We start from the raw sequence: 55,071 nt of genomic DNA on the forward strand, positions 1-55,071 counted from the left end.
AGCCCGCGACGACCTGCGCATCATTGTGCCGGACCCAGGGCTTGTGCACGATCTCCGCCGGCCGAAAGCGGTACTCGTAGGCGGACCATACGGCCTTGTCGACGGCGCCGAGCGCAACCGTCGTGAGCTTCAGAACGTGGCGGCGTTCGGCCCCGCGCTCGGGCACGAGGCGCTTCTCCGCGCCGGCAATCTCGTCGAGGTAGTCGAGGATCACCGAGCTGTCGATCAACGCTTCGCCATCATCGAGGACGAGGGCCGGGACGCGCGTCAGCGGATTGTGCGGCGTCACGCGCTCGGGTTTGTCGAAGACCGGTACGGCATCGAGCTCAAAGGGAATTCCCATGACGTTCAGGCTGACCGCCGTGCGCCGGACGTAGGGGGATCTCAGGATGCCGATCAGTCGCATGTGCATTCCTTGCAATCGGGAGGCGAGTTGCCCGCCCTTCCATTCGTCGATGGCAGTCTGCAGGTACATGGATGCGGACAGCAACCCATGCCGTACACAACCCTGGTCCCCGTCCCGGCTGGGCGCTAGAGTCCGAGGTCGAAGGTCCACGCAGTTGGGCCGACGCCCCGGGAGAAAGCGCGTATGTCCATCGGCAAAGTCATTCTCGGAGCTGCCTTGCTTGCCGGCACGACGACATCGGCGCTCGCGGCTGACCGCGCAAGGGCAACGCTTTCCTGCAAGGCGCTGCCCAGCCCCGAGTTCGCCTATGATTGCACGGTCGATCTTGCCAATGCCCGGACAGGGGCGCCGCTCGAAGGCGCAACGATCATCCTCGGCGCCGACATGCCGTCGATGCCCATGGTCCACAATGTCCCACCCTTCGAGTTCAAGGCGGGCGACAAGCCGGGCCGGTATCAGACGCACATCCAGCTCGACATGTACGGGCCGTGGGCCATCAAGCTGCGCATTGCGGGCCCGCTGCGCGACGAGGTGGTGGCCGTCTATCAGTTCGGCCCCGAGGGCTCGGAGGCCCGAAAGCGCGGTGGGGCGGGCGGCAAGTCCGAGCCGCAGCCAGCAGCCAAACCGGGCCAGCTCCGCCATTGACGGGCCACGGGAAATTCCGCCCTCGGGAAGTCCTCAGATGCAGAGCCCTAGGCAAGGTGCTATCTACGGCCTCGGATCAACCCACCGAAGGCTGTGTCGACCCCGTCTCGGCCAAGGCCTGGCGAGGCAAGCGCAGGCATTCAATTGACAATACCCAATCTCATCACGCTCGGCCGTGTCATCTTTATTCCGATCATTTTCTGGCTGCTCGTGAGCGGGCAGACCCGCGGTGCATTTCTGCTGTTCGTGCTCGCGGGGATCACCGACGCGGTCGACGGCTGGCTCGCCAAGCGCTGGAACATGCAGACCGAGCTCGGCGCCTATCTCGACCCGATGGCCGACAAGCTGCTCGTCGTATCCATCTACGTGGCGCTCGGCGTCGCGGGCGAGCTTCCGTCATGGCTGGTGATCGCGGTCGTCTCGCGCGATATTCTGATCGTGCTCGGCGTCATATTATGCTGGATCATAGGTCAGCCGATGGCGATCCAGCCGCACATCGTGAGCAAGGCCAATACGCTGAGCCAACTGGTGCTCGTGGCACTCGTGCTTGCGGATGAGGGCTTCGATCTCGAGCTCGACGTGCTCAGGACCGTGCTCATCTGGATGACGGCCGTGCTGACGGCCTCCTCGCTCGCCGTCTATGTGCGCGCCTGGGTCGCGCATCTTGCCGGCAGCGGTGAATGATGCCGACACTTGATCGGCGGATGCCGGGAGAACGGCACATTCGCATGTCATGAGCTAGCGTGATGATCGAGAAATTCGCCACATATCGCGGCACAGTATGGAGCGAATTTCTCGATCTGAATCACACGAGCAAGATTATGTTTCTAGTGTCCCTTTTGATTTCGAAGTTCGCTCCGTACGCCAGCATCGAGGTGGGGCAAACTTCGGAACCTGGACACTAGCGTGGCGGCACATTCGCATGGTCTGCACTGGCGCGCCGGTGCAATGGCTTGGAAGGGGATTCCAGGTGTTGAACGAGGACAATAGCGCACCGCGCACCGCCGTCCGCCCCGGCCGTCACCTCGTGTTCTGGCTGGTTGCAGGAGCGCTCGCACTGGCGCTGCTATGGCTCCTCAGCGATATCCTGCTGCCGTTCGTGGTCGGCGCGGCCATCGCGTTCTTCCTGAGCCCGCTCGCCGACCGTCTCGCCGCCACCGGCATGGGGCGCACGGCTGCATCGGCCCTGATCATCATCGTCGCGGCCCTGGGCCTGCTCGGCGCTCTCCTTCTGCTCGGGCCGTTGGTCGTCGACCAGCTCCGCCAGCTCGCCGAGTCCCTGCCTGGAGATTTCAAACGCCTCGTCGCGCTGCTCGAGAGCTCCGCGCGCGGCTGGCTCGGGGGGCGTTATGATGACATCTACGCCAGTTTCGAGCGAGGCATGTCCGGCATGGCGCAAAGCTGGACGGCGACTGTCGGCTGGGCCATCCAGCAGGTCTGGGATCGCGGGCTTGCCCTCGTCAACCTGCTCTCGCTCGTGCTGATCACGCCGGTCGTGGCGTTCTACCTGCTTGCGGACTGGCCACGCGTCGTCGCCCGCATCGACGAGGCGCTGCCGCGCGATCACGCACCGACCATTCGCGCCCTCGCGGCCGAGATCAATGGCGCAGTTGCCGCGTTCGTGCGTGGCCAAGGCACGGTTTGCCTGATCCTCGCCGTGATCTACTCCGTCGGGCTCTCGTTCATCGGGCTGCGCTATGCGCTGCTGATCGGTCTGACGGTCGGGCTCATCAGCTTCGTGCCGTTCATCGGCTGGGCCTTGGGGCTCATTCTGGCGGGCATCGTCGCAGTCGCCCAAGGTTGGCCCGATGTCACGCTGCTGGCGAAGGTGGTGGCGCTGTTCGCCGTGACGGCCGCAATCGATGCGGCAATTCTCTCGCCACGCATCGTCGGGCCGCGCGTCGGCCTGCACCCCGTTTGGCTGATCTTCTCGGTGCTCGCGTTCGGAGCGCTGCTCGGCCTTGTCGGTGTCCTCATTGCCGTGCCGGTAGCGGCCGCGATCGCGGTGCTCGTGCGCTTTGCGCTGCGTCTCTATCTCGACAGCGAGATCTATCGCGGCACGCCGGGTGCGGGAGGGCCGGCACCATGAGCCGGACACGAGAGCAGTTCGTTTTCGACTGGGGCGCACGACCGGCCCTCGGCGCGGAGGACTTTCTCGTCGGGCCGTCCAACGCGGCCGCCGTCGATCTCGTCGACCGCTGGCCGGACTGGTCCATGTCCTCGGCCCTCGTCGTCGGACCGGCGCAGAGCGGCAAGAGCCATCTCGCCCATGTCTGGCAGCTCCGATCCGAGGCTGCCGTGCTCGACGCCGCGGTACTCGACGAGGTGCACGTACCGGAGCTGATGGTCCGTTCGGCCGTTGTCGTCGAGGACATAGATCGCGGCATCCGCTCGGAGAAGGCGCTTTTCCATCTCCTGAACCTCGCACGCGAGCAGCGCACATCCCTGCTGCTCACCTCGCGCGCACCAGCAGGGGAACTTACGATCGCCCTCCCGGATTTACGGTCACGCCTCAGGGCGCTGGCCATGACCGAGATCGGCCCCCCGGATCAGACCCTGCTGACGGCGGTGCTGGTGAAGCTCCTTTCCGACCGTCAGATCACGGTGGCGCCGACGGTCGTGCACTATCTGGCCCGCGAGCTGGACCGCTCCTTTGCGGCGGCAGCCTCGCTCGTCGAGGCCATCGACCGGCTGTCCCTGGCGCGGCGCCAGCCGGTCACCAGGGCCCTGGCAGCCGAGGCTCTGGCGGAGCTGAGAGCCGCTGAAAGGGCTAAAAAAGCCACTGAACGACGGTTATTAAGAGACATTTGAATGTCGTGAAGCAATGGCAGGTATAATCCCTTCGGCCGGCTTACCGGACATTGGCCATGCGGCAAGGGAGAGAGCTGTGTCGGGCAGCAAGGCGCGGTCGCGCGCGAAGGTCGAAGCAGGCGTGCCGGAGGCCCCCGTGGAGGTGCCGCAGGGCCCTGCGCGCTATTACAATCGCGAGCTCTCCTGGCTGCAATTCAACACCCGCGTGCTCGACGAAGCCCGCAACCGCCGCCACCCGGTTCTCGAGCGGCTGCGCTTCCTGTCGATCTCGGCCTCGAACCTCGATGAATTCTACATGGTCCGCGTCGCGGGCTTGCATGGGCAGGTCAAGGCCAAGGTCACGAACCTCAGCAATGACGGCCTGACGCCGGCCCAGCAGCTCGATGCCATCAACAAGTTCGTGGCGGGTCTCTCGGCCGAACAGCAGGCCTGCTGGAACGAGCTGAGCCGCGAGATGTCCGAAGTCGGCATCTCCATCGTCTCGCCGGACCAGCTCACCGAAGCCGAGCGGACCTGGCTCGAGAGCCATTTCATGACGCACCTCTTCCCGGTGCTGACGCCGATCGCGGTCGATCCCGCGCATCCCTTCCCCTTCATTCCCAACCGCGGTTTCACGCTCGGCCTCGAGCTCGCCAAGAAGAAGGGCGGCGAGGCCATGCACGCGCTGATGCCGATCCCGGCGCCGGTCGACCGCTTCCTGCAGCTACCTGCCGGTGAGGATCCGAACGCGATCCGCTTCATGCGCATCGAGACGCTGATCGGCCACTTCGCCTCGCTCCTCTTTCCCGGCTACGCGGTCAAGCGGCAGGGCGCCTTCCGCATTCTGCGCGACAGCGACATCGAGGTCGAGGAAGAGGCCGAAGATCTCGTGCGCTCGTTCGAGAGCGCGCTGAAGAGGCGTCGCCGCGGCTCCGTGATCCGCCTCGAGATCGACGCCTCCATGCCGCAGGAGCTGCGCACCTTCGTCGTCGAGCAGCTCAAGGTCGGCGAGGCCGACACCTACGTTCAGGAGGGCCTGCTCGGTCTCGGCGACACGTCGCAACTCATCGTCGACAACAGGCCGGATCTCGTCTTCCCGCCCTTCAACATCCGCTTTCCCGAGCGCATTCGCGAGTACAACGGCGACTGCTTCGCGGCGATCAAGGCGAAGGACATCGTCGTTCATCATCCCTACGAGGCCTTCGACGTCGTCGTGCAGTTCCTGCGCCAGGCAGGTGCCGATCCGGACGTGCTCGCCATCAAGTGGACGCTCTATCGCACGTCGAAGGACAGCCCCATTGTCCGCGCTCTCAAGGAGGCGGCCGAGCTCGGCAAGTCCGTGACGGCAGTGATCGAGCTCAAAGCGCGCTTTGATGAAGCCGCCAACATCCGCCTTGCGCGCGATCTCGAGAGCTCGGGCGTGCATGTGGTCTATGGCTTCATCGAGCTCAAGACGCACGCCAAGCTCGGCATGATCGTGCGCAAGGAAGGCTCCGAGCTCGTCTCCTACTGCCATATCGGAACGGGCAACTACCACCCGCAGACGGCGCGCATCTACACCGACCTCTCCTTCTTCACGGCCGATGCCGCGATCGCGCGCGATGTGAACCGCATTCTCAACTTCGTGACCGGCTATGGCGAGCAGGCCGAGCTCGAGACCATGGCGGCGAGCCCGTTCGGCATCCGAAAGCGCATTCTGGAGAGCATCCGCGGCGAGACCGAGCACGCACGTGCAGGCCAGCCGGCGGCCATCTGGATGAAAATGAACGCGCTTGTCGATACACAGATCATCGAGGCGCTCTACGAGGCTTCCAATGCCGGCGTGGAAATCGACCTCGTCGTACGCGGCATCTGCTGCCTCAGACCCGGTATTCCCGGCATGTCCGAGAACATCCGCGTCAAAAGCATCATCGGGCGTTTCCTGGAGCACGGCCGCATTTACTGCTTTGGCGGTGGACACGGGCTCCCGCATCCGAAGGCGATTGTGTATATCAGCTCCGCGGACATGATGCCGCGCAACCTCGACCGGCGCGTCGAGGCTATGGTACCGGTGACGAATCCGACGGTGCATGCGCAGATCCTCGATCAGATCATGACGGCGAACCTGAAAGACAACCAGCAGAGCTGGCTGGTTCTCTCCGATGGATCAAGCCGGCGGATCGTGCCCGATGAGGGCGAGAAGCCGTTCAACGCGCATGAATACTTCATGTTCAACCCGAGCCTGTCGGGGCGCGGTCAGTCGCTGAAGAGCCATTCGCCGCCGCGCTTCAAGCTCGAGGACAGGGACGAGAGCGGCCGGCAGTGAAATTTCCGTGGAGCAGAGACGACCGGCCGGTGGGGCTCGACGAGCTCGAGCCAATCTCGGTGGTCGACATCGGGTCCAACTCGGTGCGCCTCGTCGTCTACGAGGGGGCCATTCGCAGCCCCGCGCCGCTCTTCAACGAGAAGGTTCTGTGCGGCCTCGGCCGTACCGTTGCCTCGACCGGCAAGCTCGATGCCGACGCCGTCGAGCGCGCCATCGAGGCACTGCGCCGCTTTCATGCGATCAATCGTGTGCTCAGCGTCAAGAACGTGCGCGTCATCGCGACAGCCGCCGTACGCGAGGCTGCGAACGGCCCCGAGTTCATTGCGCGCGGTGAGGAGGCCATCGGCGCCCGCATTGCCGTGCTCTCCGGCGCACGCGAGGCCGAGCTTGCCGCCATGGGCACGCTCATGGGCATTCCCAATGCCAACGGCATTGCCGGCGACCTTGGCGGCGGCAGCCTCGAGCTGATCGACGTTGCGAGCGCCAAATCGACGGCTTCAGCGACCTTGCCGCTCGGCGGATTGAGACTGATCGATACTTCGGGCAACAAGCTCGACAAGGCCATCGAGATCGTCGATACGAGCCTCGCCGAGTTGCCCTGGCTCTCGGCTGGCGAAGGCCGCACGTTCTACGCCGTCGGCGGCACCTGGCGCTCGCTCGCCCGCCTGCACATGGACCTGCGCAAGTATCCATTGCGCGTCATGCACGGCTACAGCATCGAGAGCCGCGCCTGCATCGACTTCTGCGACAGCATCCGCCGGGCGAAGAAGATCGCCGATATCCGCGGCATCGAGGACATCGCACGGCCACGCCGCGAGGTGCTGCCCTACGGCGCGCTGGTGCTCGAGCGGCTGCTGAGGCGCATGAAGCCCAAGGAAGTGGTCTTCTCGGTGTTCGGCGTGCGCGAAGGACTGGTGTTCAGCCTGCTTTCACCCGCAGAACGCGAGCGCGATCCACTGCTCGCCTATTGCGAGGACCATGCGCGCCTGCACTCGCGCTCGCTCGCCCATGCCCGCGAGCTGTGCACCTGGACGGACGCCGTCTTCAGCGAGCCGGGGCCGCGCGAGAGCGCCGAGGAGCAGCGCCTGCGGCACGCCGCGTGCCTGCTCTCGGACGTCGGCTGGCGGGCGCATCCCGACCATCGCGGCGAGCAGAGCCTGAACATCGTCGCCCATGCCGGCCTCGGCGGGATCGATCACGAGGGCCGCATCTTCCTCGCGCTTACCGTCTATTTCCGCCATGTCGGCACGGGGCGCGTCTCGGGCGCCGAGGACGAGCTGCCGACGGCCCTCAAATCCCTCGTCTCGCGGCGCACACTGAAGCGCGCCCGCATTCTCGGCGCGGCCATCCGCTCGGCGCACATGCTCTCGATCGGCCGGCCCGGCATCATCGACGAGACCCCGCTCACGTACGAAGGCGGCAAGCTCGTCCTGACCCTGCCGCCGACCCATCGCGACCTCGATGGGGAGCGATTGCGCCGCCGCTTCGAGGTGCTCGCCCAACTGGTCGATCAGCGACCCGAGATTCGCTATTCCTGACAATGCGCTAGCGGTGCTCGTCGCGAATGGGCGACGGCTCGGCGATTCTCAGGCACGGGTGTGGATTGGCGCGAAGTTGCCGAAATCCCGCGCTAGATATTCTTTGTTGCAGATGGGAGGATACGGCAGTTCCATCGGCAGCACGAATCGCGCTCTCTGGCCGTGACGGCAGTGGGCGTTTTCTTTTGGTGCCGGGTTTAAAACGGGCTGACACGCGGTCCTCATGTCGGATGACCTCTATACGGTTCTGGGCATAGCCAGGGGTGCGCAGGATGACGAGATCCGGCGGGCCTATCGTCGGCTCGCCAAGGAGCTGCATCCCGACGTGCGCCCGGATGATCCGGCCGCGAGCGAACGCTTCAAGCGCGTGACGGCCGCCTACGACATTCTCGGCGATGCGACCAAGCGGCGGCGCTACGACGACGGCGAGATCGACGCCCAGGGCGAGCCCGTGCGCACGTACGCGCGCAATGGCGCAGGGGCGGGCGGCGGCTGGGCGAACGGCTTCGGCGGGCGCGATACCGGCGTCACGGACATCTTCTCGGATCTCTTCGGTGCCCGCGGCACGCGCGGTCCCGGCTTCAGCCTGCGGGGCCAGGACGTGCGCTACACGCTCGAAGTGGACTTCATGGAAGCCGTTGGCGGCGCCAAGAAGCGCGTCACCATGCCGGAGGGCGGCACGCTCGACCTGACCGTGCCGGAGGGCGTCAGCGACGGGCAGGTGCTGCGGCTCAAGGGCAAGGGCGCACCGGGCCTGCGCGGCGGCGAGAACGGCGATGCGCTCGTCGAGATCCACATCCGCCCGCATGCGAAGTTCAAGCGGATCGGCAACGACATCCTGCTCGAGCTGCCGATCACCATCGACGAGGCTGTGCTCGGCGGAAAGATCGAGGTCGCGACCATCTCGGGGCGCGTCGCGCTACAGATTCCCAAGAGCACGAGTTCCGGGCGCATTTTCCGCCTCAAGGGCAAAGGCGTGCGCAGTGCGACGGATGGATCCGTCGGCGATCAGCTCGTCACGATCCGCATCGTGATGCCGGAGAACGTGGACGAGTCCCTCTCCTACTTCATGGCCGAATGGCGCCAGCGCAATCGCTACGACCCGGGCCGCGACTGAGCGCGTCTATCTCGACGATCCGAGGTGTTCCGCCACGTGCGCCAGCCGCGCGAAGGTTGCGACGTCGAGCTGCTCGGCGCGCAGCTCCGGCGCGACGCCCGCCGCTTCGAGCAGCGGCAGTGGATCAGAGACGAGCGTCTTCAAGCTCTGGCGCAGCATCTTGCGCCGCTGGCCGAACGCCGCTGCCGTCACGCGGCCGAGCCACTTTACCGAGCATTCGGGCATGGGTTGCGCGCGCGGCAGGAAGCTCACGACGGCGGAAGCCACCTTCGGCGGCGGCGTGAAGGCCTCTGGACCGAGCGTCAGCGCGATGCGCGGCGTCGTGCGCCACTGCGAGATGACCGCAAGACGGCCATAGGCCTTGGTGCCCGGCTGCGCGACGATCCGCTCGGCTACTTCCTTCTGGAACATGAGCACCATGCGCTCCCACCAGGGTGGCCACGGATCGGTTTCGAGCCAGCCGATGAGCAGGCGCGTCGCGACGTTATAGGGGAGGTTCGCGATGATCACCGTGCGGCCGGCATCCGGCGGCAGCAGCGCCGGCCATTGCACATCGAGCGCATCGCCGAGGTGGACGGCAAGCCGCCCCGGATAGGCCTCGCCAATCTGCGCGAGCGCCGGCGCACAGCGCTGATCGCGCTCGACGGCGATAACACGGCGCGCACCCTCCATGAGCAGCCCGCGTGTCAGCCCGCCGGGGCCGGGGCCGATCTCGACGGCCGTCGTCGCGTCGAGCGGCGCGGCAAGACGCGCGATCCGCCGCGTCAGATTGAGATCGAGGATGAAGTTCTGGCCGAGGCTTTTCTTTGCGTCGATCTCGAGCGCGGCAATCACCTCGCGCAGCGGCGGCAGGCCATCGCCTGCAGGGGACTTGGGCGGCTTGCCGGGCTCAGGCATGGCGCTGAGCCGCAGCGCGGCGCTCGGCCAGGTCCGCAGCGAGCTTCAGCGCCGCAACAAGGCTCGACGGCGAGGCTGTGCCCGTCCCCGCAATGTCGAATGCCGTGCCATGATCGGGTGAGGTCCGCACGAACGGAAGGCCCAGCGTGACGTTCACCGCCGACTCGAACGACAGCGTCTTGATCGGGATCAGCGCCTGATCGTGGTACATCGTGACGACGGCGTCATAGCGCTTGCGCGCGTCACCATGAAAGAGCGAGTCCGCCGAATGCGGGCCCGTGACAGCCAGACCTTCGGCGCGCAGCGCGGCAAGCGCCGGCTCGATCACGTTCACTTCTTCACGGCCGATCGTGCCCTCTTCGCCCGCGTGCGGATTGAGGCCGGTCACGGCGATGCGCGGGTTGGCAATGCCGAAATCCGAGGTCATGGCATCGGCCACGATGCGAACCGTCTCGTTGATGCGCTCGACGCTCAACAGCCCCGGCACGCGCGCGATCGGCACGTGAACCGTGAGCGGCACCACGCGAAGAATTTCCGACGCGAGCATCATCACCGGCACCCAGTGTTTGCCCGGATGATGGCGGCCGGCGAGCTCCGCGAGATACTCGGTATGGCCCGGGTGATGGAAGCCGGCACGCAGCAGCGTGCTCTTGGCTATGGGGTTCGTCGCGACGGCAGATGCGCGGCCGGCAACCGCATCGGCAACGGCGAAATCAATCGCCGCAATGATGCCGCCGGCATTGAGCATCTCCGTGCGCCCGGCGACGACCGGGACCGCGAGAGGGACCGGTCGCACCGGCAAACGAGTGGCGAACGCGTTGCGTCCAGCCTCGATATCCTCGGAAACGGCAAGATCAACGGCAAGGCCGAGCGTGCGGGCGCGCTCGGCGACGGACGTCGGATCGGCATAGAGTACGAAAGGAGGAAGGCCGTTCTTGGCCCGGTCACGCCAGGCGAGAAGCGTGATGTCGAGGCCGATGCCGGCCGGATCGCCCATCGTCAGCGCCAGCGGGCGACGCGAGCCCGCCGCACGCCCCACTTCGCTCGCCAAGGCCTTAGCTCCCGACCGTCCTGATCCGCCGGATCAGCGCTTCTCGATCAAGGCTTCGGCGCGAAGATCCCTCAGATGGCGGCGCGACACGACGTCGAACTCGCGCATCGTCAGCTCGGCCTGAGCCTTGAGGCGCTTTTCCTCGTCCACCTTGACGGTCTTGCGCCCGCAGACGGCATATAGCTCGACGCCGGTGCTGGCAAGGGTGGGCGGCACCATCTCGCCGTCCTTGGCATTCAGAAGGAGGCTGCGGGTCGGCTCGCCAATGCTGGAAGCCGCCTGATTGGCGAGGCTCTCGAAGCGGGCGTCGGGCAGGCCCTTAACCAACTCCTGCGTATTGCGGCAGCCGCGGAAGCGCTTGCGCAGTTGCTCGGCTTCGGAGAGGCGGCGGGCAAGCGCGGACTGGTCGATGACGCCCGGCACCGCGAGCGTGATCTTGTGAAGCTGCATTTCGACCGCGGGCGCGCCCTTGTCTCCGCCGGACTGTTCGACGAAGCGGTCGATGTCGCGATCGTTGATGTTGATCTGGTGGCCGTACTTGCGCCGGACGACGTCGCGCCAGTAGAGGGCGGCACGCGTGCGCGCCTTGATCGTCGCCGGGTCGATGCCCTGCGACTTGAGCTGCTCGGTAAACTGCGCCTCGGTGATCTTGTTCCGCTGCGCCATGTCCACGAAGGCGCGATTGACGTCATCCTCGCTGATGGCAATGCTGTTGCGCTTGCCCTCCTGGATCTTCAGCTTCTCGTCGATCAACTCTTCCTGCGCCTGGGTGCGGAATTTTTGGATGCTTCCCACGCGCGCCTCGCGGCGGAGCTGCTCCAGCATGTTGCGCTGCATGTCGCCGATGTACTGCTTCTGGAGTGCGACGGCTTCGTCCCTGCTGCGCGGCTGCTTCTCGCGCAAGTACTGCTGGAAACGCTCGTTGGTCTTGGGGTCCTGAATGATCTGCTTCCAACGCGCCTCGGCCCGGGCGCGCATATCCTGCCCGCCGCCCGCACCCGCCGCCATGAGCGTCGCGCGCTGCTCGATCTCGTAGCCTGTGATCGGCTCGTCATTGACGAGTATGACGATGCCCTGGCGGCGCCCCGGCGCACCACCACCGGCCTCACCGCTCGTTGCCGGTGCCGTGCTTGCCTCGCGCCGCGGACGCGGTGCGGGCTTCGGCTTGGCCGCCTTGGGAGGCGCAGGATCCGTGCGCAGCGGAGCGACCGGCTCGCGCGGCTGCGAGGGCGGTGTAGTCGTGACGACAAGTCCCGGAATCGACGGCGTCTGCTGCGCAAACGCCATGCCGGCGCTCGCCATCACGGCGCCCGCCACCATCCACGACGCCACTTTCACGACGCCACGCCTGTCGCGCTGAATACGCGCGCTGTTCATTCCCAGATCCGCCATCATTCCCCAAGCCGGCTGCGATTCGTCGATCCGATCCTAGTGGTTATCGCAGGAAGCAGATGCGATTATCCACATCAAGCATGGCGCTGGCATGGCGCTTGCCGTGCGCCGCAACAGGCTTCCGTACCCTCTAATCCCGTGACAGGCCCTGCCCCTTCGGGTAGCCAGGAAAAAAGTCCAATTCCCGGGAGCTGAAAATGGCCGCCACCAATCTTGCACAGATGAACGCTGCCGAAGTCACCATTCGGACCATGGCTGCCAACGGGCTCGATACGCTCTATTGCCTCCCCGGGGTCCAGAATGACGATTTTTTCGATGCCCTGGTGCGCGCGGGGAACCCGCTGCGGCCCATCCATACCCGCCATGAGCAGGCCACGGCCTATATGGCCCTCGGCGCCGCGCTCGCGACAGGCAGGCCCCAGGCCTATTGCGTGGTGCCGGGACCGGGCTTCCTCAATACGACGACGCCGCTCGCCACGGCCCAGTCGCTCTGCGCCCCCGTGCTCGCGCTCTCCGGCCAGATCTACGAGCAGTACATCGGCAAGGGCATCGGATTCCTGCACGAGATCCCGGACCAGCTCGGTATCATGCGGACACTGACCAAGTGGGCCGGGCACATCGAAGGACCGCAGGATGCCGCGGCGAAGAGCCGCGCCGCCTTCGACCAGCTTCTGAGCGGGGTCCCCGGCCCCGTCGGCCTCGAATGCGGCTGGAATATGTGGCGCTCGGCGGCCGAGGTCGCCTTCGACGACACGCCGGCCGTGCGCAAGACGCCGCCGCTCGACCTCGACGCCATCAAGGCCGCGGCCAAGGTGCTCGCCGGCGCCAAACGGCCGATCATTCTCGTCGGCGGCGGCGCCCAGGATGCGAGCGCGGAGGTGACGCGCCTCTCGGCACGCATTCAGGCGCCGGTCATCGCCTACCGCACGGGCCAGGGCGTCATGGACGCGCGCAATCCCTTCATGCACCGCTTTGCGACCGGGCACGCGCTATGGAAGGACGTCGATGTCGTCATCGGCATCGGCACGCGTCTCCAGCATGTGATGGACTGGGGCCGCGATGATGCGATGAAGATCATCCATCTCGATATCGATCCTACGCGCATCGGGCGCACCTGCACGCCCGACGTCGCGATCGTGGCCGATGCGGCCGAGGGCGTCGCGGCACTCCTGAACGAGCTCGAGCGTGTGGGCGACAAGCCCGCCGACCGAACCGACGAGATGAAGGCACTGCGCGCCACGATGGACGGCGAGTTCGCCCGCCTCGCGCCGCAGAAAGCTTGGATCGACGCCATCCGCGCCGAGCTTCCCGAGGACGGCATCCTCATCGAGGAGCTGACCCAGATCAGCTACGCGAGCCGCCTGCTCTATCCGGTGTACCAGCCGCGCACGTATCTCTCGACGGGCTATCAGGGCACGCTCGGCTGGGGCTATCCGACAGCGCTTGGCGCCAAAGCCGCCATGCCGGATCGCGCTGTCGTCGCGCTGCATGGCGATGGCGGCTTCATGTTCGGCGTGCAGGAGATGGCGACGGCGGTCGCGCACAACATCGGCGTCGTCGCGCTCGTCTTCAACGACAATGCCTACGGCAACGTGAAGCGCATCCAGCAGAGCAACTACGAAGGTCGCACGGTCGCCTCGGATCTGGTGAACCCGGATTTCGTGCGGCTCGCCGAGAGCTTCGGAATGCGCACCGAGCGCGTCACGACGCCGGAGGCCCTGCGCCCCGCGCTCAAAGCTGCGATCAAGGCCAATGCGCCGGCACTGATCGAGATCCCCGTCGGGCAGTTCCCCGATCCCTGGTCGTTCTTCTTCAGGAAGAAGGTGCGCGGGCAGGCACCGTCGTGGTCGATGAAGGGACCGGATTGAAGGCTGCAGTCTATTGGCGGCCCAACAGCTCGGCGGGGATCGGCCGCGTGTCGGTCGCCTTGTCCCAAGCCTGGGCCGCTATCCTCCACTGCCCGCCGTCTTTGACGAGCAGCATCATCTCGATGTTGCGATTGACCTCGGCATCATTCTCCGTGTTTTCGCACGCCGCGACCGCAACTGCGACATTGCCGAAAACATGGATCCGCGTGCCGATGACCTGCTCGTCGAAGGACTTGAGCGCCGTTCCGACGAGCCCCTTCATGCGCTCGACGAACTGACCGACAGATTGCGCGCGCACGGGCCGTGCCGAGGCGAAGAGCGACGCATCGGGAAGGAAATCGCTGCCGAACTTCTCCAAGTCGGGCGCCGCGCCCGTCTTCCAGCTCATGCTGGCAAACTGCCGGGCGATGAGATCCTCGATGGCCCGTACATCGTCGTCCGCTGCTGCGCTCATGAGCCCCAGTCTCCGAAATCGCCTCCCCAGGAAGTGAAGCTCATTCTGCCATTCGCGCCCGCCGTCGAACAGCAGACTCGATAGGTCGCTCCCGCTATGGTCCTCATCCCCGCAGCATCGAGGGCGCCCCATGACCGCCGCTGTCAGGACTGCCACGCTGGCCGACCGAACGGCCTTGTATGATCTCTACGCACAGCTCCAGCCGGCTGATCCGCCCTGGCCATCAGAAGCCACAGCAGCGGACGCGCTGTCGAAGGTGCTGGATCATCCGGGCGCGACCATCCTCTTGTGCGAGGTCGACGGGGTGCCGGCCAGCACGTGCACCCTGTTCGTATGCCCGAACTTCACGAGATCGGGGCGCCCCTTTGCGCTCATTGAGAATGTGGTGACCCATCGCGACTACAGGAAACGAGGACTTGGCCGGCAGGTTGTCCAGCGCGCGATCGAGATGGCGCGCGAGCACGGCTGCTATCGCGTCACGCTGATGACCGGCTCGAAGCGCGAGGAGACGCTGCGCTTCTACGAGGCTGCGGGAATGAACCGCAATTCGAAGACGGCCTTCGAGGTGAGATTTCTTTAGCGAAAGCCCTCGCGTCGGCGCCTATCGGCTCGACCGATAAGCACCGTCGAAAGCCACGCAATGGCTCGGGCTTGCGCTACTTAAGCTTGCCGAGGATCTCGGTCATTTCCTTCGGGCCGAAAGCGCGCAGCGTTTGCGTGCGCACATTTCCTGCCTTTGCAAGGCTGAGGCCGAGGGCGGTGACCGCCATGTCGTCCTTGGCCTCTCCTGTAATGACAACGTCGTAGTGGCCGAGCGTCCAATAGACTTCCTTCACGGTGACCCCATCGGCCTTGGCGATCTCCTTGAAGGATTCGGCGCGTTTGACGGTGTCCTTGACGCTGTGAATGCCCTTGTCAGTGAAGTTCGCGAGCATGACGAAGGTAGCCATGACGAGCCTCCATGTTACGCATTACGCATCACCCTGATATTTTAGTCCTTCCGCCAAGGAGGCGATAATCACATCCGGGGGAACGGCGCCGGACCCGCCCTTGTCCCGGGAGCATTCCGCATTGCAAAGCAATGCTCTGGCGCCTTCGCCCCGTGTGCGTCATAACCATGACGCCGATGCTCCGCATCGAGCCCCAAAACAAGATCGAAGGAACGCCCGCCTCCATGTACCCGCTGCTCGCCGGTCTCCGGATCATCGACATCACCACGATCGTGCTAGGTCCGTTCGCGACCCAGTTCCTCGGCGACCTCGGTGCCGAGGTGATCAAGATCGAGACCGTCGACGGCGACATGAACCGCTACACGCCGCCGACCACGGGGCCGGGCCTCGGCGCGGTCTTCGTGAACAACAACCGCAACAAGCGCTCGCTTGCCCTCGATCTCAAGCAGGAGCAGGGCAAGGAGGTGCTGCGCCGCCTCCTCAAGACGGGCGACGCGCTCGTCCACAACATGCGCCAGGATGCGCTCGACCGCCTCGGCTTTTCCTGGGAGAGCGTGCACGCGCTGAACCCGCGCCTCGTCTACTGCGCCGCGCTCGGCTATGGCAGCGACGGCCCTTACTCGGGCAAGCCCGCCTACGACGACATCATCCAGGCAAGCTCGGGCCTTGCGGGCCTCACGCACCGCCGCGACGGCACGCCGGCCTATCATCCGACCGTCACCGCCGACAAAGCCGGCGCGCTCCATGTCGTGTACGCTGTGCTCGCCGCGCTCCTTCATCGCGAGCGCAATGGCGGCGAGGGCCAGCTCGTCGAGATGCCCATGTTCGAGGCCATGGCCGCCTTCTCGCTCAATGAGCACCTCATGGGCGCAAGCTTCGCATCTGACGGACCGACGGGCTATCACCGTACGCTCTCGCAGAACCGGAAGCCCTTCGCGACGAAAGACGGCTGGATTGCACTGCTCCCGTACACGCAGACCCAGTGGTCGCGCGTTCTGAGCCTGCTCGGCCGCGAGGACCTCACCAAGGAACCCTGGTTCGCGAACAACGCCGAGCGCTCCAAGCGCTCCGACGAGCTCTACGGTATCATCGCGGCTTCGCTCGGCAGTCGCACGAGCGCGGAATGGCTCGCCGCATTCGAGAAGGCTGATGTACCGTGCGGTGTCGTGCACACACCCGACAGCCTGCTCGAAGATCCGCATCTGAAAGCCGTCGGTTTCTTCGAGCCGAACTTTGCGGGCGAGAACGGCATCGTGCGCACGCTCCGCCAGCCCGTGATCTTCCGCGGCGTGGACGCCGGACCCGACCGTGCGCCGCCTTCTCTCGGCGCCGATACGCGCACGCTGCTCACCGACCTCGGATACAGCGAGAGCGAGATCGGAGCCATGCTCGACAAGCGGATCGCGGCCGGTGACTGATCGCGCCTTCGGCGCGAACAGGGCTGCCGCCCTGTAACCCGCATCGTGCCAGAGGCGCGTGTCTTCGACACGACGGACACCCCCGAACCCCCGTCTTTTTTTGATTTTACCCTCAACGGGTGGCCAGCCGCCGATCCACGGCCTCAGCCGTATCGGACCAGCTCGGCAAGCGCGCCGCCTGGGCCAGGGCCGCGGCCCGCAGCCCAGCCCTGAGCGCGGGCTCGGAGAGGACGCGCGCGAGCGCCACGCGAAGTGCCTCGGGTGACCGCTCCGGCACAATCAGTGCCGCCGCCGGATCCAACCAGCCGCGAACCGCATCGGCCCCCGTCGTCACGGTCGGCAGACCGCGCGCGATCGCTTCCGCGACCGCCATGCCATACCCCTCATGCAGCGACGCCGCGACATACACATGCGCCGATCGCCACTCCGCATCCAATTCCGCTGATGCGATTCCGCCCCTGGACACCACCCTGCCTTCAAGCCCCGCATGGCGGATCATCCCGGTGAGCTTCGCCACATAGTCCGGCGCCCGCTCGTGATCGCCGACGATGCTGAGCGTCCACGGCAGGTCCGCGAGGCCCGCCAACGCCTCGATGAGATCGTGATAGCCCTTGCGCGGAATGACGGCCCCGACTGAAAGCAGACGCAGGACATCAGCCGGCGATGGCTCCGCCGCGGCGAACCGCTCAATGCCCGGGAGCGCCACAACGATCCGCTCGGCCGGCACGCCGTAGTCCCTCCTGAGCGTCTCCGCCGTCGTTGATGACGTCGCAATGACCAGACGGCACGCCGCCAGCGCCGCGCGCTCGGCCGCCATGAAACGCGCGCGCTCGCCAGACGGCAGCCCCTCCTCCATCGCGATCGGATGATGGAAGATCATCACGAGCCGCAAACGCGCTACCTCGTGCGCGAGCAAATCCGCCAGTGGCGAGAGGCAAATCTGGTCGGCCGCGACCAACGAACCATCGGGAAGCTCCGCCAGGAGCGCCGCCGATCGCGCCCGTGCCGCAGCATCAGGATGCGGAAAGCCCGCCGGCAGATCGAGCGGCACGACATCCCACCCGCGCGCGGCGAGCTCCTGCATCAGCCGCGTGTTGTACACGTAACCGCCCGTATGGCGCGCGTAGTCCAGGGAGCTCGCGAACACGAGGCGGCGCTGCGACATCATTCATCCTCGACCAACATGCGCTATGGCACGAACGCGCACCATGCTATGCGCTCGGACCGGAGAGCAACCCGGAGCGTCACACGAGGCTACCGTTCATGAGCCAGGAAGCGCCCGAGACCGAGGCTGGCGATAGCCAGGAGACAGTGAACGGGCGCCGCCTCGAAGCCCTCAGACTGGCGCTCCAGGAAGGCCAGGCCGCCAATGTGCGCGTCCTGACGCACGGTCTCAGGGCGCCCGATCTCGCCGACCTCATCGAGCTCCTCGAGCCCGATGAGCGCGTCCAGCTCATTCAGATCCTCGGCGACGACTTCGATCCCGAGGTCATGTCGGAGCTCGAGGAGGGCGTCCGCGACCAGCTCGCCGAGGCCCTGCCGAACGAGGTGCTGGCCCGCGTCATCACCGAGCTCGATACGGACGATGCCGCCTACGTCCTCGAAAGCCTCGACAAGGAGGACCAGGAGGACGTCCTCGCGCAGATGCCCTCGAGCGATCGTATCGCGCTCGAGCGCAACCTCGAATACCCGGAAGAAACCGCGGGCCGTCTCATGCAGACGGACTTCGTCGCGGTGCCGCCCTTCTGGACTGTCGGCCGCGTGATCGACCACATGCGCGAGGCCGATGACCTGCCGGAGACGTTCACCGACATCTTCGTCGTCGATCCGAGCTTCCGCGTCATCGGCACGATCGACCTCTCGCGACTCCTGCGGACAAAGCGCGAGGTGCTCGTCGAGAAGATCATGGAGGCCGACCAGCACACGGTCTCTGCGACCCTTGACCAGGAGGAGATGGCGCGCCAGTTCGAGCGCTACGATCTCAAATCGGCGCCCGTCGTCGACGCCAACAAGCGGCTCGTCGGCGTCGTCACGGTCGACGACATCGTCGAGGTCATCGAGGATGAGACGGACGAGGACCTCCGCCGCCTCGCCGGCGTCGGCGACGAGAGCATCGGCGACAGCGTCATCACCACCGTCCGCAGCCGCATTGTGTGGCTCGCGATCAACCTGTGCACGGCCGGACTCGCAGCCTCGGTGATCAAGCAGTTCGACGCCTCCATCGAGCAGATGGTGGCGCTGGCCGTGCTCATGCCGATCGTGGCCTCCATGGGCGGCAATGCCGGCACGCAGACCATGGCCGTCACGGTGCGCGCGCTCGCAACCAAGGATCTCGGCCCCGCGAACCGGACGCGCATCATTCTCCGCGAGGCCGCAGTCGGCCTGATCAACGGCCTGACGCTGGCGGCGATCCTCGGACCGATCGTGTTCCTCTGGTTCGGGATCGGCACGCTCGGCATCGTCATTGCCGTTGCGCTGATCATCAACCTGTTCACGGCCGCCGTCGCCGGCATTCTCGTGCCGCTCACGCTCGATCGCCTGGGCTTCGACCCCGCCGTCGCCTCCGCGACATTCGTGACGACAACCACCGACGTGATCGGCTTCCTTGCCTTCCTCGGGCTGGCGACGCTGGTGCTGCTCTGAAGTGACCGCGTCGCGGAGCGCGAGGGGGCCTCGACCCCACTCGCGAAGCCATCTGGCACCGAAAACTGCCCAGGAACTACATCGCGACTTCGAGCATGAACGACATCTCGACGCGGACGCTGAGCGTCTCGCTGCCGACCTCGATCGGCACGCTATCGGCCGCCATGCTGCGCGCCACCATCGGCCGCGGCGGGCGCGGCGCACCGATCACTTCCTCGGTGATCGTCATGACCGATCCGAGCCGTGCACCTGCCGCTTCAGCGAGAAGGCGGGCACGATGCATGGCATTCTCGACGGCCTTCTTGCGCGCCTCGTCCTTGCGCTTCTCGGCATCCGAGACGATGAAGTTGATGCTGCTCGCCTGATTGGCGCCGAGCGTCACGACCTGATCGAGGATCTCGCCGAGGCGCGCGATCTGGCGCACTTTCACCTCGACCTGATTGCGCACGCTGTACCCGTCAACCTGTTGCGCGCCGCGATCCTTGTAGTTGCGGTAGCGCGGCTGGATCTGGAACTGCTGGGTCTTGATGTCCTTGGCGTCGATCCCCGCCGCCTTGAGGCCTTCGATGATTTTGCGCATGGCGGCGTTGTTGGCCGTCAGCGCCTCGCGCGCGGTCGCGGCATCCGTAAGCACACCGGTTGTGACGTCGGCGCTGTCGGGCGCGGCCTCGACACTGCCATGCCCCGCCACCATGACCCAGCGGCCCGTGCGTAATTCCTGGGCTTCGGCACTGGTCATGTGGGCGGCTCCGAGAATGGGGACGAGCGCGAGGAAGCCCGCGATCGCCAGTGAAGTGAGGGATTTCATGAGGGGATCCATTGGTTTTCCGGCTGGATACTCTGTGCCCGGCCAATACGGCGAAAGCGTGCTTGGATGCGCCGAGGGCGGATCAGCCGCGCGCGGGGCGTCCGTCGGATGCCCATGGGGTGCCAAGAGCAGGCCGAACCTGTTATAGAGGCGCGCTTCGCTGAAAGACCTAAGGTCTAGTGCCGAGGATCAGAGAGCTGAGCCACGTCGATGGCGCGCGGCGCTTGTCCTCGTGGCTGCTGGCCGAGGGATGTCTCAGGCAGCGAGGGCTCGTAGCTCAATGGTTAGAGCTGGCGGCTCATAACCGCCTGGTTGCAGGTTCGAGTCCTGCCGGGCCCACCAGAATTGATCAAATTCCGACTGCGCGACCGCATAATCGGCTGCGAACGACAAATTTTATGCATGTCGTTCAGTGATTTGTGAGAAGCCTGCCCCATGATGGCCGGTACGAGGTGCCAGCCCGATCCGGCGGCGCCGTGGAATTGAGGTCGCGAATGACCTCGGCAGGAACCGCAGATGATCGTCCTCGATGGGCCATCACATCCGGGGCGCGTGCTCAAGGACCACTACCTTGACCCCCTCAACATGAGCGCCGGCGCCCTGGCGACCCGGACCGAGCTGTCTGTCGCCTTGCTCGTGCACCTCGTGAAGGGCGAGACGGGTATGACTGCCGAGATTGCAGTCCGCCTCGCGCGCTTCTTCAGCACTGCCCCCGAGTACTGGATGAACCTCCAGCGCAACTACGACCTGCACGAAGCCCGGCGGCGGGTGGACGTCACGAGGATCGAGCCGCTGAAGGGGGCGTAGGGCCGCACGCTACGTGACTGGCCCTTTCTCCGTCTCCTTCCGTCCCCCACCACCTTCCCGCTGATTGAGCACCATCAGCAGCGGCGTCAGACCTTCCGTTTCGACGAGGGGCAGCACCTCGATATCGGCGCGGGCCCTGTCGCTCCAGCCGGCGAGTTGCAGGGCGACCTCGGCCTTCGAAAACAGGCCGTGATTGCGCAACGGCTCGGCCTTGCGCCGGCGCTCTGCCTCTTGCGGATCGAGCGCAACGCCACCGGCAGCTTCCATCTGTTTCAGCCGCTCCTGGCGAACCTCGGTGAGGTCGGTGAAGCTGCCCTCGCGCTCCTCGGCAAGCAGCTCCTTGAGCTCGTGCTTGCGGCCCCACCACTTATCGTGGCGCGGCCAACGCACGAGGTCGAGGTCCGTGAGCACCCCGGCGAACTGGTTCATGGCGAGCCCGCGCGCGGTTTCCTCGATGTTGGCCTGGCAGCTCGCGAGATTGGGGATCACCAGATACGATCGGTCTCGATGGTGAATGAAATGGCGGCGTATCCATGTGCGGTCCGCACTTGGCGCGTCGGCAATGGCCGTATCGATCGCCGCGTTGAGCTGCTGCACGACCTCGCGGGTCGGGATGGCCATCTCGGCTTGGGCTACGGCGCCCCAGCGGCGGACGGGCGCCTCGGCCGGCGGATTGAATGCCGCGAGCGCCAGCAGCCCGAGGTCGACACCGATGGTCGCCAGCAGCGCGATCAAATCGCGTCCCGAGACCTGTCCGGCTGGGGCCGGCGACGCCTCGCCGCCTGAGACCAACCGCGTCCAGGTATTCGAGATGTAGGCACCGATGTTCGACCACAGGTTCTTGATGGCATTCGCGACGCCGGCAGGGCCCTCGTTGAAGGCCGCTTCGCGCAGGTTCAGCACGGCCGGCTGCTCGGCCTGCCGCGCGGCCTGGACGAGGCGCTGCGCGAGCGTCGGATCGTAGCAGGAGAAGCCCGCTTGCCCGGGCGCGACCGAGACCGTCGTCGCGATCGCGGTCATTTCCCCGGCCGTCGACTTGCCGAACTCGTTGGAGCGCGCGGCGATGCTGCGGGCACGGCTGCGGATCTCGGTCGCGCGCGCCTCGAAAGCCTTCTGGCGCTCCTCGAGCGTCGCGCCTTCGAGCGTCGCCACGCTGCTGCGCAGCCGCTCGAGATCCGCCTGCACGGGCTGGAACCACGAGCCGTTGAGGCCGTCGCGCATGGATATGATCTGGTCGCGCACATTGCGGCGCGCGTTGTAAAGCGGTCCCTGGCCCGCGCCGGACGGCACGCCGCAACTGCCGCCGCTCGCCTGTTCGCGCGACATCTGGCCCTCGGACCATGTCACGACATTGTCGAGCGCCGCGCGGACGGCGTCAATGCGGGCCGCGACTACGCCACCGGCGTCGCGTGCGTCTTCCTGGAGGCCGGCGAGGCCGGTGCGCGTCGCTTCTTCACCGGCGATCAGGCTCCACCAGAAGCCATAGCCGAAGCCGATCGACCACGTTGCGAGGAAGAAATAGAGCGGCAGCATGATCATGCGCTCGCGCATGGAGCGGCGCGCGCCGAAGGTTTCGCGCAGCGCCAGCCACATCAGGAAGGTGAGCGCGATGACGATGACAGCGACGAGCACGTCGTTGGAAATCGAGAGGCTGCCGGGCTCGGCGGTCGCCGTCGAGGACGAGAGCCCGATAATGAAGTCGCGCATCCCGTGCCAGGTGGCGTAACCCGAGATCAGCAGCAGCATCAGGGAGGCGATGCCGATCAGCGTATTGCGGCCGAGGAGGTAATCCACGAAGCGTGAAAATCCGCCCGTCGCCGGCCGTGCCGTATCAGCCATGTGCGCCCCCTCCCTCGCCGTACCGAGCCCCGAGATTAAGTTGAAAAATGCTACTGCTGGCCGACAACATGCCCTGCCGCGCACACTTCCGCGCCGACCGTGGCCTTGCGGCGACGAACGTGGCGGGCAGCGGGGCGGTTCCGGGGGGCGCCTTGGTCGGCCGTGCCGCGTGACGCTTCGATTGCCGGCAGTACGTTCTCGCTCCCCCAATCCCATCCGCAATAACTTGGGATGAATATCTCCGCCTCTACGGCAGCGAGAAATCGTCAGATCGCGATCTTCGCTCCACTAGCAGCGCGACGCGCGTCGATTGTATCTTGAAGATGGCGAGCGCGAATCGCCTTAGTGATTTCTTCCTTGCTGCTATAGGTTCGCGGAAACCCCAAATAGTACTCGGCAACCTTAGCGAGCTTGAGCTTCGGGAGCTTGGCCACTTCATTGAGAAATGCCTCAAAGCGCGAGCCGTCTTGCGACAGAGCAGTTAGCTGATCGGCTGCAGCCCGTGGCTCGATGGGAGCCGGCTTAGGGGGGCGCTGCTTCTTTGGTGGTGGTGCAAGGGCCTTAGAGACAACTGCCGGTATCTCCGCGGGCTCCAGATCTCCCAGGGCTCTGATAACGCGCTCAGCAGCGATGAAATCCTTTGACAGTGGCCCTGCCCCGGCAGCCTGGGCAATCTCTCCCATCCGCCTCATCATCTCAGCTGCGCCGCTATCGGAGGGAGTACGACCCACAGCAGAGAGCGCCTTCTCCAGCCTCGTGCAGAAGGAGCCGAGAGGCTTGTCGCCCTCCTGCTTAACGATTTCTCCAAAGTTCGTCAGCTTCGCAGCTTCGCTCTCCTCAAGCAGGGGCGCAATCTTGCGCAGGCACTCCGCCATTTGCGCGGCTTTCATACGATACCCTCCCCGTGGGTGCGCGACGCGCAACCTCTCTTCCGATGGCCGCAAACATTTCGCGGACGCCGCTGTCTTTCAAGTACGCGATACCTTCATCTGTGGAATACGACACCTTGGTCGTCCGAGACATAGTCGCATCGCGCATAAAATAGTCACGCGACGAGCCAAGGGCCGCACGCACGGCTTCGTTGGCTCGTTCCATGGGGCTTGCAGCCCGAGGACTAAGTTTGCGATGCGCCGTCATCGTGCCAATGATGCCTGAAAAATCGAGTGCTGGGTTTGTCGCTCCTCGAACCTTCGCAAATTGTATGGCAAAGGTCCCGACCGCAGCGGCGGACAAGCGATCGACCACACTCGGAACAAACAGGTGGGTGCTCGCGCACATTCCGTTCACGAAGCCGGTCGTAAATCGCGGCGGCGCGTCGATGATGACGCGATCATAGTTGTCCTGTACGTCTGGAGAATGAATAGCCCTTGCTAGGCGAAACCGCACATCATCGCCGGTCTCGCCCATTCCCCATCTGTACTCCAAGCGCCGTTCAACATTTTGGAATGTGTACCAGCAAGGGACAAAATCTAATCCTGGAGCAGCGCTCTTAATTGTGGCGGAGGCCCACAGATCGTTCAAGCTGTCGGCAAATAGATTGTCGACTAGCGACGCAGAAGCATCAAAACCACCTCGTCCAGCCTGCGCAAAAAGGAGTGCCGTCGCCGATCCTTGATAGTCGAGATCTACCACAAGGACTCTTTCCCCCGCCCGAGAGAAATATGCGGCGAGATTAGTGGCCAACGTCGTCTTGCCAACCCCGCCCTTTTGATTGGCGAACATGAGCACGGGGATGCTCTCGCGCACCTTTCTATCGAATTGGGCCGGCCATGCGGCTACCGGCCTCGCCCAGAAATCGGCATCGTCTTTGCCGAGGGGAGCCCTCAGCAATTCGAGCTTCTCGCGGAGTTCCGAATTATGCCTTTCCAGTGCTTGGAGCTTTTCGTCCACCGGCCCCCGAATAGCCTGAAGGGCAGCCAGGGCCGCTGTCAGGTCGGCTCGCGCCTGCTTCTCAAGCTCTTCGGCGGCTTGCTGCTTATCGAAGGCCATTTTAACGGCCGCCTGTAGCTCTCCCTCAACACGCTCGTGACGCTCTGTGTCGGCTCGATACTTTTGAAGGTGCCAGAGTAGGGCGGCCACAGCCCCAAGGGCACCCAATCCGAAAAGAGATAGAACTAGGCCAACAAATGGCTTTGCCCATTCAATCCAGGCCTGAATAGTGCGTACGCAGGCCGCCACCTCTTCCGGCGACCCAGACAAGCATTCCATTACTCCCCCCAGCAATCGGAGCACCACCCCTTAAATTTGGAGCAGCTTGGCATACTGAAACAGAGTTAGCTACCCGGGTTCAATGGGCCGTTTGATGCCGGGCCTCGGGATGCTTCTCTTGATCTGTGACACCCCCCAGCCTTGCGCCTCGCCCACCCCAGCTCCGCGCCCATTCCCGCTGGCCCCGCCGCCCAATTCCCCGTATCCAGAACTTGAGGAGTATCAACGCGCCGGGCTGCCCGGACGCGCTGACTGCCTCGTGAAACGCCCTAGGACTTGGCCCGAGACCCTCAATGAACGAGATGTCCCCGAACCGCGCCCGCCTGCTCTCCCCTGAAATCGTCGAGCGCTTTGCCGCGATCGTCGGGAAAGCGCACGCCCTCGTCGATCCCGACCAGCAGCTCCCCTACCTCAAGGAACTGCGCGACAAGTACGTCGGCCGCTCGGCCCTCGTGCTGCGCCCCGGCTCGACGGAAGAGGTGAGCCGCATCATGGCGCTCGCCAACGAGCTGAACCTCGCCGTGGTTCCACAGGCGGGCAACACAGGTCTTGTGGGCGGCCAGATCCCCCAACATGGCGAGATCGTCGTCTCGGTCGCGCGCATGAACAAGGTCCGCCATGTCGATCCGGTGGGCACGAGCATGACCGTCGAGGCGGGCCTGACGCTGCAGGAATGCCAGGACGTCGCCGAGAAGGCGGGCCGCCTCTTTCCGCTGGCGCTGCCCTCGCAGGGAAGCTGCCGCATTGGCGGCAATCTCGGCACGAATGCGGGCGGCGTCGGCGTGCTCGCCTATGGCAATGCGCGCCAGCAGGTGCTGGGCCTCGAAGTCGTGCTGGCGGACGGGCGCGTGTGGAATGGGCTGCGCGCGCTCAAGAAGGACAACACGGGCTACGACCTGCGCGATCTCTTCATCGGCTCGGAAGGCACGCTCGGCATCATCACGGCGGCGGTGCTGCGCCTGCTGCCGCGCCCGGCCGAGATGGCGACGGCCATGGTCACGCTGCCCTCGATCGAGAATGCGCTGACGCTGCTTTCCGAGGCACAGGCGCGCGCGGGCTCGACGCTCACGGCCTTCGAGTTCATCCCGCGCCTCATGGTCGAGATCGTGCTCAAGCACATCAAGGGCACGCGCGATCCCTTCGCGACGCCTTATCCCTGGTACGTGCTGCTCGAGATCTCGGGGCCGAAGGCGGACGGCGGCGCACAGGCGCAGATGGAAGACATTCTCGTCGCCGCGAGCGAGAAAGGGCTCATTCTGGACGCCGCGATCGCGCAGTCGCCCAATCAGGCGCGTGATCTCTGGCTCATCCGCGAGTCCATCTCCGAGGCACAGCGGCCCGAAGGCGGCAACATCAAGCACGACATCTCGGTCGCGGTCGCGCGCATCCCGGAGTTCCTGGAGCGCGCAGCAGCCACCGTCGAAAAGCTCTGCCCGGGTGCGCGGCCCCTGCCGATCGGCCACTTCGGCGATGGCAACATCCACTACAATATCGCCAAGCCCGTCGGCATGGACGACAAGGTGTTCCTCGCGCAGTGGGATACGATCATGGCGGGCGTGCACGACGTCGTCGCGGCCATGGACGGCTCGATCTCGGCCGAGCACGGCATTGGTTTCATGAAGCGGGCGGAGCTCGCGCGTCTCAAGGATCCCGTCGAGCTCGACCTCATGCGCCGGATCAAGGACGCACTCGATCCCAAGGGCCTGCTCAATCCCGGCAAGGTGCTCTGACGCCGACAGAAAGGAGCCGCGCGAAGCGCGGCTCAGGCGTCAACAGGGAGGCATCAAAACGGAGAGTGACGCACCCGCCACTCCGGAGTCCGGTGCACGAAGGCGCCGGATACGTTGCTTGAACTACTCGGTGCCGATGAGGGTTCCCTTAAACACCGTTCGCTATGCCAGTCGGTTCGCATATGCGAAAACGGGTTTACAGGAGCGGCCAGTGAACGCTAGACGCTGGTACGCGCGAAAGGTCTGGGGGCGGTTAGCTCAGCGGTAGAGCGCTTCGTTTACACCGAAGATGTCGGGGGTTCGATCCCCTCACCGCCCACCATGATTTTCCTTGTGCTTCAAATGCTCGGGCCGAAAGCGCCACAGCGCGGGATCAGGCCCAGCGGTCATCCGCCATCAATGGGCTGTCGGATCTGACGAAGACGAAGTCACCCTGCTTCAGCCGGTTGTCCCTGGTTCGCCCGGACAGTGCGGCAATGTCGTAGAGAATGAAGTTCTTGGCGGCCAGGAACGAGACCAGATCGGCGATCTTCGGCTCGTAGGCCTGCTGAAAGAAAGACACCTCGCTCAGGATGACTTCGATCCTGGGCAGCACCTCGCGGGCACCCGACAAGGCGTGCATCTCGTACCGCTGAAGGTCCAGCTTGAGCAGCGCACGATCGCTCGCTGCGACACTGCCGGCAAAGAGCGCATCGAGCGTGCTCGCGGCTATGACCGCGGTTCCCGTATCCGCATTGCTTATGTGCGCCCCGGTACTCGGCTCGTCTCCGGCCGCCATCCGCAATTCCCCGACCTCGGAGCCGAGCGCGCACTTGTGGAGATGAAATCCCTCCCGGGCACAGAGCGCGTCGAGCTGAGCAAAGCAGGCGGGTTGTGGCTCGATGAGATGGTGTGTGGCGCTCGGAAAGAGCGCCTTCGTGGCCGAGCTGAATGACCCGATATGAGCGCCACCGTCTATGACGATCTTCGGTGCGTAGCCATGCTCGCGCAGGTGCTGGAGGCAGCTCTCGATGGCCTCAAATCTGTTGGCCCCTCTGGCTCTGACAATTCTATAGGGAGTGTGCGCGAGCGCCGCTTTCACGAATTGCTTCACAATGAACTCCACTAACTGCAGCGGGACTTGTCACGCCATCCGCGGGCCTTGGTCAAAGAGAGGAACGCCCGGGCGGCGCATGAACACGATCAGGAAGGCCCCCGCGAGGATGCCGCCGATGTGTGCCCACCACGCGACGGGGCTGCCATCGGGGATGAAAAGCATCACGAACTGCGTCGCGATCCAGGCGCCGAGCGCCCAGGCCGCCGTGATCTTGAGCGGAATGAAGCGGAAGGCCAGCACCCACACGCGCACGCGCGGGTGCAGAATGAGATAGGCCGTGATGACGCCGGCGACGGCACCCGAAGCGCCGATCAGCGGGATGGTCGAGGAGGGCGTCATGACCGCGTGCGCCAGACCGCCGGCAATGCCGCAGAGCAGGTAGAAGACGAGGAAGCGGATGTGCCCCATGGCATCCTCGACATTGTCGCCGAACACCCAGAGGAAGAGCATGTTGCCGATGAGGTGCATCGGACTGCCATGAAGGAACTGGTAGGTGATGAGGGTCAGCACCTCGGGAATGGCGAACACATTGGGGCCCCGCACCGCGCCGCCGCCCGTGCCGAGCAGCTCGGCGGGTATCTCGGCGAAGCTCGCGGCATAGATCTGGCCGGGCGCCGTGAGCTGGAGCAGAAAAACAGCGATATTTGTGGCGATCAGGCCTGCCGTCACCCACTGCCAGCGGATCACGCGCAATGGGTTGTCGTCTCTGAGAGGCACGAACACGCGCTAAGACTCCCTCGATGGCGGACAGACGTCAGTTGAATTCCGGCTTATTGAATGCGGGAATAATAGCCGAATTCAGGTGTCCGGCATCAGGGATGTTTCGCGGCCCCTGCTCTGAGAGGTAGCGAATTTCTCGATCATCACACTAGGTTTTGCCGCCCTCGCGGTTTTGGCCTGGCACCCAGAGGACGTCGCGATCGCCGCGATCGTTGACGTAGCGGCTCGCGACGAAGAGAAGGTCGGAGAGGCGATTGAGGTAGCGGATCGCCGCCTCGCTCACCGGCTCGTCAGGCGCGGCGGCGAGCTCGACGATGAGGCGCTCGGCCCGCCGGCAGACGGTGCGGGCCACATGGAGCGCCGCCGCCCCGGCCGTCCCCCCCGGCAGCACGAACGAGCGCAAGGGCTTCAGCTCCGCGTTCATCGCGTCGATTTCATTCTCGAGGCGCGCCACCTGCTCGGGCACGATACGGAGCGGCTCATAGGGGAGGGGCTTGCCGCGGTCGGGCAGACACAGGTCTGCGCCGAGGTCGAAGAGATCGTTCTGGATGCGCCCGAGGATCGCATCGACGTCGAGGGGAAAGCTGAGGCCTGCAAGGTGCACCCTCGCCATGCCGATGACCGCGTTGGTCTCATCGACCGTACCGTAGGCCGAGACGCGCAGACTGTCCTTGCGCACGCGCTCGCCGCTGCCGAGCGCCGTCGTCCCCTTGTCGCCCGTGCGGGTGTAGATCTTGTTCAGAACAACCATGGCGCCACGCCCTCCGTCAGCGGTTGAGCAGGAAGAACGCCATAATAATCAGGATCGCAAGGAACTGCAGGCCTACGCGCCAGCGCATGAGCTTCTGGCTGGTATTGGGGCTCGTCCCCCGCATCATGTTCCAAAGTCCAAGAAGCAGCACCACGAACACGGCCAGGACGGCCAGCGTCGTCATATGAAATAGGGCCGTGCTCATGGACGCTCCTTGGCGTGTGTTCGCGGCGTGGGCCGCATCGACGGGCCGCCTCCCTGTGTACAAGTGGGCGCGCGCCGGCGGGACATTAACGGGTCTTGCGCCATTGCGTGGCAAAACTATTGCCGCAATCATGGTGGCATGACATTCGATCCTCCTGCGTGATCGAGGGGGCCTGCCACTCGAGAGGCCACGTTTGGCGACAGTCGAGCATACCGCACAACCGCCGGGGGGCGATGCGACGGGACGGCACTGCCGTGCCCGCGGCGCGATGTACGCCCGCGGATTGAGGTGCGCCAGTGCGTCGGCAGCAATCCTGATCGTCCTCGCGGGCGCCCTGCCAGCGGCCCTCGCACAGGGCACAGGCCAGGCCCGCGAGAGCCTCGAGAAGTCCCGGCGCGAGCTCGACCACACCCGCCAGCGCACGAAGGGTCTCGAGAAGAGCATGGCCGAGATCCAGGCCGAGCGCGAACGGCTGATCGACAGCCTGCGCGAGACAGCCCGGATCATCCACGACAGCGAAGCCCGGCTCACCGAGATCGAGCGCCATCAGACGGCCCTCGCCGAGCAGGAGCACAAGATCCGCGACCAGCTTTCCGAGCGTCACGGCAAGATCGCCGTGATGCTGGGCGCCATGCAGCGCATGGGGCGCAATCCGCCGCCGGTGATGATCACGCGGCGCGAGGATGCCCTGCAGATGGTGCGCAGTGCCATGATCCTGGCCCGCGCCTTCCCCGAGCTTGCCGAGCAGGCGACGATCCTCGCAGGGCGCCTCAGTGAGCTCGTGAAGGTGATGGAAGCCAGCAAAGCCCAGAGCGCGATCCTGCGCGCCGAGACCGCCCGTCACGAGATCGAGCGAACACGCATCGCTCAACTTATCGAGAGCAGGCGCCAGTCGCTCGCCGAGCATCAGCCGGCGCTCGACGCCGCGCGCAAGCATGCTGCCGATACCGCAAGGCGCATCGACGACCTGACGACGCTGATCGCGCGCCTCGACGCCGGCCCGGGTGACCGTGGCGCAACGCCGCGGGCCGACGCCCCCCCGACGGCCGGCGGGGTGCCGGCAGGCCTTCAGCCGACGCCGCCGATGCTCTCGGCCGAAAAGCCGCCAGCAGCCCGTCCTGCGGGCCCCGGCGCACCGGAAGGGCCCGCGCCAGCCGAGGCCAAGGCAGGGCCCGCCATGGCGCAACTCTTGCCTTCAGCAAGCCAACTTGCCTCGCTAGCCCCTGGACCTATGAAGCCGGCGATCCCATTTGAGAATGCCAAGGGCTCGCTCCCGCTGCCGGCCCAAGGCAAACGCGTGCTTGGGTTCGGCGATAAAACGCAGTTCGGTACACAGTCCATGGGCGTGGTGCTGGAGACCCGCCATTCGGCCCAGGTCCGCTCGCCGAGCGATGGTTCAGTTCTCTGGGCGGGACCATTTCGCGCGTGGGGCCAGCTCTTGATCATAAATGCCGAGGGCGGGTATCATGTCCTCTTGGCTGGGCTATCTCAGATCGACGTACAAGTCGGGCAATTTGTCCTTGCAGGCGAGCCGGTCGGGCTCATGAGCGCCGCCCCGCGATCGCAGTCGGCAAAGGCCGAAGGTAGTGCCCCAGTTCTCTATGTCGAGTTCCGTAAGGACAATCGACCCATCGACCCCGGCCCCTGGTGGGCGGTACGCTCTTAGAGGGTGCAAGAATGAAGCGAAAAGCGGACTACGCATTCTGGACATTCGTCACGCTCTCGGCTGTGGCCGGCCTGACAACGGTTGTCAACGTCACCCGGACCTACTCGGCGACGTCCGCCAACAGCGAGATCTACAAGCAGCTTGACCTCTTCGGCGACGTCCTCGAGCGCGTGCGGTCCGACTATGTCGAGAAGCCCGATGACTCGAAGCTCATCGAGAGCGCCATCAACGGCATGCTGAGCTCGCTCGATCCCCACTCCGCCTTCCTCAACCGCAAGCACTTCAATGATATGCAGGTGCAGACGCGGGGCGAGTTCGGCGGCCTCGGTATCGAAGTGACGATGGAGAACAACGTCGTCAAGGTCGTCGCTCCGATCGACGACACGCCCGCCGCCCGCGCCGGCGTCATGGCCAACGACCTCATCACCCATCTCGACGGCGAGCAGATCGTCGGGCTGACGCTCGAGCAGGCGGTCGAGAAGATGCGCGGCAAGGTCGGCACCCCGATCACGCTCACCATCCAGCGCCGCGGCAACGACGACCCGATCGAATTGCGCATCGTGCGCGATCGCATCCGCATCAATGCCGTGCGTGCGCGCGCCGAGGGCGACATCGCCTACATCCGCATCACGACCTTCAACGAGCAGACGCACGCCAATCTCGTGTCCTCGGTGGAGCGCTTGAAGAAAGAGATTCCGAATCTCAAGGGCTACATCATCGACCTCAGGAACAACCCCGGCGGCTTGCTCGATCAGGCGATCGCCGTGGCCGACGATTTCCTCGAGCGCGGCGCGATCGTGCTGACCAAGGGTCGCAACCTCGAAGAGACGCAGCGGTCGAATGCGCGCCCCGGCGACATCACCGATGCCAAGCGCATCCTGGTGCTGATCAACGGCGGCTCCGCCTCGGCTTCCGAGATCGTGGCGGGTGCGCTGCAGGATCACAGCCGTGCGCTCGTGATCGGCACACGCTCGTTCGGCAAGGGCTCCGTGCAGACGATCATCCCGCTCGGCCAGAACGGTGCCATCCGTCTGACGACGGCCCGCTACTACACGCCGTCGGGCCGCTCGATCCAGGCCAAGGGCATCGATCCCGACGTTGTCGTCGAGCAGGAGCTGCCCGATGAGCTGAAGGCGCGCGCGAGCAAGGAGAAGCCGCGCGGCGAGGCAAGCCTGCGCGGCCATCTCAAGGGCGACGCAGCGAAGGACGGCAAGGAGGAGTCGGGCTCGAACTCCTATGTGCCGCCCGAGGCGGACAAGGACGCGCAGCTCCAGTACGCCATCAAGCTCATGCGCGGTGAGATCCCCGAGCCGCCGCCGCGGCCGGTCGACTCGTCCAATGCAACGGATGCGCCGGCGCCTGCTGCCACGAAGTAGGTTTCACGGCGCCCGGACGCGCCGCGACCTGACGGGAGAACTTCGACGCCCAGGCCATGCGCCTGGGCGTCGCTGCATCGAGGACCATGCGCATGAGCCTCTCGCCCCTGGCGATGATCACCCTCGACAGCGTCACGCATCTCACGCCCGCACATCGCGGCGCCGTCGTCTATGCGGCCTCGCACGGCGGCACGTACGCAGCAGCCTACGCAGCGGCCAAGGGCATTGCTGCGATCATCCTGAATGATGCCGGCATCGGCCGCGAGCACGCAGGTATCGCCGGCCTCGATCTGCTCGGCGACCTCCGCGTGCCCGGGGCAGCGATCGCCCACACCAGCGCCCGCATCGGCGATGGGCGCGATGGCGTGGCGCGCGGTATTCTTTCGACCGTGAACGCGCCCGCCTCCGCCTTGGGTCTCACCGTCGGCATGAGCTGCCGCGAGGCGCTCGAGCGGCTCGCGGGCGCGGCGCTCAACCCGGCGCCTGCACCACCGCTCGGTGACGAGGCCCGTCATGAGATCGCCTCGGATGTCCGCCCCGGCGCCAAGGTGATCGTGATGGACTCGGCGAGCCTCGTGACGCCCTCAGATGCCGGTGCCGTCGTCGTCACGGCGTCCCACGGCGGCCTGCTCGGCGGCAGGCCTGAAACGGCGATCAAGGTCCCTGTCTTCTCGGCCGTCTATAATGATGCCGCCATCGGAGTTGACGGCGCCGGGATCGGCCGCCTGCCGGCGCTCGATGCCCGCGGCATCGCGGGGGCGTGCGTCTCGGCCTTCTCCGCGCGCATCGGTGACGGCCTCTCGACCTATCATGACGGCTTCATCAGCGCGCTCAATGAGACGGCAACCCGTCACGGCGGCCGGATCGGACAGTCGGCGGCCGAGTTCTGCGATGCCATGCTGGCGGCGTCGCTCTAGCCTGACCATGAGCGGGGTCGACAAGGCGCGTCCGCGTCTGCAATCCTCGGCCTCCCGAACTCTGCAGAGAGCATTCCCATGAGCAGCCCTACGCCGAACTCGACGCGCCGCATGACAGGGGGCCAGGCCCTTGCGGAGATGCTCAAGCTCTCCGGCATCGGGCCGATGTTCGGCATGGGCGGCTTTCAGCTCCTTCCCTTCTACGAGGCCTGCCGCGCGCTCGGCCTCCGGCACGCGCTGATCAACGACGAGCGCGCCGGCGCTTTCGCGGCCGACGCCTACGCGAAGGTCACGAACCGCCCCGGCGTGTGCGATGGCACGCTCGGTCCGGGCGCGACGAACCTCGTCACCGGCCTCATCGAGAGCCTCAATGCCGGCCTGCCCATGATCGTCATCACGGGCGACGCAAACCGCGAGCACGCGACGAAGAACATGACGCAGGAGGCGCGCCAGCTCGAGATCTTGCGCCCGGCCGTAAAAGAGGTCATCCGCGTCGAGGTGATCAAGCGCCTGCCCGAGCACGTGCGCCGCGCTTTTGCGGTGGCGACGAGCGGGCGGCCGGGCCCCGTGCTCATCAACGTGCCGGAGGATGTCGCGCACGCCGAGCATGATTTCGACGCGAGCGACTTCTGGGTGGACGAGACGACGCTGAAGGCCCAGGCGCGGCGCACGCGCCCCGATGGCGCGGAAGTGGAGAAGGCCGCAGCCATGCTCGCGCGCGCCGAGCGGCCGTTGATCCTGGCCGGCGGCGGCGTGCACATCTCGGAAGCCTATGCGGCACTGCAGAGCTTTTCAGAGACGTACGGCATTCCCGTCGCGCACACGATGTCCGGCAAGGGCGCGATCGCGTGCACGCATCCGAACTCCGCTGGTCTCTTCGGCCGCTATGATCGCATTGCCAACGAGCTGATCGCGGCATCGGACTGCCTGCTCGTCGTCGGCTGCAAGCTCGGCGAGATCGCGACCAAACGCTTCGCACTCATCCCGCCGGGCAAGCCGATCATCCATGTGGAGATCAACCCCGAGGAGATCGGCCGCACGACGCGCACGTCGGTGGCGCTCGCGGGTGATGCGCGGCTCACGCTGCTCGATCTCGCCGCCGCGCTCGGCGCGGGGACGACTGTCGCCGCGAGGCGCGCTGCCTACCTCGCCGAGTTGCCGAAGCGCATGGCCGAATGGCGCCGCGGTGCTGCCGACCGTCTCGAATCCAAGGAAGTGCCGATCAACGTCGGCCGCCTCATGCACGAGATCAACGGCATCATTCCTGCAGACGGCATTCTCGTCGCGGACGGCGGCTTTGCCGGTCACTGGGGCGGGCTCATGTTCGACACCAAGGCTGCCGGCCGCCACTTCCTGCCCGACCGCGGCTTTGCCTCGATCGGCTATGGCGTGCCGGGCGGCATCGGCGCGCAGATTGGCGCGGGGCCGAAGCGCCGCGTGATCGCGCTCACGGGCGACGGCGGCTTCAACATGAGCCTGGGCGAACTTGAGACGGCGCGGCGCCTCGGTGCGAGCTTCGTCGCGGTCGTCTTCAACAATGCTGCATCAGGCTATGTGAAAGCGCTGCAGCACGCCGTTTACGGGCCGGGCAACTATCAGTCCTCTGACCTCGTCGAGATGGACTATGCCGCGATCGCGCGCGGCTTCGGCTGCCACGGCATCCGCGTCACCGATCCCGAGAAGCTCTCGGCCGCAATCCGCGAGGGCCTCGAGAACACATCGACACCGACCGTGCTCGACTGCATCGTCACGCGCGATCCTGCGCGCATGCTGCCCGCCGCCGACAACCGCACGCTCAAGGTTCAGAAGGGCGATCGACCCGTGTGATGACGCACCGAACGCCGCCGTCGGCCAGGACAAGCGCGTTCTTCGCGAGCCTGGTCGTCTGCCTCACGGCGAGCTGGCCGCAGGTCGGCGCGGCGCAGAACCCTGGCAGTGGCGTCTGCTTCACAAGTCACGGGGAGCACATCGGAAGGATCGCGGATACTTTCGTCATCCACGCGAAGCCCGCCGGCAGCACCAGCCAGTGGGAGCCGTGGGACCGGCAATTCTGGGCGCGCGCAGAGCGCCTCATCGCGGAAGTGAACCAGAGAGCCAAGACCGCCGGCACCGAGCCGATGATCCAGTACGACCTCTACGCAGCGTCCTCGCGAGCCACACTGCGTCGGAGCGGATCGATCCACGCAACGGGTGTGCTCTGTACGCGCAGCCAGCGGCGTGCCTGCCGGAGCAGGAGCTATTCGGCGCAGTCCTCAGTAACGCCGGAGCGGCTTGCTGAGATCGTCGTCGAGAATACGCTGCGCCAGCGCCCCGATCTTCCGCAGTGCCAGCTCAGGTCCCCTGGCAATCGATCGCCTCTGACGCCAGGCCGCAGATTTCACAACGCGGGATCTTCGTGAGCGCCGGCCTCAGGCCAACCGCCCGGCAGCGTGGGCGAGGAAGAGGTACACGCGCCCGCCATCCGACACGACATAGGACTGCGTAAGACGGCCGCTCGCATCCTGCTGGTCGGCCTCGCGCAGCACGTGCTCGAAGTCCATGAGATAGCGGTCGACCGTGGCCTTGAAGGGTCCCTCGCTGCGATAGCGGCGCTGCACGTCGTCGAAGATCGTGCGCCCTTCGTTGGAGTAGATGCTGCGGACCATGATGCCGCGCTGGCCCGTGCGGAAGCGCGACCAGATCGCCGCTGCCGTCGTCGCATCGAGCGAGCGCGCGATGCCCGGCACGTTGATGCCCGGATCGGGCGGCGCCGACTGCGTGGCGGCGGATGCACGACCGGCTTCCTCCTCCGAAGCGCGAGCCAGAAGATCGCCGAGCTTCCAGCCCTCGCGCCCGGCTCCCGCCGCAGCACGCGCCTGGGCTTCGGCTGCCGCGGCCTGGCGCGAGGCCTGCTGATGACTCTGGCCGACAGCCGCGTGCGCACCGCTCTGAGAGCCCGAGGGAGGCGGCAACTGGGCGGGCGGGGAAATATCCCGGCGCGCACTCTCGCGAATGGTCAGGCTCGAGAGCTGCTGGAGTGCCCGGAGCTGCTCCTGGAGCACGCGCTTCATGCCATCGGTGCTCGTACGCGTCGTGTCGGGCAGGCGCTCGAGCTGGTCGCGCAGGCGCGCCTGCTCGGCCTCGAGCTCGGCAAGCGCAGTGCGGGCACGCACGCGCATTTCCTCCGAGGTCGCGTTAAAGCGGCTCGAGAGCGTCCCGATATGCTCGTTGACCTCGCGCGAGACGTTCGAGAACTTCGCACGAAGCTCATCGAGCGCGCGGTCGGTCTCGCTGCCCGCGGTCGTGCGGAGGCGATCCATCTCGGTGAGTGCAAGGCGCGCCTGCTCCTTGGCGCCGCGCGTGAGCTGCTCGCCGACCTGCTTCGCGCGTGTCTCCGCCTCGGCGAACGAGCCTTCGAGCTGTGTCGAGTAGCCGCGCATGACGCGATCGATGTCGCCCGTCTTGCCGGCAAGCTGCTCGAGCGTATTCGAGAGATCGTCCTGCCGCGCCTGGAGCGTGCGGTCGATGCGCGTGTTGGCGGACTCGAGCGCCTGGGCCGCGGTCATGATGACCTTGCCCTGCGTCTCGAAACGGCCGGTGACGCTGTTGATCTGCGTGAGCAGGCCTTCGGAGACATGCTTCAGCATGTCGGCCTGATTGGCGAGGCCCTCGATGGCCGCCATGGACTGGCGGGTCACAGCCTCGCTCGCCCGGCGCACGGCCTGCACGCCTTCGAGCACCTGGCCGTCGAAAGCCTCGGCCTGGTTGCCGAGCACATTGCCGATCTGCGCGGCGTGGCCTTCCAGCGCTTCGGTGAGGGCGAGCGCTTTGTCGGCAACGGCGCCGTCGATGGCGAGCGTCGAGCGTAGAATGCTCTCGTCGAAGAGCTTGAGGCGGTCGGCAAAGGCGTCGTCGAGCACCTTCGTGCGTTCGATGAGCTGGCGATCGATCGCCTCCTGGCGGCTCGCCATGGTCGCTTCGAGCGCGCCGGCGAACTGCTCGAACACGGCCTGCAGGTTCTCGGTGCGGACAGCAATGCCCTCGTCGATCTTCTGGGCACGCTCGTCGAAGGTGATCGTGAGCCGCTCGGCATGACCGTCGAGTGCGGTCTCGATGCGCTTCGAGCTGTCGGCCATCTCGACCGACATCTTCTCGAAGGATAGGCGCAGGTTCTCGGTGCGCTGCTCGAGCGCCACGGCGAGCGTCGTCGTGAAGTCCTCGAAGACATGCTCGATCTTGGCCGTCTGGCTGCCGAGCTTGTTCGAGACGCTTTCGGCAGTCGACGCGAGCGAGGTCTCGAGCGCGACGAGGTTCTGCCCCGCCCCCTCGATGAAGCCCGCGAGCTTCTGCTGCTGCTGGCCGAGCTTGTCGACGAGCGAGGGGATCTCGGTGCCGATCTCCTTGAGCGCCCGGTTCACACGCTCGCTGGTCTGGAGGAGCGCCGTACGCTCGCCGGAGAGCTCGCCGAGCAGGCCACGGATGCGGTGCTCGTTCTCGCTGTAGGCGCGCTCCAGCGCGGCGACCTCGCTGTGCACAAGCGCCTCGAGCTCGCCGGCGCGGCCGAGCGCGCGCGAGACCGCCTCGTTCATGAACGAGACCTGGCGGCGCACGGCCTGGCCGACCGAGGCGATCTGCTGCTCGGCCATGCGGTCCGGCTCGGCGAGGCGGATCGCCACCTCGGTCATGGCCGAGGACATGAGGCGCAATTCCTGGGCGCGCCAGATGAGGAGCGCAAGGAACCAGAAGAGCGCGATCGGAATGAGGATCGTGGCGGCGAGCGTGATCGCGGTCGGCCGCGAGAGCATCTCCATGAAGGTCGGCGCGCGCGCGAGCTCCGGCGCCAGCATCGCCCAGCCGAGCAGGAGGCCGAGCACGGCCCACACGCCGCTGGCGATCGCCGCGACCGTCATCGGCCGCTGCGAGGGCTTCTGCTGAAGGGCGTAGATCAGGCCGCCGATCGACGGCACATCGTCATTGGCTGCGATCGTCGTGCGCGAGGGGCCAGCCGCGCGCCGGCGCCCATTGCGTGCCGAGCTTCCGTTTCCAGAGCTGCGTGCGCTTTCGCCTGCAGGCTCGGCCGGCGTTGCTGGCGGGGCCTTCGGCGGCGCATCGGTCTTAGGTGCAGGATCAAGTTTGGCCGCAGCCGCGCCCAAGGGCGGTGGTCCACCGCTCGCCACGACCTTGGGGCCTGGCTTAGCAGCAGACGTCGGCGGTGCGGCTGGCGACGCACTGTTCGGCGCTGCCCCCGAGATGATGCGGGGAGGCGCGGGCGGACTGGCGGCTGCCGCGGCGGATGACTTATCGGCCTGGGATGGCGCGGGAATGGCCGGCGGCGGCGCAGCAGGCGCGGCCGCTGACTTCGGCAGCGGCGGCGGTGCGACCCGGGCCCCCGTCGGACCCGAGGTTCCAGTCATTTCGACGCGCAGTGGGGGCGGCTGGTCGGCAGCAGGAGACGTCTCGTCCTTCTTAGGACCCTGACTCATCAGCATGTCACGCTGCAGCCACAGTTGCCTGTAAGCCGCAGCCCCCCTTCAAAGCGATATTTACCCAAACTTTTTAGCTTATTGCCGGCCTAACGCCCAGCTCGAATCAAATCTCTTCCACGCGATTCGACCAGAAATTTGCGGCCGGTCCCGCGCCAAGTACCCCGCCGGGTTCCCCGATTCGATTGGCGCTGACCCCGAATGAGCGTCGCAGTTCAATGGGGCTGCTTTGCGGCGCAGCAGGCGGCTCTTCATCGGTAGACGGCATTTGGCGAGCATTTGCGGCCCGCCGGTTACCGTAGTTTAGGGCCTTTCATCCATATTTCCTTCATATCCGGGTGCTCCGGCACCGGCGCTCCGCGCCGAGGCCGCCCCGGAAGGCCAGTGCCGGCAGGGTCGCCGGCGACTGCAGGAGGTGGCAATGGCGACGCAGACGCAAGAGAGGCTCGCGCGGGGACGTTCCGGCCTGCGGCGCTCGCGCGACGTGGAGCGCCGCCAGGACACGCCGATCGACTGGGCGCACCTTTCGCGCTTCACGCTCAACGACAGGGCGCTTGAGCAGGAAGTCCTCGGGCTATTCGCAGACGAGGCGCCGCGCTACCTGGCGCGGATGCAGGCCGCAGCCGACCGCAAGGACTGGATCGAGGCCGCTCATACCCTGAAGGGCTCGGCCCGGGCCGTCGGAGCGTGGGCCATCGCGGAATGTGCGCAGGCCGCCGAAGCCCTCCAGCTCAGTGCCCAGCGCCAGCTTGCCGGCGGCAACGCCGCCAGCGGCGACGTCCGTGCGGCGCACGGCGCCCGCCAGGCACTGGAGCGGCTCAGCGAAGCCGTCCATCGGACCCTGACGTACATCGAAGAGGTGCGCTCGACTGGTGGCGCGGCCGCGCAGCCGTCCGCATAAGGCCACGGCGTTGCCGTCACTTCACCGCGATTGTTGTTTTCAGTTGTGTAGAAAACTTTCACGCAGCTCTTGATTGCGCGCTTTGTGGCATGCAATCACGAATTGCATGGGCCTTTGTAGTCGCGTGCCCTCTGTGCCGGTCGGCCGCAACGCATCTGCCTTTCGATGCGTTCCGCCATGTACCAAGGAGGCGAACATCGCTACGCTCATGAATGTGTTCAGTCATGCCACGGGAGCGCTCAGGCTTCATGTCCGTCGAGCATCGAGCTTTGCGACGCTCAAGGCCGATCTCAAGGCTGGCGCTCAGAGAGCTGCGCCGATGGTTTTCGACAAGGTCGCTCGCAGACTGGCCCAGCGATACTGGCGTTGGCGGCGGGCCCTGACGCTCGGCGTGCGTGGCATCGTGATCGACGATGACGGACGGATCCTGCTTGTACGCCACACGTATGTCGAGGGCTGGGCTCTGCCGGGAGGCGGCGTCGAGTTCGGCGAAACGCTCGAGGAAGCCCTCGCCCGAGAGCTCGACGAGGAAGGCGGCGTCACGATCGACGGCACGCCCGAGCTGGTCGGCATCTACGACAATCGCGCGCTCTTTCCGGGAGATCACGTCGCGATCTATGTTATCCGCCAGTGGCACCGCAACCGCGTGCCGAAGCCGAACCTCGAAATTGCGGAGACCGGGTTCTTTCATCCCGATCATCTGCCGGAGAACGTCGCCCCGGCTGCTCGCCGGCGCATCGAAGAGATGCTCGGCCGGCGGAGCCCGCAAGCCGCGTGGTAGACGGCCGCACTTGCATATCTCGATAGGATGCAGCGGGCGCGTCCGCGCGCGCCCGAAGCCTTCAGCGCCCGGAGCTGGGTCCGATCAGCGCTTGCCGCCGCGGAACTGCGGGCGACGCGGAGCGGAAGACGGCGCTGGCGCCCGCGTGTCCTTGTGACGGAAATTGATGCGCCCCTTGGTGAGATCATAAGGCGTCATTTCGACCGTGACGCGATCCCCCGCGAGAATGCGGATGCGGTTCTTCTTCATTCGTCCCGAGGTGTAGGCGATCACCTCATGCCCGTTTTCGAGCTGTACGCGGCAGCGCGCATCCGGCAGCACTTCGGCAACCACGCCCTCGAACTCGAGCACCTCTTCCTTCGCCATTCGGTATTCCTTCCATCCGGCCTCACCCCAGCGGGAGATACTCCCGCAGCGGCACGGCTCCAAGCGCCATTTCCGAGGCCCAAGCAAAAAGGGGCGGGCCGAGCCCGCCCCCAAACCCCTCGAGGGGGTATTCTTCAGTCGACTCGCAGGTTGACGGCAGACGACTTACCGTTGCGGCCGCGCTCGATCTCGTAGGAAATCTTCTGGCCTTCGCGAAGATTGCTGAGACCCGCACGCTCGACGGCTGAGATGTGCACGAACACGTCGTTCCCACCCTCGTCGGGCTGGATGAAACCATAGCCCTTCTGAGAGTTGAACCATTTGACGGTGCCGGTAGCCATTCGTAGTTCTCCAAGGATGACTTGAGCCGCGAGCGGAATTGCCGCGGCCATCAAAGCACGCATTGGAGTGTTAACCGATCTCAGCGCGGGAAAACGCTGCCGTGTAGAAAGCACCAAAGCGAGTTCGACGCGCTGTATATGCGCTTTTTCTGCCAATTAGGCAAGATGCCGCGTTAGTGAGCAGCGCAAAAGCAGGTGATTAGACAACTCGCGCGCCGACGCCCTACCGTCGACCCGTTATTGCCTTCCCGCAGCAACTCTGTCTTAGACCTCAATAAAAGAGGCTCGACACGCTTTCTTCACGGGCCGTCCTACCGATCGCCTCAGCCAGCAGCGGCGCAAGCGACAGCACCCGCATATTGGACGCCGCCTTCACCGCTTCGGTCGGCTGGATCGTATCGGTGATCACCAACGACCTGATCCGTGAATTGGTGATCTTCGATACCGCACCGCCGGACAAAACGCCATGCGTCAGATAGGCCACAACCTCGAGTGCGCCGGCTTCGAGAAGTGCATTGGCGGCATTGATGAGCGTGCCGCCCGAATCGACGATGTCATCGACGAGCAGGCAACACTTGCCCCGCACATCACCGATGACGTTCATGACCTCGGACTCGCCGGGCCGCTCGCGCCGCTTGTCGCAGATCGCGATCGGCACGTTGATCCGCTTCGCCAAGGCGCGCGCGCGCACCACGCCGCCGACGTCCGGCGACACGACCATCAGCTTCGAGACGTCGTGACGCTCGAGGATGTCGCGCGTCATGACCGGCGCGGCGAACAGGTTGTCCGTCGGAATGTCGAAGAAGCCCTGGATCTGTCCGGCGTGGAGATCGACCGTCATGACGCGGTCGACACCCGCGCGCTCGATCAGGTTGGCGACGAGCTTCGCCGAGATCGGCGTGCGCGGGCCGGGCCTGCGATCCTGCCGCGCATAGCCGAAATAGGGCATTACCGCCGTGATCCGCCGTGCCATCGAGCGCTTCAGCGCATCGACCAGGATCAACAGCTCCATGAGATTGTCGTTCGCGGGAAACGACGTCGATTGGATGACGTAGACGTCCTCGCCGCGCATGTTCTCCTGAATCTCGACGAACACCTCCATGTCCGCGAAGCGCCTCACGACGCCACGGGCGAGCGGTACCTTGAGAATGGAAGCGATCGATTCAGCGAGAGGGTGGTTCGAATTGCCGGCAACGAGCTTGATCCGCGGCGGTTCATGACCGCCGGCGTTCTGGCGCGCGTCGAGGGGCATGGCCCGATGCTCCTTGCTGGCTGCTGCAACGGGCTTCTAAAGCAACGGACTTGAAATTCGCCTCACCTCGAGGCGGGGAAGGGAGCGAATTTCAAGTCCAAAGTTGCTTTAGAGCCATCAAGTCTAAAGCGTCTTCGGACCTCAAATGCGACTTCGAGCCGGACCTCGAACCGCAAGTCGCATTCGAGGTTCGACGCTTTAGCAGCCGCCCCCGGCCATGTAAACGCCGCCACACAGCTCGATGACAGATTTGTTGCTGATAGATTACAAGCAGTTCCCGCGCCCGACGCGCATCGCGTCAGCACCGCAACTTCGCGCTGTAATCTGACTGTGCGCGATCAGCGCAAGCGCCGGGGACGATAAACCTGCTGCGCCTCGTCCCACTCGAGCACGCCGAGATCCTTCTCCGGGACGCGCACCTCGGCCGTCCGACGGCTGAGCTCATCCTCCGCGCGCGCCATCTGCTCGGAAACCTGCTGCGCGATCCGCCCGAGTGCCCTGTAGGCCGCATAGAGCCCTGCGCCGACGACCATCAATCCTACGAGTTGCGGCATAGTCCAGCCCTCCTGGCCGGAAGTTTAGCACACTTAGAGGCCGAAACGTGACCACAAGGCCCGGGTTTCGAGCGCGGAAATCACTTCGGCGGGAAGTGCGGAGCTCCACGTCGCGGCAACGGCGTCCGAGGGCCCGCCCATGCCGAACCCCGGCATACGGCGGAAGCGGGCGAGCAGGCCGCCGCCACCCATGGGGATCACCCGCAGGCGGACCTTGTCGCCGTGAACTTCGCGCATGCGGGTCCTGACGTCGGCAATGCCATCGATGAGGCCAAATTCGAGCGCCTTCGAGCCGGTCCAGAAGGCGCCGGAGAAAAGCTCGTCCTCAGTCCCCGAGAGGCGGATGCCGCGCCGTTCTTTCACGAGACCGATGAAGGTTTCGTGGATGTCCTTCTGGAGTGCGCGGAGGCGCGCGATGTCCTCAGACTTCTCGGGCTGGAAGGGGTCCAGGATCGCCTTCGACGTGCCCGCCGTGTAGACGCGCCGGTCGATGCCGAGCTTTTCGATGGCCTTGTCGAAGCCGAAACCCGCCGAGACGACACCGATCGAGCCGACGATCGATGAAGGATCGGCATAGATTTCATCGCCGGCAATGGCGAGGAAGTAGCCGCCCGAGGCCGCGACGTCCTCACAGAAGACGTAGACGCGCTTGCCGTGCTCGCCGGCGAGCTGGCGGATGCGCTTGTAGATGAGATGCGACTGCACTGGGCTGCCGCCGGGCGAGTTGATCAGCACGGCCACGCTCGGCAGCTTCGAGGCTTTGAAGGCCTTCTCGATGGCACCGGCAGTGCTCGCCAGCGACAGGCCGGGCCGCAATGGCGTCACCATGCCGATCGGGCCGGTAAAGCGCAGAACCGGCACCACGGGGGCGCGCGAAAAGAGGGAAAACACCAGGAGAACCTCGAACGTCGGTCGGGTCCGGCCATTGCCGGACCATCACCCTAGATATGGTCCTGCGACAAGGACTTACAAGCTCCGCGCGATCGGGACACTAGGTGCTGCCCATATCAACACGGGGTTAATCGCCGCGCCGCTTGAGCTTCTCCAGAGCTGCAAACGGATTTTCGCGCGTTGGCGTCTGCTCCTCCTTCCAATCGAAAGCGGCACCATCACTGCGCGGAAAAGGATCGACCGTGCTCGCCAGCTCCTCGTAGACGACGCGGCCGACATCGAGGCGACCATCCTCGATGGGCTCGGGATCATCGGCGAGCGAATCGATGTCCGCGCCCGGGCCATCACCGAGCAACTCCGGCGGCCAGTACGCCACATCGAGACGCACGCGATAGATCCGCTCGATCGGATCGAGCGTCACGACGCACGTCTGCTTTGCCGTCATCTCGGCATCGCCATGCAGCTCGAAGCGGCCCGACTCGAAAGGTTTGATCGTGTAGCGGGCGACGAGCCGCGTGCAGGCATCAATGCCGAGCGCCTCCGCGAGCGCCGCGCGCATGTCAGGCGTCGCCTCGCGCGTCACGTCGAGCCCGGCTTCAGGGATCGCGCGTGTCTCGTGCGTCCAGTCGAGGACCGTGTCCATCGTCATGATCCTTCCTGCGCCGCGCTCGGAAAACTTACCTTGCCGTCAGCAAGGCCCGCGCCATCTTGCACTTCGAGCGACGCGACCGCCCGACGCACATAATCCGCAAGGGCGCGTGCGCCGGGCACCTCGGCCGGATCACTACGCCAGACCTCGGCCGCTAGCGCTGCGGCGAGCGCATCGCCATCGAGCGCCTCGGAGCTTCCAGCGATGGCAGCACGATAGGCATTGCCGCGCTCGAGCACTGCCGCTGTCGCCTTTTTCACGTGGCGCGGCACGCCCATGTCGCCAATGCCGAGCCGGCGGCAGGCATCATCCATGTCGGCGACGAAAGCCTCGAGCATCGCGCGTCCCGTCGGCTGACCGTCCGCCCCCTCGAGCTCGAGCCGCGAGAGCACCAGCGCCACGTGCAGCACGATCATCTCGAAGCGGCCGTGCACGGTGTCCGGCACGCCGTACTGCCTGTAGAAGGGCTCGGAGCGCGCTTGTGCCACAATTGCCTCGTAGAGGCTGAGACCGGCACGATGCTGCGGCGCCCGCCGGGTCAGGGACGAAAAGAACGATCTTGCGCGTGACGGGGCGGAAGACATCTAGCTCAGGGTGCTCCGAAGCGGTGCAGGGCCGGGCCTGCGAGGGGGTTTGAACACACCTGGGACGGATTGACCAGTCCTGCCTCTGTGGTCTCCAGGGGGCGACAATCCGGTCGGGGATTGGGTGGCGCCACGGCATTGCCAGTGTAGGATGGGGACGCTAAAGCAACGGACTTGAAATTCGCCTGGCCTGGAGGCTGGGCGTGGAGCGAATTTCAAGTCCAAAGTTGCTTTAGAATCTAAAGCGTCTTTGGATCTCAAATGCGACTACGAGCCCGATCCGAAGCATGGGGTCGCATTTAAGGTCCGACGCTTTAGGCGGGTGTCAAGGGCGGCGCGAGGACGATTCGGCAGCTCGGCCAGCAATGCCCGGCAGGTGGGGAAGTAGCTCGGGGGAGCAATTGGTAATGACGGGCACGCGAGTTTCACGCCACGCGATCCGACGCACGAGCGTACGCCTCCCCGTAATCGGCGCGCTGTTTGCCGCGATTGCGATATCGACCGGCGCCTGCTCGCCGACCACCATGCGGCACGGCCATCAGTTCCAGGAAAGCGACCTTCAGCAGGTCCAGCCCGGCATGACCCAGGATGCGGTGCGCCTGGCCCTCGGCACGCCCGACACGACCTCCACGATCTCGGGCGGCATGGCCTACTACTACATTTCCAGCACCACCCAGCAGATGGCCTTCATGAAGCCGACCGAGACCGATCGGAAGGTGCTCGCGGTCTACTTCAATCCCACCGGCTCGGTCGATCGCGTGGCGCAGTACGGTCGCAAGGACGGCAAGATCTTCGACTACGTGAAGCGCGAGACGCCGAGCCATGCGCGTGACCAGGGTCTCGTCGGCCAGATCCTGCGCGGCCTCGGCCCGGTCAACCCGCTCGGCAACTACTGAGCGGTTGGCCAGCTTCAAAGCACGCGAAGCAGCCCGAGCCCGGCGAGCATGAGCACGTTGAGCAGGCTCGAGAGATTGACGTCGCCAGGCGCCTTGACGCGGATGACGCGCACCTGAGGCACGCCGCTCCCTGATGCATCGCTCCCAGAGCGCGGCTCGCGTGCCGTCGCCCAGCGCCAGAGCCAGCCGCCGAGCGGCCGCGCCCGGAGCCCCATTTCCAACGGTGCGCGCCGCCAGCCGTACTTGAAGGCGAACACCACGAAAACGATCACCAGGATCTGCAGCAGCGTCGAGACCCAGCCGCCGACAAGCAGCCAGGCAATGGACCAGATCCAGCCGGCGATCGCGGCCAGCAGCCAGACGATCCAGCTCACGATTTCCATGAGTTGGCTTTCCCCGCTTCCTCGGCCCCGCTGCGGTGGCCTTGATCACCCGGCCGAATGCTTAATGACGCGCGGCCCGGAATGCGTATAGTGCGCCCTGACCGATAACCCATGACTTAGCGAAATCCGTGGCCATGCCTCAGTCGACTTTGAAAAGGTCGTCCGCCAAAGCCGCGACCGCGCCGGCAGGCGCGCTCGACCCGCGCCATGCGTTCCAGGACCTTATCCTGACGCTCCAGCAGTTCTGGGGCGCGCAAGGCTGCGTCGTCCTCCAGCCCTATGACATGGAAGTGGGCGCCGGCACGTTCCATCCCGCAACGACCCTGCGTGCGCTCGGGCCGAAGCCGTGGAACGCGGCCTACGTGCAGCCCTCGCGGCGCCCGAAGGACGGGCGCTATGGCGAGAACCCGAACCGGATGCAGCACTACTACCAGTTCCAGGTGATCATGAAGCCGTCACCGCCGGACATCCTGGACCTGTACCTCAAGAGCCTCGACGCCATCGGCATCGACACGTCCGTCAACGACATCCGCTTTGTCGAGGACGACTGGGAGAGTCCAACGCTCGGCGCGTGGGGCCTCGGCTGGGAGGTGTGGTGCAATGGCATGGAGGTGACGCAGTTCACCTACTTCCAGCAGGTCGGCGGCTTCGACTGCAATCCCGTGTCGGGCGAGATCACCTACGGTCTCGAGCGCCTCGCCATGTACGTGCAGGGCGTCGATCGCGTGTACGATCTCAACTTCAACGGCCGCGAGGACGCGCGCAAGCTCACGTACGGCGACATCTTCCTGCAGTCCGAGCAGGAGTATTCGCGCTTCAACTTCGAGTATGCGGATACCGAGCTGCTGCTGCGTCACTTCAAGGATGCCGAGGGCGAGTGCCAGTCCCTGCTCGAAAAGGGTTGGGTCGATGGCCCGAGCGGCCGGCGCCATCTCATGGCGCTCCCGGCCTACGACCAGTGCATCAAGGCCTCGCACATCTTCAATCTGCTCGATGCGCGCGGCGTGATCTCGGTGACCGAGCGCCAGAGCTATATCCTGCGCGTGCGCGAGCTGGCCAAGGCGTGCTGCGCCGCGTGGCTGCAGACAGTGGGAGGCGGCGCATGAGAACGATCAAGGCGCGACAGGCCGCCCGCAAGGAGGCCAAGGCCAAGCAGCCGCGGAATACCGCCGCGAAGAATGCACCGCTCTGGATGCGCGTGTTCTCGACGGTGAGCATGCTCGGCATCTTGAGCCTTGCGGTGATGGGCGCCTGGTTCGGCTTCTACGCGGGCGGTCTGGGCGCCGGTTTTGCCGGACTGATCGGCGGCGGCGCGCTCGGCTGGTTCGTCAGCTATGTCATCGGCAACATGCTGAAGGAAATGCTGCCGCTGATCCGCGTGCTCCTGGTGCTCGCCATCATCGGCGCGACCATTTATGTGCTGCATCTTCTCGGCGTGCAGCTCGGCATCAATCCGAAGTAATGCGGCCCTAAGCCATGTCAGAATTGCTGCTTGAGCTATTCTCCGAAGAGATCCCCGCGCGTATGCAGACGCGTGCAGCCGAGGATCTGAAGCGCCTCGTGCTCGAAGGCCTCAAGGCGACGGGCCTTGCCACCGGCAATGCCATGAGCTTCTCGACGCCGCGGCGCCTGACGCTGGTCGTGGAAGGCGTGGCCGCGCGCTCGCCCGCCATCTCGGAGGAGCGCAAAGGTCCGCGCGTCGGCGCGCCCGAGGCGGCGCTTGCGGGCTTTCTCAAGTCGGCGGGCATTGCCTCGATCGGCGAGGCGACCGTCGTCAGTGATCCCAAGAAGGGCGACTACTACATCGCCAAAATCGAGAAGCCGGGCCGCGCGGCAGCCGAGATCATCGCCGAGGTCGTGCCGGCCGTGCTCGACAAGTTCCCCTGGCCGAAGTCCCAGCGCTGGGGCAGCCGCCCCGAGACATGGGTGCGGCCGCTGCACGGCATTCTCTGCCTTCTCGGCGGCAAGGTCGTGCCCTTTGCCTGGGCCGGTGTCGAAGCCTCGAACATGACGCGGGGGCATCGCTTCCACGGCAATGAGCCCTTCGCCGTCACGAGCTTCGAGGACTACGGCACGAAGCTCAGGGAAGCGAAGGTTCTGCTGCCCGCGCCCGAGCGCGCGGAGATGATCCGCGAGCAGGCCGAGGCGCTCGCCAAAAAGCACAAGCTCGAGCTGGTCGCGGACGATGCGCTCCTCGCCGAGAACGCCGGCCTGACCGAATGGCCGACCGTGCTCATGGGCCACTTCGACGAAGCCTTCCTCGAAGTGCCGGCCGAGTGCCTCATCACGTCCATGAAGGCGCATCAGAAGTGCTTTTCGCTGCGCGATCCGAAGACGGGCAAGCTGGCGAACCGCTTTCTCGCGGTCTCGAACCTCATTGCGACGGACGGCGGCAAGCAGATCGTCGAAGGCAACGAGAAGGTCATTCGCGCGCGGCTGAGCGACGCCCGCTTCTTCTGGGAGCAGGACCTGAAGCGCCCGCTCGACGAGATGGCGACGGCGCTCGAAGGCATCACCTTCCACGAGAAGCTCGGCAGCCAGAAGGATCGCGTCGAGCGCATTGCCGAGCTGGCCTTCCAGATTGCCGGCGCCGTCGATGCCGTGCCCGAGGACGCGCGGCGCGGCGCTCAGCTCTGCAAGGCCGATCTCGTCTCGGGGATGGTCGGCGAGTTCCCCGAGTTGCAGGGCCTCATGGGACGGTACTACGCGGAGAAGGCGGGCACGAAGCCCGAGATCGCGCGCGCCATCGAGCTTCACTACAAGCCCAAAGGCCCATCCGACGCGGTGCCGCTCGCCTCGGAGGGCGATGCGACAGCGATCGCGGTGGCGCTTGCTGACAAGCTCGACACGCTCGTCGGCTTCTGGGCCATCGGCGAGAAGCCGACAGGATCGGGTGATCCCTACCAGCTCCGCCGCGCCGCCCTCGGCGTGATCCGCATCGTGCTGGAGAATGATTTGCGGTTGCCGCTGAGCAAGGTAATTGGCTCAATGGAACGCGCGCTTGGGCGTAGGAATATTGAGCAACTATTGGCCCGCGCGAATGATCCAGTAGCAAGAGCTGAGGACGAAGCGGAGCTCAAGAGGATCAAGGCTGCGGCTAAGCGCGGCGAATCAATCGAAGTGAATCCCAAGATGCCTGGGCTACTGGATGGGATCACTAGCGACCTCCTCTCCTTCTTCGCCGATCGCCTGAAGGTGCACCTGCGCGAAAAAGGCGCGCGACATGATCTGATCGACGCCGTGTTCGCACTCGGCGGGCAGGACGACCTTGCGCTCATCGTGAAGCGCGTCGAGGCGCTCGACCAGTTCCTCAAGACCGACGACGGCGCGAACCTGCTCATCGGCGTGAAGCGCGCGTCCAACATCCTCTCGATCGAGGAGAAGAAGGACAAAGCGAGCTACACTGGCGACTACGACCTCAAGCTGCTCAAGGAGAAAGCCGAAGTCGCGCTCGCCGCCGCCATCGAGGAAGTCAAGCAGGACACCGTCGCCGCGATCAACGTCGAGAATTTCACCGGCGCCATGAACGCGCTCGCCGAGTTGCGCAAACCTGTCGATGACTTCTTCGATCAGGTGACCGTCAACGCCGACGATCCCGCGCTGCGCAAGAACCGCCTCCATCTGCTCTCGCAGATCCGCGCGGCCACGCTCGGCGTCGCCGACTTCTCCAAGATCGCGGGATAGCTAGCCGTGGGGTTGTCGATGCGCTCTCCGCACTCGCGCCGGAAATCCCCCTCCCCCTTGTGGGGAGGGGTTAGGGGTGGGGGGAATCCCTACCGCCGGCGTTCTGCAATCCCCCCCTCCTAACCTCCCCCACAAGGGGGGAGGGACCGCGTTGGCGAACCGGAAGTCGTTCCCGAAAAAGCAAAGCTTCCAGCCCAAATCGAGCCCATCCATATGCTCGCGATCATCACGCTCGTCGCTCCGGTTTTCGGGCTCATCGCCATCGGCTGGGGCGCCGCGCGCATCCGGTACGTGCCCGAAGCCGCCGGCCCGCTGCTGAGCGAGTTCGCCTACAAGATCCTCATCCCGGCGCTGCTCTTTCGCGCCATGGCGACCATGGCGCCGCCCGCACAGTCTCCTTGGCTGCTCGCGGGCACGTATGCGACGGCCGTCCTCCTCGTCTGGCTCACGGCCACGCTCGCGACACTCATCCTGCTCCGCCGTCCCGCTGCCGATGCGCCAGCCATTGCCTTCGCGACCACGTTCGGCAATGGGCTCATGCTCGGCATTCCGCTCATCCTTTCGGCCTTCGGGCCGGAAGCCGCAACGCCCGTCGCGATCCTCGTTACGTGCGACTCGATCCTGCTCTGGATGCTCGGCACGCTGCACATGGAGCTGGCGCTGCGCGGTTTCGGCGGCGGATCGCTCATGCAGGTCGCACGCACGGTGCTCCATCTCGTGCGCAATCCGATCATCGCCGCCGTCATCATCGGCACGCTCTGGCGATGGAGCGGCCTCGCGCTGCCGGGCGTCGTCGACAAGCTCATCACGCTGCTGGCGGGCGCCGCAATCCCCGTCTCGCTCACGGCCCTCGGCATGACGCTCGCGCGCTATGAGATCAAAGGCCAGACGCCGACGCTCCTGCTCATCACCGTGCTGAAGCTCGTCGCCTTTCCGGCCGTCGTTCTATGGCTCGGGATGTTCGTCGTGGGGCTGACGCCAGTCTGGGCAGGCGCGCTCGCGGTATTCTCCAGCATGCCCGTCGGCGCGAACGCCTTCGTGTTCGCGGCACGCTACGAGCGCGCGGTCGGCTCGGTCTCGGCGGCCGTCGCCGTGACGACCGTCATCGCCGTGCTCACGGTCACGGCCATGCTGGTGATCCTGCAAGGGTTGGGTCTGCCGGTGCGGGTCTAGAATTCGCGCCTTCGGCGCGAGTGGGGCCTTGGCCCTCGCTCGCGCAGCGACTTACGCAGCGAGCGCGCGCGGCCGGCTGGCGACACGCATGGGCACGAGCTCGGCACTCTGCACGACCGGCAGCGTCATCACGGCAGCCAGCTCGCGACGCAGGTTCTCGAGGGTGAAGTCGAGCGAGTCGAGCTCGCGGCGGATGGCCTGCTGATCGCGCGCGACCGCCATGGCGCGTTCGGCGCCGACACTAACGAGGCGCGAGACGGCCTGCCACTGTTCAGTGGCCGTCAGGCGCCTTGCGGCCGGCATCACGGGCTTGCGCTCGCCCACTTCGTCCAACTGACGGGGCGCCGCCGCAGGAAGGGGCTTCACGCCAGCGATCTCAGAATTCTGCCGGGCAGTCTTGATCAGGCGCTGGCGCCGGATGTCGTCGAGCGGCACCACCGGCGCTGCGAGGAAGGCTAGCACCAGCCCCCACGCCACGAGGTCCGTGAGCGGCACGCCGAGGTGCGTCGCGGTCATCCCGAGGACAAGGCCAGTTTCAAGCATCCGCTGAACTCCAGTCGTGGAGCTAATTTGCAGCTATTTTTGCATGTCTTATTCGAGGATTACTTACGTTTTTTAATACATGATTAAAACGTATGACGATCGGATGGCGACCACGACGCCTAGCCGCTAATTCATTGAAATATCGTGATTTTACGCAACTCCAAAAGCAACGAGGGCCCGCCCGGATTTTGCCAGGCAAGCCCTCGTGAGACTATTAATTCCGTTAACACCCTAAAGGTGTATCAGCCCTTCTTGGGCGGCACGCGACCATCGCGCGTGTAGGGGTACATGTGCGTGATGTCGGCGCCCGGCCAATCCTTCTCGAACTTCTTCCAAACGTCCAACACGGCGGTCGCGACCTCGTCGGAGATTCCGCTCTTCCGCGCATTCTCGAGGTAGAGGCTGACGTCCTTCGCCTGCAGCGCTGCCGTGAACCCGGCATCGTAGGCCTCGTTGATGATGCGGCGGGGGGACTTGTCGTCCGTCGCCGTATTGCGGCCCGTCGAGACGTTCACCACCTCGAGGATCTTGGCCATGGGGATGCCCTGCTTGACGCCGAAGGCAATGGCCTCGCAGCTCGCGGATTGCGCCGCCGCCGAGAGGAAGTTGTTGAGCAGCTTCACGGCCTGCCCCTGCCCCGCCCTTGGGCCGATATGGAAGGGCTTGCCCATGTGCGCCATGAGCGGCTTGAAGCGCTCGTAGTGCTCTTCCGGGCAGGCCAGCATGACCGAGAGCGTCGCCTTGTCTGCGCCTGCAATGCCGCCCGAAACCGGCGCGTCGATGTACGTGACGCCCACGGCAGCGAGGATGGCCGCGGCTTCCTCGGCAGCACCGATGCCGATGGTCGAAGTATCGATCACCGTCTTGGCTTTGCGGTTCGGCGCAGCAGCAATTTCCTTGGCGACGAGGACGCTGATCTTCCCGTCGGGCAGCGAGAGGATGATGGTCTCGGCGCTCGCGGCAACTTCGGCGTTCGACTTGGCGATCTTGCTGCCTTCGGGCGCGCGCGCGGTGCTGCCGGCATCGGCGACGACGAGTGAGTACCCGGCCTTGGCCAGGTGCTTCGCCATGCGATGCCCGATGCTGCCGACGCCGATCCAGCCAATTGTTTCGCCCATGATGAGCACTCCTCCTGAGAATTATCCAATGGCGGCATAGCGAACTGCGGGCGTATCGGCAACGGCTGGCGCGAGATATGATAGGGAGGCATAAGCAAAACGCGGATCTTTCGGTCCTCCGAGGCCGGATGAAAACGCATGGATACGGAGAGGGAGCCGCCATGGCCTACACACTCGCGATTGCCGGCCTCGGCGCCATCGGGCTCAAGGTGGCGCGCGCCGTCGATGCGGGGGCCGTGCCGGGCATCACGCTCTCGGCCGTCAGCGCGAAGGACGTGGCGCGGGGCCGGGCGCGCGTCGCCGAGCTCAAATCGCCGCCGGCGGTGGTGCCGCTCGCTGAGCTCGCCGAGCGTGCCGACATCATCATCGAGTGCGTGCCGGCCGCGCATTTCCGCGAGGTGGCGGAGGCGGCGATCGCGCGCGGGCGCTGGTTCCTGCCGCTGTCGGTCGGCGCGCTGATCGCCAACATGGACCTCGTCGAGAAGGCCAAGGCGACCGGCGCGCGTATCGTCGTGCCGACGGGCGCGCTGCTCGGCCTCGACACGGTGCGCGCGATGGCCGTCGGCAAAGTCCACGAGGTGCGCCTCGAGACGCGGAAGCCGCCGAACGGCCTCGCGGGCGCCCCCCATCTCGTCGAGAACAATATCAACGTCGACAACCTGACGGCACCGCTCTGCGTCTTCCGCGGCAGCGCGCGTGCGGCGGCAAAGGCCTTCCCCGCCAACGTCAACGTTGCGGCAGCGCTCGGGCTCGCGGGCGTCGGCCCGGACGAGACGCAGGTCGAAGTTTGGGCGGACCCGGGTGTCGATCGCAATACGCACACGGTGACGATCAGCTCGGATTCAGGCAGTGCGACCATGACAATCGCGAACATCCCCTCGCCGGAGAACCCGCGGACCGGCCTCACGGTCGCCAACAGCGTGATCGCGACGCTGCAGCGCTTCACGGCGCCGCTGACGGTCGGGACTTAACCCTCAGTCCATCTGCTTGGGAAGCGCGTCCATCAGGAGCTGGCCGACCACGACCAGCTCCGGGCTCGTGCGGCGGTAGGTCTGCCCGACATTGAAGAAGTCCGCGCGATCGGCATCGGAAGGACGCGGGCGCTTGGACGAGACTGCCGGCAGGCTCGCGAGCACTTCGGGCACCGCAGCGTCAATGCGCCGTCGCAGCTCATCAAATACCGACATCACGGGCGCGCTCGTAAGACACGGGCGCAGGACCGTCGCCAGATGGGCCATGAGCCCTGGCCAGTGCGCGAGCATCCGATAGAGCCCCGGCACGAACGGTTTGCCGCCCATCTCCGAAGCAAGCAGCATGGTCACGTCGCGCGCGGCCGGATCGAGGCGCGCGAGGTCCACCATCTCGGGCGGTGCCGGCAGTGGCACAGGGGCGGTCCATGAGGCCCGCTTCGCAGCAATGCCAGTCGGCTCTGCGCCTTCGAGAAGCTGCTTCACGAGCCCCGCGAAGACCATGTTGACGGGTGCCACGCGAACAAAGCCCTCGGCCGCATTGCGCACATCCGCGAGCGCCGCGCCGTCCACGCCCCATACGCGCAATGCTGCCGCCGGGATCGGATCGAGCGGCGGTACGGCAAGCCCCGCCGCGCAGCGCCACGCCGCCTCCTGCCCGCTGCCATTGCGGAAGGCTGGCGCCACCGCATCCCAGGACCACTCGAGAAAGCCCGGCTTGGCTGCCAGATAGCGATGGATCGCGGACACATAGGGCACGCCCCACAGCGTCCTCAGCTCGGCAAAGATCGTCGCGATCTCGCCGGTGGCTTCACCTTCGCTGATCTCGCCGGCCATAGGCGCCTCCCGCTCGAGCCGAGATGCGAGCTACGCCGCGCCCAGAGCTAAGCCCCAGGCACCGACAATGGGCAATCTCGTCTAGAATTCC

General features: G+C 65.6%; 53 protein-coding genes and 2 tRNA genes (1 of these 55 only partly in view). 28 read left to right on the plus strand and 27 right to left on the minus strand.

Annotated elements, in window-relative coordinates; translation table 11 throughout:
• Window positions 1-406 carry the 5' portion of a glutathione S-transferase family protein gene (locus tag CS1BSM3_RS00770; RefSeq protein ID WP_072385236.1) on the minus strand. The gene continues 221 nt to the left of window position 1, outside the view, so only the first 406 of its 627 coding nucleotides appear in the window; its start codon is at window positions 404-406; the stop codon falls past the left edge of the window.
• Between the two features lie 183 nt (window positions 407-589).
• On the opposite strand from CS1BSM3_RS00770, the gene CS1BSM3_RS00775 reads away from it, so the two are divergent.
• The 7 genes from CS1BSM3_RS00775 to CS1BSM3_RS00805 all read left to right on the plus strand — a co-directional run bounded on the left by CS1BSM3_RS00775 (window position 590) and on the right by CS1BSM3_RS00805 (window position 8,801).
• A complete protein-coding gene (locus CS1BSM3_RS00775; RefSeq protein WP_072385064.1) occupies window positions 590-1,051 on the plus strand; it encodes a FixH family protein in 462 nt (153 codons plus the stop codon).
• Between the two features lie 144 nt (window positions 1,052-1,195).
• Window positions 1,196-1,735, plus strand: a complete 540-nt coding sequence (locus CS1BSM3_RS00780) for a CDP-alcohol phosphatidyltransferase family protein (protein ID WP_072385065.1) — start codon at window positions 1,196-1,198, stop codon at window positions 1,733-1,735.
• Between the two features lie 289 nt (window positions 1,736-2,024).
• The gene (locus CS1BSM3_RS00785) at window positions 2,025-3,140 is read left to right on the plus strand and encodes an AI-2E family transporter (RefSeq protein ID WP_072385237.1); all 1,116 of its coding nucleotides are present in this window, start codon (window positions 2,025-2,027) and stop codon (window positions 3,138-3,140) included.
• On the plus strand, window positions 3,137-3,862 hold the full coding sequence (locus CS1BSM3_RS00790) for a P-loop NTPase family protein (RefSeq protein ID WP_072385066.1): 726 nt from the start codon (window positions 3,137-3,139) through the stop codon (window positions 3,860-3,862). The genes CS1BSM3_RS00785 and CS1BSM3_RS00790 overlap by 4 nt, the downstream gene beginning before the upstream one ends.
• A 121-nt stretch (window positions 3,863-3,983) precedes the next feature.
• On the plus strand, window positions 3,984-6,146 hold the full coding sequence (locus tag CS1BSM3_RS00795; protein WP_244540399.1) for an RNA degradosome polyphosphate kinase: 2,163 nt from the start codon (window positions 3,984-3,986) through the stop codon (window positions 6,144-6,146).
• Complete coding sequence (locus tag CS1BSM3_RS00800; protein ID WP_072385068.1) at window positions 6,143-7,684, plus strand: Ppx/GppA phosphatase family protein; 1,542 nt, start codon at window positions 6,143-6,145, stop codon at window positions 7,682-7,684. The genes CS1BSM3_RS00795 and CS1BSM3_RS00800 overlap by 4 nt, the downstream gene beginning before the upstream one ends.
• Before the next feature lie 223 nt (window positions 7,685-7,907).
• A complete protein-coding gene (locus CS1BSM3_RS00805; RefSeq protein WP_072385069.1) occupies window positions 7,908-8,801 on the plus strand; it encodes a DnaJ C-terminal domain-containing protein in 894 nt (297 codons plus the stop codon).
• A gap of 6 nt (window positions 8,802-8,807) precedes the next feature.
• On the opposite strand, the gene rsmA is transcribed toward CS1BSM3_RS00805, so the two are convergent.
• The 3 genes from rsmA to CS1BSM3_RS00820 are packed head-to-tail and all read right to left on the minus strand — an operon-like array spanning window position 8,808 to window position 12,126.
• A complete protein-coding gene (rsmA, locus tag CS1BSM3_RS00810; RefSeq protein WP_072385070.1) occupies window positions 8,808-9,698 on the minus strand; it encodes a 16S rRNA (adenine(1518)-N(6)/adenine(1519)-N(6))-dimethyltransferase RsmA in 891 nt (296 codons plus the stop codon).
• A complete protein-coding gene (gene pdxA / locus CS1BSM3_RS00815; protein ID WP_072385071.1) occupies window positions 9,691-10,749 on the minus strand; it encodes a 4-hydroxythreonine-4-phosphate dehydrogenase PdxA in 1,059 nt (352 codons plus the stop codon). Before pdxA ends, rsmA begins: the two co-directional genes overlap by 8 nt.
• A gap of 33 nt (window positions 10,750-10,782) precedes the next feature.
• Window positions 10,783-12,126, minus strand: a complete 1,344-nt coding sequence (locus CS1BSM3_RS00820; RefSeq protein ID WP_174263587.1) for a SurA N-terminal domain-containing protein — start codon at window positions 12,124-12,126, stop codon at window positions 10,783-10,785.
• 212 nt (window positions 12,127-12,338) lie between these two features.
• Here CS1BSM3_RS00820 and CS1BSM3_RS00825 point away from each other — a divergent pair, with 212 nt between their 5' ends.
• Entirely contained in the window at window positions 12,339-14,009 is a 1,671-nt protein-coding gene (locus CS1BSM3_RS00825) for a thiamine pyrophosphate-dependent enzyme (RefSeq protein ID WP_210188728.1), read from the plus strand.
• Between the two features lie 10 nt (window positions 14,010-14,019).
• Here CS1BSM3_RS00825 and CS1BSM3_RS00830 read toward each other — a convergent pair whose 3' ends face one another.
• A complete protein-coding gene (locus CS1BSM3_RS00830; protein WP_072385073.1) occupies window positions 14,020-14,463 on the minus strand; it encodes a nuclear transport factor 2 family protein in 444 nt (147 codons plus the stop codon).
• Between the two features lie 130 nt (window positions 14,464-14,593).
• Here CS1BSM3_RS00830 and CS1BSM3_RS00835 point away from each other — a divergent pair, with 130 nt between their 5' ends.
• The gene (locus CS1BSM3_RS00835) at window positions 14,594-15,043 is read left to right on the plus strand and encodes a GNAT family N-acetyltransferase (RefSeq protein ID WP_072385074.1); all 450 of its coding nucleotides are present in this window, start codon (window positions 14,594-14,596) and stop codon (window positions 15,041-15,043) included.
• A gap of 76 nt (window positions 15,044-15,119) precedes the next feature.
• On the opposite strand, the gene CS1BSM3_RS00840 is transcribed toward CS1BSM3_RS00835, so the two are convergent.
• A complete protein-coding gene (locus CS1BSM3_RS00840) occupies window positions 15,120-15,413 on the minus strand; it encodes a GYD domain-containing protein (protein WP_072385075.1) in 294 nt (97 codons plus the stop codon).
• Between the two features lie 167 nt (window positions 15,414-15,580).
• Here CS1BSM3_RS00840 and CS1BSM3_RS00845 point away from each other — a divergent pair, with 167 nt between their 5' ends.
• A complete protein-coding gene (locus CS1BSM3_RS00845) occupies window positions 15,581-16,831 on the plus strand; it encodes a CaiB/BaiF CoA transferase family protein (RefSeq protein ID WP_174263588.1) in 1,251 nt (416 codons plus the stop codon).
• Window positions 16,832-16,943: 112 nt separating this feature from the next.
• Here the strand turns inward: CS1BSM3_RS00845 and CS1BSM3_RS00850 are convergent, their stop codons facing one another.
• A complete protein-coding gene (locus CS1BSM3_RS00850) occupies window positions 16,944-17,999 on the minus strand; it encodes a glycosyltransferase family 4 protein (protein ID WP_083528122.1) in 1,056 nt (351 codons plus the stop codon).
• A gap of 95 nt (window positions 18,000-18,094) precedes the next feature.
• Between CS1BSM3_RS00850 and mgtE the strand changes: the two genes are divergently transcribed.
• Entirely contained in the window at window positions 18,095-19,474 is a 1,380-nt protein-coding gene (mgtE, locus tag CS1BSM3_RS00855) for a magnesium transporter (RefSeq protein ID WP_072385076.1), read from the plus strand.
• Between the two features lie 76 nt (window positions 19,475-19,550).
• Here the strand turns inward: mgtE and CS1BSM3_RS00860 are convergent, their stop codons facing one another.
• Window positions 19,551-20,282, minus strand: coding sequence for an SIMPL domain-containing protein (locus tag CS1BSM3_RS00860; protein WP_174263589.1), 732 nt, complete (start codon window positions 20,280-20,282; stop codon window positions 19,551-19,553).
• 266 nt (window positions 20,283-20,548) lie between these two features.
• On the opposite strand from CS1BSM3_RS00860, the gene CS1BSM3_RS00865 reads away from it, so the two are divergent.
• Together CS1BSM3_RS00865 and CS1BSM3_RS00870 are read left to right on the plus strand one after the other, a co-directional pair.
• Window positions 20,549-20,624: transfer RNA gene (locus tag CS1BSM3_RS00865), tRNA-Ile, on the plus strand.
• 174 nt (window positions 20,625-20,798) lie between these two features.
• Window positions 20,799-21,089 (plus strand): HigA family addiction module antitoxin, encoded by a 291-nt coding sequence (locus CS1BSM3_RS00870; protein WP_072385078.1) that lies wholly within the window; start codon window positions 20,799-20,801, stop codon window positions 21,087-21,089.
• 9 nt (window positions 21,090-21,098) lie between these two features.
• On the opposite strand, the gene CS1BSM3_RS00875 is transcribed toward CS1BSM3_RS00870, so the two are convergent.
• From CS1BSM3_RS00875 to CS1BSM3_RS00885, 3 genes are all read right to left on the minus strand, one after another.
• A complete protein-coding gene (locus CS1BSM3_RS00875) occupies window positions 21,099-22,928 on the minus strand; it encodes a hypothetical protein (protein ID WP_072385079.1) in 1,830 nt (609 codons plus the stop codon).
• 266 nt (window positions 22,929-23,194) lie between these two features.
• Entirely contained in the window at window positions 23,195-23,818 is a 624-nt protein-coding gene (locus tag CS1BSM3_RS00880) for a hypothetical protein (protein ID WP_143149028.1), read from the minus strand.
• Window positions 23,766-25,136: a ParA family protein gene (locus tag CS1BSM3_RS00885; protein WP_072385081.1), complete on the minus strand. Its 1,371-nt coding sequence runs from the start codon at window positions 25,134-25,136 to the stop codon at window positions 23,766-23,768. The genes CS1BSM3_RS00880 and CS1BSM3_RS00885 overlap by 53 nt, the downstream gene beginning before the upstream one ends.
• A 293-nt stretch (window positions 25,137-25,429) precedes the next feature.
• Between CS1BSM3_RS00885 and CS1BSM3_RS00890 the strand changes: the two genes are divergently transcribed.
• Together CS1BSM3_RS00890 and CS1BSM3_RS00895 are read left to right on the plus strand one after the other, a co-directional pair.
• A complete protein-coding gene (locus tag CS1BSM3_RS00890; RefSeq protein WP_072385082.1) occupies window positions 25,430-26,866 on the plus strand; it encodes an FAD-binding oxidoreductase in 1,437 nt (478 codons plus the stop codon).
• Between the two features lie 247 nt (window positions 26,867-27,113).
• Window positions 27,114-27,188: transfer RNA gene (locus CS1BSM3_RS00895), tRNA-Val, on the plus strand.
• A 51-nt stretch (window positions 27,189-27,239) separates the two neighbouring features.
• On the opposite strand, the gene CS1BSM3_RS00900 is transcribed toward CS1BSM3_RS00895, so the two are convergent.
• From CS1BSM3_RS00900 to CS1BSM3_RS00915, 4 genes are all read right to left on the minus strand, one after another.
• Entirely contained in the window at window positions 27,240-27,959 is a 720-nt protein-coding gene (locus tag CS1BSM3_RS00900; protein ID WP_174263590.1) for an FkbM family methyltransferase, read from the minus strand.
• A gap of 30 nt (window positions 27,960-27,989) precedes the next feature.
• Window positions 27,990-28,685 carry a rhomboid family intramembrane serine protease gene (locus CS1BSM3_RS00905; RefSeq protein WP_072385084.1) on the minus strand — a complete coding sequence of 232 codons (696 nt, stop codon included), beginning with the start codon at window positions 28,683-28,685 and terminating at the stop codon, window positions 27,990-27,992.
• Between the two features lie 145 nt (window positions 28,686-28,830).
• Entirely contained in the window at window positions 28,831-29,433 is a 603-nt protein-coding gene (locus CS1BSM3_RS00910) for a cob(I)yrinic acid a,c-diamide adenosyltransferase (RefSeq protein ID WP_072385085.1), read from the minus strand.
• A 16-nt stretch (window positions 29,434-29,449) separates the two neighbouring features.
• Entirely contained in the window at window positions 29,450-29,638 is a 189-nt protein-coding gene (locus CS1BSM3_RS00915; protein WP_072385086.1) for a twin transmembrane helix small protein, read from the minus strand.
• Between the two features lie 193 nt (window positions 29,639-29,831).
• Between CS1BSM3_RS00915 and CS1BSM3_RS00920 the strand changes: the two genes are divergently transcribed.
• The 5 genes from CS1BSM3_RS00920 to CS1BSM3_RS00940 all read left to right on the plus strand — a co-directional run bounded on the left by CS1BSM3_RS00920 (window position 29,832) and on the right by CS1BSM3_RS00940 (window position 35,996).
• Window positions 29,832-31,304: a murein hydrolase activator EnvC family protein gene (locus CS1BSM3_RS00920; protein ID WP_143149029.1), complete on the plus strand. Its 1,473-nt coding sequence runs from the start codon at window positions 29,832-29,834 to the stop codon at window positions 31,302-31,304.
• An 11-nt stretch (window positions 31,305-31,315) separates the two neighbouring features.
• Window positions 31,316-32,680: a S41 family peptidase gene (locus tag CS1BSM3_RS00925; protein ID WP_072385088.1), complete on the plus strand. Its 1,365-nt coding sequence runs from the start codon at window positions 31,316-31,318 to the stop codon at window positions 32,678-32,680.
• Window positions 32,681-32,772: 92 nt separating this feature from the next.
• Window positions 32,773-33,597: a hypothetical protein gene (locus CS1BSM3_RS00930; RefSeq protein WP_083528145.1), complete on the plus strand. Its 825-nt coding sequence runs from the start codon at window positions 32,773-32,775 to the stop codon at window positions 33,595-33,597.
• Window positions 33,598-33,675: 78 nt separating this feature from the next.
• Window positions 33,676-35,424, plus strand: coding sequence for a thiamine pyrophosphate-binding protein (locus CS1BSM3_RS00935; RefSeq protein WP_072385089.1), 1,749 nt, complete (start codon window positions 33,676-33,678; stop codon window positions 35,422-35,424).
• Entirely contained in the window at window positions 35,424-35,996 is a 573-nt protein-coding gene (locus CS1BSM3_RS00940) for a hypothetical protein (RefSeq protein WP_072385090.1), read from the plus strand. Before CS1BSM3_RS00935 ends, CS1BSM3_RS00940 begins: the two co-directional genes overlap by 1 nt.
• Window positions 35,997-36,005: 9 nt before the next feature.
• Here CS1BSM3_RS00940 and CS1BSM3_RS00945 read toward each other — a convergent pair whose 3' ends face one another.
• A complete protein-coding gene (locus CS1BSM3_RS00945) occupies window positions 36,006-39,065 on the minus strand; it encodes a coiled-coil domain-containing protein (protein ID WP_143149030.1) in 3,060 nt (1,019 codons plus the stop codon).
• 415 nt (window positions 39,066-39,480) lie between these two features.
• Between CS1BSM3_RS00945 and CS1BSM3_RS00950 the strand changes: the two genes are divergently transcribed.
• Both CS1BSM3_RS00950 and CS1BSM3_RS00955 read left to right on the plus strand, forming a co-directional pair.
• Window positions 39,481-39,960: an Hpt domain-containing protein gene (locus tag CS1BSM3_RS00950; RefSeq protein ID WP_072385092.1), complete on the plus strand. Its 480-nt coding sequence runs from the start codon at window positions 39,481-39,483 to the stop codon at window positions 39,958-39,960.
• Window positions 39,961-40,168: 208 nt separating this feature from the next.
• Window positions 40,169-40,741 (plus strand): NUDIX domain-containing protein, encoded by a 573-nt coding sequence (locus tag CS1BSM3_RS00955; RefSeq protein WP_244540394.1) that lies wholly within the window; start codon window positions 40,169-40,171, stop codon window positions 40,739-40,741.
• An 84-nt stretch (window positions 40,742-40,825) separates the two neighbouring features.
• On the opposite strand, the gene infA is transcribed toward CS1BSM3_RS00955, so the two are convergent.
• From infA to CS1BSM3_RS00990, 7 genes are all read right to left on the minus strand, one after another.
• Window positions 40,826-41,107, minus strand: coding sequence for a translation initiation factor IF-1 (gene infA / locus CS1BSM3_RS00960; protein ID WP_072385093.1), 282 nt, complete (start codon window positions 41,105-41,107; stop codon window positions 40,826-40,828).
• 134 nt (window positions 41,108-41,241) lie between these two features.
• The gene (locus CS1BSM3_RS00965; RefSeq protein ID WP_072385094.1) at window positions 41,242-41,448 is read right to left on the minus strand and encodes a cold-shock protein; all 207 of its coding nucleotides are present in this window, start codon (window positions 41,446-41,448) and stop codon (window positions 41,242-41,244) included.
• Window positions 41,449-41,719: 271 nt separating this feature from the next.
• Complete coding sequence (locus CS1BSM3_RS00970) at window positions 41,720-42,700, minus strand: ribose-phosphate pyrophosphokinase (RefSeq protein WP_072385095.1); 981 nt, start codon at window positions 42,698-42,700, stop codon at window positions 41,720-41,722.
• 338 nt (window positions 42,701-43,038) lie between these two features.
• Complete coding sequence (locus tag CS1BSM3_RS00975) at window positions 43,039-43,254, minus strand: hypothetical protein (RefSeq protein WP_072385096.1); 216 nt, start codon at window positions 43,252-43,254, stop codon at window positions 43,039-43,041.
• Between the two features lie 33 nt (window positions 43,255-43,287).
• Window positions 43,288-44,145, minus strand: coding sequence for a S49 family peptidase (locus CS1BSM3_RS00980; protein WP_244540395.1), 858 nt, complete (start codon window positions 44,143-44,145; stop codon window positions 43,288-43,290).
• A 127-nt stretch (window positions 44,146-44,272) separates the two neighbouring features.
• Window positions 44,273-44,794: a YceD family protein gene (locus tag CS1BSM3_RS00985; RefSeq protein WP_083528124.1), complete on the minus strand. Its 522-nt coding sequence runs from the start codon at window positions 44,792-44,794 to the stop codon at window positions 44,273-44,275.
• The gene (locus CS1BSM3_RS00990; RefSeq protein WP_174263591.1) at window positions 44,791-45,282 is read right to left on the minus strand and encodes a ubiquinol-cytochrome C chaperone family protein; all 492 of its coding nucleotides are present in this window, start codon (window positions 45,280-45,282) and stop codon (window positions 44,791-44,793) included. The genes CS1BSM3_RS00985 and CS1BSM3_RS00990 overlap by 4 nt, the downstream gene beginning before the upstream one ends.
• Window positions 45,283-45,785: 503 nt before the next feature.
• Between CS1BSM3_RS00990 and bamE the strand changes: the two genes are divergently transcribed.
• The gene (gene bamE, locus CS1BSM3_RS00995; RefSeq protein ID WP_072385098.1) at window positions 45,786-46,274 is read left to right on the plus strand and encodes an outer membrane protein assembly factor BamE; all 489 of its coding nucleotides are present in this window, start codon (window positions 45,786-45,788) and stop codon (window positions 46,272-46,274) included.
• 14 nt (window positions 46,275-46,288) lie between these two features.
• Here the strand turns inward: bamE and CS1BSM3_RS01000 are convergent, their stop codons facing one another.
• Window positions 46,289-46,657, minus strand: coding sequence for a hypothetical protein (locus CS1BSM3_RS01000; protein ID WP_072385099.1), 369 nt, complete (start codon window positions 46,655-46,657; stop codon window positions 46,289-46,291).
• A 134-nt stretch (window positions 46,658-46,791) separates the two neighbouring features.
• On the opposite strand from CS1BSM3_RS01000, the gene CS1BSM3_RS01005 reads away from it, so the two are divergent.
• The 4 genes from CS1BSM3_RS01005 (at window position 46,792) to CS1BSM3_RS01020 (ending at window position 51,514) form a co-directional block, all read left to right on the plus strand.
• Window positions 46,792-47,763, plus strand: a complete 972-nt coding sequence (locus CS1BSM3_RS01005) for a glycine--tRNA ligase subunit alpha (RefSeq protein WP_083528126.1) — start codon at window positions 46,792-46,794, stop codon at window positions 47,761-47,763.
• Window positions 47,760-48,119, plus strand: coding sequence for a hypothetical protein (locus tag CS1BSM3_RS01010; protein WP_072385100.1), 360 nt, complete (start codon window positions 47,760-47,762; stop codon window positions 48,117-48,119). Before CS1BSM3_RS01005 ends, CS1BSM3_RS01010 begins: the two co-directional genes overlap by 4 nt.
• A 14-nt stretch (window positions 48,120-48,133) precedes the next feature.
• Window positions 48,134-50,341, plus strand: a complete 2,208-nt coding sequence (gene glyS, locus CS1BSM3_RS01015; RefSeq protein WP_072385101.1) for a glycine--tRNA ligase subunit beta — start codon at window positions 48,134-48,136, stop codon at window positions 50,339-50,341.
• A gap of 213 nt (window positions 50,342-50,554) precedes the next feature.
• Complete coding sequence (locus tag CS1BSM3_RS01020; protein WP_072385102.1) at window positions 50,555-51,514, plus strand: AEC family transporter; 960 nt, start codon at window positions 50,555-50,557, stop codon at window positions 51,512-51,514.
• 51 nt (window positions 51,515-51,565) lie between these two features.
• Here CS1BSM3_RS01020 and CS1BSM3_RS01025 read toward each other — a convergent pair whose 3' ends face one another.
• On the minus strand, window positions 51,566-52,057 hold the full coding sequence (locus tag CS1BSM3_RS01025; RefSeq protein WP_072385103.1) for a hypothetical protein: 492 nt from the start codon (window positions 52,055-52,057) through the stop codon (window positions 51,566-51,568).
• A 242-nt stretch (window positions 52,058-52,299) separates the two neighbouring features.
• Window positions 52,300-53,175 carry an NAD(P)-dependent oxidoreductase gene (locus tag CS1BSM3_RS01030; protein ID WP_072385104.1) on the minus strand — a complete coding sequence of 292 codons (876 nt, stop codon included), beginning with the start codon at window positions 53,173-53,175 and terminating at the stop codon, window positions 52,300-52,302.
• Window positions 53,176-53,336: 161 nt separating this feature from the next.
• Between CS1BSM3_RS01030 and CS1BSM3_RS01035 the strand changes: the two genes are divergently transcribed.
• On the plus strand, window positions 53,337-54,146 hold the full coding sequence (locus CS1BSM3_RS01035; RefSeq protein WP_072385105.1) for an aspartate dehydrogenase: 810 nt from the start codon (window positions 53,337-53,339) through the stop codon (window positions 54,144-54,146).
• A 3-nt stretch (window positions 54,147-54,149) separates the two neighbouring features.
• Here CS1BSM3_RS01035 and CS1BSM3_RS01040 read toward each other — a convergent pair whose 3' ends face one another.
• A complete protein-coding gene (locus CS1BSM3_RS01040) occupies window positions 54,150-54,980 on the minus strand; it encodes a hypothetical protein (RefSeq protein WP_072385106.1) in 831 nt (276 codons plus the stop codon).
• Window positions 54,981-55,071: the final 91 nt, after the last annotated feature.

Source organism: Hyphomicrobium sp. CS1BSMeth3 (genome assembly GCF_900117415.1).
Lineage (GTDB): Bacteria > Pseudomonadota > Alphaproteobacteria > Rhizobiales > Hyphomicrobiaceae.

Excerpts from the sequence above, each read along its gene's own strand:
- CS1BSM3_RS00775 (WP_072385064.1), top strand. The coding sequence starts at position 590 with ATGTCCATCGGCAAAGTCATTCTCGGAGCTGCCTTGCTTGCCGGCACG.
- CS1BSM3_RS00790 (WP_072385066.1), top strand. The coding sequence starts at position 3,137 with ATGAGCCGGACACGAGAGCAGTTCGTTTTCGACTGGGGCGCACGACCG.
- CS1BSM3_RS00805 (WP_072385069.1), top strand. The coding sequence starts at position 7,908 with ATGTCGGATGACCTCTATACGGTTCTGGGCATAGCCAGGGGTGCGCAG.
- rsmA (WP_072385070.1), bottom strand. The coding sequence starts at position 9,698 with ATGCCTGAGCCCGGCAAGCCGCCCAAGTCCCCTGCAGGCGATGGCCTG.
- CS1BSM3_RS00820 (WP_174263587.1), bottom strand. The coding sequence starts at position 12,126 with ATGAACAGCGCGCGTATTCAGCGCGACAGGCGTGGCGTCGTGAAAGTG.
- CS1BSM3_RS00825 (WP_210188728.1), top strand. The coding sequence starts at position 12,339 with ATGGCCGCCACCAATCTTGCACAGATGAACGCTGCCGAAGTCACCATT.
- CS1BSM3_RS00830 (WP_072385073.1), bottom strand. The coding sequence starts at position 14,463 with ATGAGCGCAGCAGCGGACGACGATGTACGGGCCATCGAGGATCTCATC.
- CS1BSM3_RS00835 (WP_072385074.1), top strand. The coding sequence starts at position 14,594 with ATGACCGCCGCTGTCAGGACTGCCACGCTGGCCGACCGAACGGCCTTG.
- CS1BSM3_RS00840 (WP_072385075.1), bottom strand. The coding sequence starts at position 15,413 with ATGGCTACCTTCGTCATGCTCGCGAACTTCACTGACAAGGGCATTCAC.
- CS1BSM3_RS00845 (WP_174263588.1), top strand. The coding sequence starts at position 15,581 with ATGACGCCGATGCTCCGCATCGAGCCCCAAAACAAGATCGAAGGAACG.
- CS1BSM3_RS00850 (WP_083528122.1), bottom strand. The coding sequence starts at position 17,999 with ATGATGTCGCAGCGCCGCCTCGTGTTCGCGAGCTCCCTGGACTACGCG.
- mgtE (WP_072385076.1), top strand. The coding sequence starts at position 18,095 with ATGAGCCAGGAAGCGCCCGAGACCGAGGCTGGCGATAGCCAGGAGACA.
- CS1BSM3_RS00860 (WP_174263589.1), bottom strand. The coding sequence starts at position 20,282 with ATGAAATCCCTCACTTCACTGGCGATCGCGGGCTTCCTCGCGCTCGTC.
- CS1BSM3_RS00870 (WP_072385078.1), top strand. The coding sequence starts at position 20,799 with ATGATCGTCCTCGATGGGCCATCACATCCGGGGCGCGTGCTCAAGGAC.
- CS1BSM3_RS00875 (WP_072385079.1), bottom strand. The coding sequence starts at position 22,928 with ATGGCTGATACGGCACGGCCGGCGACGGGCGGATTTTCACGCTTCGTG.
- CS1BSM3_RS00880 (WP_143149028.1), bottom strand. The coding sequence starts at position 23,818 with ATGAAAGCCGCGCAAATGGCGGAGTGCCTGCGCAAGATTGCGCCCCTG.
- CS1BSM3_RS00885 (WP_072385081.1), bottom strand. The coding sequence starts at position 25,136 with ATGGAATGCTTGTCTGGGTCGCCGGAAGAGGTGGCGGCCTGCGTACGC.
- CS1BSM3_RS00890 (WP_072385082.1), top strand. The coding sequence starts at position 25,430 with ATGAACGAGATGTCCCCGAACCGCGCCCGCCTGCTCTCCCCTGAAATC.
- CS1BSM3_RS00910 (WP_072385085.1), bottom strand. The coding sequence starts at position 29,433 with ATGGTTGTTCTGAACAAGATCTACACCCGCACGGGCGACAAGGGGACG.
- CS1BSM3_RS00915 (WP_072385086.1), bottom strand. The coding sequence starts at position 29,638 with ATGAGCACGGCCCTATTTCATATGACGACGCTGGCCGTCCTGGCCGTG.
- CS1BSM3_RS00925 (WP_072385088.1), top strand. The coding sequence starts at position 31,316 with ATGAAGCGAAAAGCGGACTACGCATTCTGGACATTCGTCACGCTCTCG.
- CS1BSM3_RS00930 (WP_083528145.1), top strand. The coding sequence starts at position 32,773 with ATGAGCCTCTCGCCCCTGGCGATGATCACCCTCGACAGCGTCACGCAT.
- CS1BSM3_RS00935 (WP_072385089.1), top strand. The coding sequence starts at position 33,676 with ATGAGCAGCCCTACGCCGAACTCGACGCGCCGCATGACAGGGGGCCAG.
- CS1BSM3_RS00940 (WP_072385090.1), top strand. The coding sequence starts at position 35,424 with ATGACGCACCGAACGCCGCCGTCGGCCAGGACAAGCGCGTTCTTCGCG.
- CS1BSM3_RS00945 (WP_143149030.1), bottom strand. The coding sequence starts at position 39,065 with ATGCTGATGAGTCAGGGTCCTAAGAAGGACGAGACGTCTCCTGCTGCC.
- CS1BSM3_RS00950 (WP_072385092.1), top strand. The coding sequence starts at position 39,481 with ATGGCGACGCAGACGCAAGAGAGGCTCGCGCGGGGACGTTCCGGCCTG.
- CS1BSM3_RS00955 (WP_244540394.1), top strand. The coding sequence starts at position 40,169 with ATGAATGTGTTCAGTCATGCCACGGGAGCGCTCAGGCTTCATGTCCGT.
- infA (WP_072385093.1), bottom strand. The coding sequence starts at position 41,107 with ATGGCGAAGGAAGAGGTGCTCGAGTTCGAGGGCGTGGTTGCCGAAGTG.
- CS1BSM3_RS00965 (WP_072385094.1), bottom strand. The coding sequence starts at position 41,448 with ATGGCTACCGGCACCGTCAAATGGTTCAACTCTCAGAAGGGCTATGGT.
- CS1BSM3_RS00970 (WP_072385095.1), bottom strand. The coding sequence starts at position 42,700 with ATGCCCCTCGACGCGCGCCAGAACGCCGGCGGTCATGAACCGCCGCGG.
- CS1BSM3_RS00975 (WP_072385096.1), bottom strand. The coding sequence starts at position 43,254 with ATGCCGCAACTCGTAGGATTGATGGTCGTCGGCGCAGGGCTCTATGCG.
- CS1BSM3_RS00985 (WP_083528124.1), bottom strand. The coding sequence starts at position 44,794 with ATGACGATGGACACGGTCCTCGACTGGACGCACGAGACACGCGCGATC.
- bamE (WP_072385098.1), top strand. The coding sequence starts at position 45,786 with ATGACGGGCACGCGAGTTTCACGCCACGCGATCCGACGCACGAGCGTA.
- CS1BSM3_RS01000 (WP_072385099.1), bottom strand. The coding sequence starts at position 46,657 with ATGGAAATCGTGAGCTGGATCGTCTGGCTGCTGGCCGCGATCGCCGGC.
- CS1BSM3_RS01005 (WP_083528126.1), top strand. The coding sequence starts at position 46,792 with ATGCCTCAGTCGACTTTGAAAAGGTCGTCCGCCAAAGCCGCGACCGCG.
- CS1BSM3_RS01010 (WP_072385100.1), top strand. The coding sequence starts at position 47,760 with ATGAGAACGATCAAGGCGCGACAGGCCGCCCGCAAGGAGGCCAAGGCC.
- glyS (WP_072385101.1), top strand. The coding sequence starts at position 48,134 with ATGTCAGAATTGCTGCTTGAGCTATTCTCCGAAGAGATCCCCGCGCGT.
- CS1BSM3_RS01020 (WP_072385102.1), top strand. The coding sequence starts at position 50,555 with ATGCTCGCGATCATCACGCTCGTCGCTCCGGTTTTCGGGCTCATCGCC.
- CS1BSM3_RS01025 (WP_072385103.1), bottom strand. The coding sequence starts at position 52,057 with ATGCTTGAAACTGGCCTTGTCCTCGGGATGACCGCGACGCACCTCGGC.
- CS1BSM3_RS01030 (WP_072385104.1), bottom strand. The coding sequence starts at position 53,175 with ATGGGCGAAACAATTGGCTGGATCGGCGTCGGCAGCATCGGGCATCGC.
- CS1BSM3_RS01035 (WP_072385105.1), top strand. The coding sequence starts at position 53,337 with ATGGCCTACACACTCGCGATTGCCGGCCTCGGCGCCATCGGGCTCAAG.
- CS1BSM3_RS01040 (WP_072385106.1), bottom strand. The coding sequence starts at position 54,980 with ATGGCCGGCGAGATCAGCGAAGGTGAAGCCACCGGCGAGATCGCGACG.